At 28.3% G+C, this 52,558-nt stretch carries 53 protein-coding genes and 1 pseudogene; 47 read left to right on the forward strand and 7 right to left on the reverse strand.

Annotated features, from left to right (window positions below):
* The 13 genes from ACLR9T_RS05890 to cysK (ACLR9T_RS05950) form a co-directional block, all read left to right on the forward strand.
* Positions 1-286: LPXTG cell wall anchor domain-containing protein (locus ACLR9T_RS05890; protein WP_413108606.1), on the forward strand; the 286-nt coding region annotated here is incomplete at its 5' end.
* Positions 287-415: 129 nt separating this feature from the next.
* Positions 416-2,560, forward strand: a complete 2,145-nt coding sequence (locus ACLR9T_RS05895) for a Tex family protein (protein ID WP_413108607.1) — start codon at positions 416-418, stop codon at positions 2,558-2,560.
* An 11-nt stretch (positions 2,561-2,571) separates the two neighbouring features.
* A complete protein-coding gene (locus ACLR9T_RS05900) occupies positions 2,572-3,309 on the forward strand; it encodes a YiiX/YebB-like N1pC/P60 family cysteine hydrolase (protein WP_413108608.1) in 738 nt (245 codons plus the stop codon).
* A gap of 55 nt (positions 3,310-3,364) precedes the next feature.
* Positions 3,365-3,799, forward strand: coding sequence for an RrF2 family transcriptional regulator (locus tag ACLR9T_RS05905; protein ID WP_413108609.1), 435 nt, complete (start codon positions 3,365-3,367; stop codon positions 3,797-3,799).
* Positions 3,800-4,040: 241 nt separating this feature from the next.
* A complete protein-coding gene (locus ACLR9T_RS05910) occupies positions 4,041-4,169 on the forward strand; it encodes a hypothetical protein (protein ID WP_413108610.1) in 129 nt (42 codons plus the stop codon).
* Positions 4,170-4,191: 22 nt separating this feature from the next.
* Positions 4,192-4,464: a hypothetical protein gene (locus tag ACLR9T_RS05915; protein ID WP_413108611.1), complete on the forward strand. Its 273-nt coding sequence runs from the start codon at positions 4,192-4,194 to the stop codon at positions 4,462-4,464.
* A 12-nt stretch (positions 4,465-4,476) separates the two neighbouring features.
* Positions 4,477-7,341, forward strand: coding sequence for a hypothetical protein (locus ACLR9T_RS05920; protein WP_413108612.1), 2,865 nt, complete (start codon positions 4,477-4,479; stop codon positions 7,339-7,341).
* Between the two features lie 65 nt (positions 7,342-7,406).
* Complete coding sequence (locus tag ACLR9T_RS05925) at positions 7,407-8,588, forward strand: nucleotidyltransferase family protein (RefSeq protein WP_413108613.1); 1,182 nt, start codon at positions 7,407-7,409, stop codon at positions 8,586-8,588.
* Positions 8,575-9,279, forward strand: coding sequence for a hypothetical protein (locus tag ACLR9T_RS05930; protein WP_413108614.1), 705 nt, complete (start codon positions 8,575-8,577; stop codon positions 9,277-9,279). Before ACLR9T_RS05925 ends, ACLR9T_RS05930 begins: the two co-directional genes overlap by 14 nt.
* Entirely contained in the window at positions 9,279-9,542 is a 264-nt protein-coding gene (locus ACLR9T_RS05935) for a PqqD family protein (protein ID WP_413108615.1), read from the forward strand. The genes ACLR9T_RS05930 and ACLR9T_RS05935 overlap by 1 nt, the downstream gene beginning before the upstream one ends.
* Positions 9,535-9,972: a S24/S26 family peptidase gene (locus ACLR9T_RS05940; protein WP_413108616.1), complete on the forward strand. Its 438-nt coding sequence runs from the start codon at positions 9,535-9,537 to the stop codon at positions 9,970-9,972. Before ACLR9T_RS05935 ends, ACLR9T_RS05940 begins: the two co-directional genes overlap by 8 nt.
* On the forward strand, positions 9,959-11,611 hold the full coding sequence (locus tag ACLR9T_RS05945) for an ABC transporter ATP-binding protein (protein ID WP_413108617.1): 1,653 nt from the start codon (positions 9,959-9,961) through the stop codon (positions 11,609-11,611). The genes ACLR9T_RS05940 and ACLR9T_RS05945 overlap by 14 nt, the downstream gene beginning before the upstream one ends.
* Before the next feature lie 316 nt (positions 11,612-11,927).
* Positions 11,928-12,860, forward strand: a complete 933-nt coding sequence (gene cysK / locus ACLR9T_RS05950; protein WP_413108618.1) for a cysteine synthase A — start codon at positions 11,928-11,930, stop codon at positions 12,858-12,860.
* 291 nt (positions 12,861-13,151) lie between these two features.
* Here cysK (ACLR9T_RS05950) and cysK (ACLR9T_RS05955) read toward each other — a convergent pair whose 3' ends face one another.
* Complete coding sequence (gene cysK / locus ACLR9T_RS05955; RefSeq protein ID WP_413108619.1) at positions 13,152-14,066, reverse strand: cysteine synthase A; 915 nt, start codon at positions 14,064-14,066, stop codon at positions 13,152-13,154.
* Between the two features lie 119 nt (positions 14,067-14,185).
* Between cysK (ACLR9T_RS05955) and ACLR9T_RS05960 the strand changes: the two genes are divergently transcribed.
* The gene (locus ACLR9T_RS05960; RefSeq protein ID WP_413108620.1) at positions 14,186-15,502 is read left to right on the forward strand and encodes a PLP-dependent aminotransferase family protein; all 1,317 of its coding nucleotides are present in this window, start codon (positions 14,186-14,188) and stop codon (positions 15,500-15,502) included.
* Between the two features lie 36 nt (positions 15,503-15,538).
* On the opposite strand, the gene ACLR9T_RS05965 is transcribed toward ACLR9T_RS05960, so the two are convergent.
* Both ACLR9T_RS05965 and ACLR9T_RS05970 read right to left on the reverse strand, forming a co-directional pair.
* Positions 15,539-16,777, reverse strand: coding sequence for a 6-phosphofructokinase (locus ACLR9T_RS05965; RefSeq protein WP_413108621.1), 1,239 nt, complete (start codon positions 16,775-16,777; stop codon positions 15,539-15,541).
* Positions 16,778-16,834: 57 nt separating this feature from the next.
* Positions 16,835-17,497, reverse strand: coding sequence for a hypothetical protein (locus ACLR9T_RS05970; protein ID WP_413108622.1), 663 nt, complete (start codon positions 17,495-17,497; stop codon positions 16,835-16,837).
* Between the two features lie 161 nt (positions 17,498-17,658).
* Between ACLR9T_RS05970 and ACLR9T_RS05975 the strand changes: the two genes are divergently transcribed.
* From ACLR9T_RS05975 to ACLR9T_RS06000, 6 genes are all read left to right on the forward strand, one after another.
* Complete coding sequence (locus tag ACLR9T_RS05975; RefSeq protein WP_413108623.1) at positions 17,659-18,081, forward strand: hypothetical protein; 423 nt, start codon at positions 17,659-17,661, stop codon at positions 18,079-18,081.
* 512 nt (positions 18,082-18,593) lie between these two features.
* Complete coding sequence (locus ACLR9T_RS05980; protein WP_413108624.1) at positions 18,594-19,874, forward strand: O-acetylhomoserine aminocarboxypropyltransferase/cysteine synthase family protein; 1,281 nt, start codon at positions 18,594-18,596, stop codon at positions 19,872-19,874.
* A gap of 160 nt (positions 19,875-20,034) precedes the next feature.
* The gene (locus tag ACLR9T_RS05985) at positions 20,035-20,244 is read left to right on the forward strand and encodes a hypothetical protein (protein WP_413108625.1); all 210 of its coding nucleotides are present in this window, start codon (positions 20,035-20,037) and stop codon (positions 20,242-20,244) included.
* Between the two features lie 340 nt (positions 20,245-20,584).
* Entirely contained in the window at positions 20,585-21,193 is a 609-nt protein-coding gene (locus tag ACLR9T_RS05990; RefSeq protein WP_413108626.1) for a hypothetical protein, read from the forward strand.
* Entirely contained in the window at positions 21,177-21,758 is a 582-nt protein-coding gene (locus tag ACLR9T_RS05995) for a hypothetical protein (RefSeq protein WP_413108627.1), read from the forward strand. Before ACLR9T_RS05990 ends, ACLR9T_RS05995 begins: the two co-directional genes overlap by 17 nt.
* Before the next feature lie 86 nt (positions 21,759-21,844).
* Positions 21,845-22,096: a hypothetical protein gene (locus tag ACLR9T_RS06000; RefSeq protein WP_413108628.1), complete on the forward strand. Its 252-nt coding sequence runs from the start codon at positions 21,845-21,847 to the stop codon at positions 22,094-22,096.
* Here the strand turns inward: ACLR9T_RS06000 and def are convergent.
* Together def and ACLR9T_RS06010 are read right to left on the reverse strand one after the other, a co-directional pair.
* Positions 22,086-22,655 carry a peptide deformylase gene (def, locus tag ACLR9T_RS06005; protein ID WP_413108629.1) on the reverse strand — a complete coding sequence of 190 codons (570 nt, stop codon included), beginning with the start codon at positions 22,653-22,655 and terminating at the stop codon, positions 22,086-22,088. The genes ACLR9T_RS06000 and def overlap by 11 nt on opposite strands.
* A gap of 60 nt (positions 22,656-22,715) precedes the next feature.
* Entirely contained in the window at positions 22,716-22,937 is a 222-nt protein-coding gene (locus ACLR9T_RS06010) for a hypothetical protein (protein WP_413108630.1), read from the reverse strand.
* Positions 22,938-23,049: 112 nt separating this feature from the next.
* Between ACLR9T_RS06010 and ACLR9T_RS06015 the strand changes: the two genes are divergently transcribed.
* From ACLR9T_RS06015 to ACLR9T_RS06070, 12 genes are all read left to right on the forward strand, one after another.
* Positions 23,050-23,316 (forward strand): UPF0223 family protein, encoded by a 267-nt coding sequence (locus ACLR9T_RS06015; RefSeq protein ID WP_413108631.1) that lies wholly within the window; start codon positions 23,050-23,052, stop codon positions 23,314-23,316.
* Complete coding sequence (locus tag ACLR9T_RS06020) at positions 23,309-24,571, forward strand: FtsW/RodA/SpoVE family cell cycle protein (RefSeq protein ID WP_413108632.1); 1,263 nt, start codon at positions 23,309-23,311, stop codon at positions 24,569-24,571. The genes ACLR9T_RS06015 and ACLR9T_RS06020 overlap by 8 nt, the downstream gene beginning before the upstream one ends.
* A 32-nt stretch (positions 24,572-24,603) precedes the next feature.
* Entirely contained in the window at positions 24,604-24,906 is a 303-nt protein-coding gene (gene ylbD / locus ACLR9T_RS06025) for a spore coat protein YlbD (protein WP_092352189.1), read from the forward strand.
* Positions 24,896-25,078: a YlbE-like family protein gene (locus ACLR9T_RS06030; RefSeq protein WP_413108633.1), complete on the forward strand. Its 183-nt coding sequence runs from the start codon at positions 24,896-24,898 to the stop codon at positions 25,076-25,078. The genes ylbD and ACLR9T_RS06030 overlap by 11 nt, the downstream gene beginning before the upstream one ends.
* A 6-nt stretch (positions 25,079-25,084) precedes the next feature.
* Positions 25,085-25,432, forward strand: coding sequence for a YlbF family regulator (locus ACLR9T_RS06035; RefSeq protein WP_413108634.1), 348 nt, complete (start codon positions 25,085-25,087; stop codon positions 25,430-25,432).
* An 8-nt stretch (positions 25,433-25,440) separates the two neighbouring features.
* Positions 25,441-25,989 (forward strand): 16S rRNA (guanine(966)-N(2))-methyltransferase RsmD, encoded by a 549-nt coding sequence (gene rsmD / locus ACLR9T_RS06040; RefSeq protein WP_413108635.1) that lies wholly within the window; start codon positions 25,441-25,443, stop codon positions 25,987-25,989.
* A gap of 4 nt (positions 25,990-25,993) precedes the next feature.
* On the forward strand, positions 25,994-26,476 hold the full coding sequence (gene coaD, locus ACLR9T_RS06045) for a pantetheine-phosphate adenylyltransferase (protein ID WP_413108636.1): 483 nt from the start codon (positions 25,994-25,996) through the stop codon (positions 26,474-26,476).
* Between the two features lie 146 nt (positions 26,477-26,622).
* On the forward strand, positions 26,623-27,495 hold the full coding sequence (locus tag ACLR9T_RS06050) for an aspartate carbamoyltransferase catalytic subunit (RefSeq protein WP_413108637.1): 873 nt from the start codon (positions 26,623-26,625) through the stop codon (positions 27,493-27,495).
* Positions 27,488-28,756: a dihydroorotase gene (locus ACLR9T_RS06055; protein WP_413108638.1), complete on the forward strand. Its 1,269-nt coding sequence runs from the start codon at positions 27,488-27,490 to the stop codon at positions 28,754-28,756. Before ACLR9T_RS06050 ends, ACLR9T_RS06055 begins: the two co-directional genes overlap by 8 nt.
* Positions 28,757-28,764: 8 nt before the next feature.
* Positions 28,765-29,520 carry a dihydroorotate dehydrogenase electron transfer subunit gene (locus ACLR9T_RS06060; protein ID WP_413108639.1) on the forward strand — a complete coding sequence of 252 codons (756 nt, stop codon included), beginning with the start codon at positions 28,765-28,767 and terminating at the stop codon, positions 29,518-29,520.
* The gene (locus ACLR9T_RS06065; protein WP_413108640.1) at positions 29,513-30,433 is read left to right on the forward strand and encodes a dihydroorotate dehydrogenase; all 921 of its coding nucleotides are present in this window, start codon (positions 29,513-29,515) and stop codon (positions 30,431-30,433) included. Before ACLR9T_RS06060 ends, ACLR9T_RS06065 begins: the two co-directional genes overlap by 8 nt.
* Before the next feature lie 232 nt (positions 30,434-30,665).
* A complete protein-coding gene (locus ACLR9T_RS06070; protein WP_413108641.1) occupies positions 30,666-35,399 on the forward strand; it encodes a GDSL-type esterase/lipase family protein in 4,734 nt (1,577 codons plus the stop codon).
* 149 nt (positions 35,400-35,548) lie between these two features.
* On the opposite strand, the gene mtnN is transcribed toward ACLR9T_RS06070, so the two are convergent.
* Together mtnN and ACLR9T_RS06080 are read right to left on the reverse strand one after the other, a co-directional pair.
* On the reverse strand, positions 35,549-36,253 hold the full coding sequence (gene mtnN, locus ACLR9T_RS06075) for a 5'-methylthioadenosine/S-adenosylhomocysteine nucleosidase (protein WP_413108642.1): 705 nt from the start codon (positions 36,251-36,253) through the stop codon (positions 35,549-35,551).
* Positions 36,254-36,349: 96 nt separating this feature from the next.
* Positions 36,350-37,225, reverse strand: a complete 876-nt coding sequence (locus tag ACLR9T_RS06080) for a LysR family transcriptional regulator (protein ID WP_413108643.1) — start codon at positions 37,223-37,225, stop codon at positions 36,350-36,352.
* A 128-nt stretch (positions 37,226-37,353) separates the two neighbouring features.
* Here ACLR9T_RS06080 and ACLR9T_RS06085 point away from each other — a divergent pair, with 128 nt between their 5' ends.
* The 15 genes and pseudogenes from ACLR9T_RS06085 (at position 37,354) to rlmD (ending at position 52,545) form a co-directional block, all read left to right on the forward strand.
* Complete coding sequence (locus tag ACLR9T_RS06085) at positions 37,354-37,698, forward strand: cupin domain-containing protein (protein WP_413108644.1); 345 nt, start codon at positions 37,354-37,356, stop codon at positions 37,696-37,698.
* A 163-nt stretch (positions 37,699-37,861) separates the two neighbouring features.
* The gene (locus tag ACLR9T_RS06090; protein ID WP_413108645.1) at positions 37,862-40,006 is read left to right on the forward strand and encodes an ATP-dependent helicase; all 2,145 of its coding nucleotides are present in this window, start codon (positions 37,862-37,864) and stop codon (positions 40,004-40,006) included.
* 285 nt (positions 40,007-40,291) lie between these two features.
* Positions 40,292-40,654: pseudogene (locus ACLR9T_RS06095) on the forward strand (BlaI/MecI/CopY family transcriptional regulator).
* Positions 40,655-40,781: 127 nt separating this feature from the next.
* Positions 40,782-40,907, forward strand: coding sequence for an ATP-binding cassette domain-containing protein (locus tag ACLR9T_RS06100; protein ID WP_413108657.1), 126 nt, complete (start codon positions 40,782-40,784; stop codon positions 40,905-40,907).
* A gap of 368 nt (positions 40,908-41,275) precedes the next feature.
* A complete protein-coding gene (locus tag ACLR9T_RS06105) occupies positions 41,276-41,653 on the forward strand; it encodes a hypothetical protein (protein WP_413108646.1) in 378 nt (125 codons plus the stop codon).
* A 141-nt stretch (positions 41,654-41,794) separates the two neighbouring features.
* Positions 41,795-42,415, forward strand: coding sequence for a class I SAM-dependent methyltransferase (locus ACLR9T_RS06110; RefSeq protein WP_413108647.1), 621 nt, complete (start codon positions 41,795-41,797; stop codon positions 42,413-42,415).
* 4 nt (positions 42,416-42,419) lie between these two features.
* Entirely contained in the window at positions 42,420-43,217 is a 798-nt protein-coding gene (locus tag ACLR9T_RS06115) for a pentapeptide repeat-containing protein (RefSeq protein WP_413108648.1), read from the forward strand.
* A 365-nt stretch (positions 43,218-43,582) separates the two neighbouring features.
* Positions 43,583-44,038, forward strand: a complete 456-nt coding sequence (locus tag ACLR9T_RS06120) for a GNAT family N-acetyltransferase (protein ID WP_413108649.1) — start codon at positions 43,583-43,585, stop codon at positions 44,036-44,038.
* Positions 44,039-44,110: 72 nt separating this feature from the next.
* Positions 44,111-46,105 carry an NAD-dependent DNA ligase LigA gene (gene ligA, locus ACLR9T_RS06125; protein WP_413108650.1) on the forward strand — a complete coding sequence of 665 codons (1,995 nt, stop codon included), beginning with the start codon at positions 44,111-44,113 and terminating at the stop codon, positions 46,103-46,105.
* A 44-nt stretch (positions 46,106-46,149) separates the two neighbouring features.
* Positions 46,150-47,223 carry a CamS family sex pheromone protein gene (locus ACLR9T_RS06130; protein ID WP_413108651.1) on the forward strand — a complete coding sequence of 358 codons (1,074 nt, stop codon included), beginning with the start codon at positions 46,150-46,152 and terminating at the stop codon, positions 47,221-47,223.
* A 9-nt stretch (positions 47,224-47,232) separates the two neighbouring features.
* Positions 47,233-47,523: an Asp-tRNA(Asn)/Glu-tRNA(Gln) amidotransferase subunit GatC gene (gene gatC / locus ACLR9T_RS06135; protein ID WP_413108652.1), complete on the forward strand. Its 291-nt coding sequence runs from the start codon at positions 47,233-47,235 to the stop codon at positions 47,521-47,523.
* The gene (gatA, locus tag ACLR9T_RS06140; protein ID WP_413108653.1) at positions 47,523-48,971 is read left to right on the forward strand and encodes an Asp-tRNA(Asn)/Glu-tRNA(Gln) amidotransferase subunit GatA; all 1,449 of its coding nucleotides are present in this window, start codon (positions 47,523-47,525) and stop codon (positions 48,969-48,971) included. The genes gatC and gatA overlap by 1 nt, the downstream gene beginning before the upstream one ends.
* Positions 48,972-48,977: 6 nt before the next feature.
* A complete protein-coding gene (gatB, locus tag ACLR9T_RS06145; protein WP_413108654.1) occupies positions 48,978-50,411 on the forward strand; it encodes an Asp-tRNA(Asn)/Glu-tRNA(Gln) amidotransferase subunit GatB in 1,434 nt (477 codons plus the stop codon).
* A gap of 49 nt (positions 50,412-50,460) precedes the next feature.
* Positions 50,461-51,162: a hypothetical protein gene (locus tag ACLR9T_RS06150; protein ID WP_413108655.1), complete on the forward strand. Its 702-nt coding sequence runs from the start codon at positions 50,461-50,463 to the stop codon at positions 51,160-51,162.
* A gap of 33 nt (positions 51,163-51,195) precedes the next feature.
* Positions 51,196-52,545 carry a 23S rRNA (uracil(1939)-C(5))-methyltransferase RlmD gene (rlmD, locus tag ACLR9T_RS06155; protein WP_413108656.1) on the forward strand — a complete coding sequence of 450 codons (1,350 nt, stop codon included), beginning with the start codon at positions 51,196-51,198 and terminating at the stop codon, positions 52,543-52,545.
* Positions 52,546-52,558: the final 13 nt, after the last annotated feature.

A 52,558-nucleotide genomic window follows, 5' to 3' on the forward strand; every position in this document is an offset into this window, starting at 1 on the left:
AGCATCATTAAAAGTAGTAGATGAAGAAGTAGCAAAAGCAAATGCAATATTAAATGATCCAGAAGCAACAAAAGACCAGGTAGAAAATGCGATAAATGGATTAACAAAAGCAATGGCAGGATTAGAAGCTAATCCATCAGTGGATAATGATGTTAATCCTGTAAAACCAGGAGACACAACAGTAGCTGCTGTTAAGACTGGAGATACTAGTAATTTAGCTGCAACATTAGGGGCAGTAACTTCATTAAGTGTAATTGCATATTTATCTAGAAAGAAAAAGAAATAATTTGTATCTTAGAAAGCCTGATTATTTGGGCTTTCTTTTATAATTACAAAACATTTTAATTTCAAGAGTTGATATTTTATTAAATTGAGATAAAATATTAGAGTTAAGATTATATAATAAGGAGTAATTATGAACGAAGAGATAATTAAAATAGCAGCAAAAGAGTTAGAAATAACTGAAAAACAAATAAATGCAGTATTGTCATTATTGGAACAAGGGAATACAGTTCCATTTATTGCACGCTATCGTAAAGAAGCAACAGGTGGTTTAGATGAAGATCAAATTAGAAGTATTGATAAATATTATCAATATCAGGTTAGTTTATTAAAGCGTAAGGAAGATGTTATTAGATTGATTGATGAAAAAGGTATGTTAACAGATCAATTAAAAAATGATATTTTAAAAGCAACAAAGTTAAATGAAGTTGAAGATTTATATCGTCCATATAAAGAGAAAAGAAAAACCAAAGCAACTGAAGCTAAAGCTAAAGGGTTGGAACCCTTTAGTAAATGGATTTTATCTTTACCAAAAGGAGATATTAGTCAAGAAGCTAAAAAATATTTAAATGAGAAAGTAGAATCTATTGAAGATGCTATTAAAGGAGCTTTAGATATTATTGCTGAAGTTATTAGTGATGATATTAAATATCGTAAATTTGTTAAAGACATTATATATAAATCAGGGATAATTGAAACTAAGGTTAAAAAGAAAAATCCTGATGAAACTAAAGTATATGAAATGTATTATGAGTATCATGAACGAGTTAATCGAATTGTATCTCACCGTATTCTAGCAATAAATAGAGCAGAAAATGAAAAAGTAATAACAGTTAATATAGTAGTAGATAAAGATTTTTTAATTCAATATATAAATCGTGGAATTACTAAAAATAGAAATAGTAGTGTAGATGAATATTTATTTAAAGCTGTGGAAGACAGTTTAAATCGTTTATTATTACCTTCAATTGAACGTGAGGTTCGTAATGAATTAACAGAAAAAGCAAGTGAACAAGCATTAAAGGTTTTTTCTATTAATTTGGAAAAATTGCTAATGCAGGCACCATTGAAGGATAAGATGGTTTTGGGATTAGATCCTGCTTATCGTACTGGGTGTAAATTAGCCGTTGTAGATCAAACTGGAAAAGTATTAAAAATTGATAAAGTCTTTATTACGATTCCTAAAAATAATTATGATAAAGAAAAGAAAGTACTTTTAGATATTATTAAAAAGTATAAGATTGAAATCATAGCTATTGGTAATGGTACTGCAAGTCGTGAAAGTGAAGCCTTTATTTCACAATTAATTAAAGATAATAATCTTAATGTTGATTATGCAATTATTTCTGAAGCTGGAGCTTCTGTTTATTCAGCTAGTAAATTGGCAAAGGAGGAATTCCCTGATTATCAGGTTGAGGAACGTTCAGCAGTATCAATTGCACGTAGATTACAAGATCCTTTGGCAGAACTAGTAAAAATTGAACCTAAAGCAATTAGTGTTGGTCAATATCAGCATGATATTGCACAAAAACAATTAGAAGAACAATTAGATTTTGTTGTGGAAAAAGCAGTTAATAATGTTGGAGTTGATATCAATACAGCTTCTGTGTCGTTACTTCAATATGTAGCTGGATTAAATACTGGAGTTGCAAAAAATATTATTAAATATCGTGATGAAAATGGAAAATTTACTAATCGCAAAGAAATTATGAATGTTAGTAAGTTAGGTGCTAAAACTTATCAACAGGCAATTGGATTTTTACGAATTCCTGGAGCTAATGATCCTTTTGATGCTACTGCAATTCACCCAGAAAATTATTTACAGGCAAAAAAATTGTTAGCGTTGATCGGGGTTGATGAAAAAGCGTTGGGAACTAAAGAAATAGCAGAAAAATTAGAAAATCTAAATAAAGAAGAAATAATGAATGAATTACAAATTGATAGTTATACTTTAGATGATATCATTGATAGTTTTATTAAACCAAATCGTTCACCACGAGATAATTATGCAACTCCGTTATTAAAAAAAGATATTTTAAAAATTGACGATTTAAAACCAGGTATGGTATTAGAAGGAACTGTTAGAAATGTAGTTGATTTTGGTGCATTTATTGATATAGGATTAAAAAATGATGGATTAGTTCATATTTCTAAAATTTCACATGAAAGAATTAAGCATCCTTTGGATAAACTAAGTATAGGAGATATTGTTGAAGTCTATGTTATTGATGTTGATATTAATAAACATCGTGTCGGACTAAGTATGATAAAAGATTAAAGGATGAGTTGATGAAAAAATTTCTTTTTGGAATAGTATTTTTATTAATAATTAGTGGTTGTTCGTTTGAAAATAAAATGAATGATAAAACTGTTGCTGTAGAAAGCAAACCAATTAAAAAAGAAGAGGTTATTGAATATAGTGAGTTGTTAGAGTATACAGATATTTTTAAAGTTGGAGATATTATAAATATTGAAAATACAAATTATTTAAGTTCATATGCTATTCCAGGAAGATGGAAACATACAGTTTTTTATATTGGCAGTTATCAACAGTTTTTAGCTTTTTTTAGACCTGAGGATAAATATTATCAAGAGATAATCAAGCATTATCAAACACAAGATGAGGTTCTTGTTTTAGATAGTAATTCATCAGGTGTTAAAGTTAGAACATTTGATCAAATGGCAAATTTAAAAGAAGAGTCGTATCTTAAAGCTCTTTCAGGGTATCGTTTTAATGAAAGTAATGAATTTATAAAAACGTACTTATTTTGCGCTTTAGATTATTTAGGGACACCATATGATTATAGTATGGTTACCTATGATGATAAAACACTTTATTGTAGTGAATTGGTATATTATGCATTAAAAGCAGTTGATATTGAGATAACAAAAACTACTAACATTTTAGATCATATACTTATTACACCTACTGATTTAAGTGATTTTTTGGAAACTTTAGATAATATTGAACATAGTTTTTTATTAGAAAAAAAAGATAATTGCATAATAGATAGTATAAATGACTAATTTTTGCTTGTATTCGGTCAATAATATCAGTATTATTATATTGAGGTGAGCATAAATGAAAATTTCAACTAAGGGACGTTATGCTTTAAGAATCATGCTGGATATTGCTATGCATGATGATGGTAAATTTATACCATTAAAAGATATTGCCAAGCGACAAGAATTAACGATTAAATATCTTGAACAGATAATTTCTTTATTAAATAAAGCAGGCTATTTACAGAGCTTGAGAGGAAATGCTGGTGAATATCGCTTAACTAAACGACCAGAAGAGTACATTGTTGGAGATATATTAAGAATTACTGAAGGAGATTTGGCGCCAATTGCTTGTTTAAAAGAAAATAATAATTTCTGTTTGCGTAGTAATGAGTGTCTTACATTACCCTTTTGGCAGGGGTTGGATAAAGTTATTAAGGATTATGTTGATGGAATTACACTTCAGGATTTAATTACTCAAGCAAATAGCCAAATAAATAATTATTCTATTTAAAGCCTTCGGGCTTTTTTTTGTTTAAATTTATAATTAGTATAATAATTAAAATTTAACGTAATTATCAATTTTTTTTAAAAGTTGATACATAATTATTGAAATTTTTAATTAGATTAGATAAAATCGATACTGATTTTAATTGGGATGTCAAATATCACAGAATTATCACAAATAAATAATCTTGAAGCATGATATTCTGATTATTATCTATTAAGAAATTTTATAAAAGATGGAGGAAATTATGAAAGAAAAATATGAAGTACCTGAAATTGAGGTAATTAAATTTAACACCGAAGATGTTATTTTAATGAGCGGTCTTGGAGATAATGATGGTGAACTCCCACCTGATTGGGGAGGTATTGAGGATTAATAATTATCTATAGGTGACTAAAATGAAAAAGAAAATGATTTTTGGATTTATTGCAGCTGTCTTGATTATTATAACGGTATTTATATTTAACAAAACAAATAGTAAAGATATTCAAAATGGGGACAAGCAATCTATTGAAGAAGGTTCAGTTCCACAGCAAAATTTTGAAGATATAAATGAAAGTAATAATGAAAAAAGTAATCAAAATCTTGATCAAAATAAAGTTAATCAAGATGAAAACTTAGATTCATTTGGGGATAATGAAGCTGAGATACCTTGGAATCTAACAGAATAAAGGAGAGAGGAAATGAATTTTAAAGGTAAAAAATTATGGATAAGTTTAGCGCTTGTTTTCACCATGATTATTGGAAATTTTGGAGTATTATTTGCTGCTGAAAAAGCTAAAGTTGATGAAAAATTAAGTACTGATTCAATGGAGATGCGTATAAATGATAAATTGGGATTACGAATTATTTCATCTATTGATCAGGATTATTTAAATGAATTAAAAGCTTCTGGCAAAACAGTTGAATATGGAACTATTATTTTGCCTGGTTCTGTATTAGAAGCTAATAATGGTGCTGAATTAACTATTGATGGTAAATATATATCAAAAGGTACAACTTATACACCTATGAAAATCGTAGCTAATCAAAATCTAAAAATTGAAAATAATAAAGTATATTTTACTGGTGTTTTAACAGGACTTAAAGATTCTAATTTTAATACGAGATATGCTGCAAGAGCATATATTAAAATTGATGATGATATTGCTTATTCTGAACAAACTTTAATGCAATCTAGTTATACAGTTGCTCAAGAAATGGTGGGCTCTTTAGAAAGAAGCAGCGAAGAAAAGAATTGGATTGTACAAAATATAATTGATGTTTGTGATGAATATAAAGGATTTTATCGTGATACATTAACAATTACACAGGATGTTATTGTTAATGGTAATTATGATTTAAAGGGAAGTAGCAGTGTAAGAAATTATAAAAATGTTATAATTGATTCTTCTGTACAATCAGGGCAAATTAATTTTAGTGATATTAGAATTAGGAATCTAAAAGTCTCAAGTGAAGCTAATGTTACAATTAATGCTGAAAAAACTATTTTTGATAGTATCGATACAGTTATGAAAACTAGAAGTGTTCGCTCTTCTGGTAATGTAGTTTTAAATTTAAAACAAGGAACTAATGTACCGGCTCTAAATGTTTCAAATAATATGACTGTAAATGGTAATTTAACGATTAATAGATTAACACTATCTAATCCTGCTGATTTAAAGATTAATCTTCCTGTTGGCACTGTAGTAGTAGATATAAATGCTAAAGGAAGTAGTTTAATACTAAATAAAAATGCAGATAATGTTATTTTAAATGCCGATATTGCAGTATCTGGTAATGGTCAAATTAATAACTTAAATATTAATAACAAGGTAGATGATACAGTAATCAACAATGTTATCGGAAATGTAACTGTTTCAAATAGTGCAAGTGGTTCAAATTTTGAATTAAATGCAAGTGTTGGAAATATTATACTTAATGGTTCTGGAACAATTATTACCGGTAATGGAAATGTTGATAAAGTTGAAGATAAAGGAAATAACAATGTTGAAATAACAGTTAATTATAGTATAGAATCTATTGAAGTAAAAGGTATGAATCGTATGATTGTTACTTTATCTAATGCTACTAAAGAGTCGTTAACAAAAGAAGATATGGCGATTATATGTCATGGTGGGACCTTAATGACTATTTTAAATGTTACAACTGATGATAATAAGACATATAATATTTCAACATCTACTTTTGCAAAAGATGATACTTATACATTCTCTATTGTATTAGATAAAGAAAATGTTATTCAAAAAGATTTTTCATATAAAGTAAATTGTCCTACAGTAACTAATGCAACAGTTTTAAGAAGTGAAGAAACTAGAGCAGAATTGGATTTATTTGATGTTGATGAAGGTGGATATGTATATATTTATATTCCTGGACATACACAAATAATTGAAAAATCAAGAAAAAATAATGATATTAATGTTGATTTAGTTAAAAAAGGTTATAGACAAGAGATTAAAACTGGATTTAATAAAGTATTGATTAGTGGGCTTACTAAAGAAATTAGCTACCGATTATATTATGTATTAGAATCGTATGATGGTAGAACATCTGAAGTCCATGGACCATTGGAAATTAATGGAAAAGTACAAGAAGATCCAAATATTTCTAATAAATATCAAATTATTTCTGTTGAAGAAAATCCAAGAAATACAATTACAATTAAATTAAATAAAGCTCCAAAAGAAGTTTTAACTTTGCAAAATTTCTCATTTATTTGTCCTGCAAATTCAGCAATTACAACTGACAAAGCTACTTTAACAACAAGTCAAGATCGTTTAACATATACTATTGTTATTCCAGAAAATTATGGTCACTATGATAATCAGTATACAGCTAAAATTACCTTTAGTGATGGAACAGTAGCTAAAAAGAAATTTGTTGTACATTTTAATCCTCCAAGAGTAACTTCTGAGAAAGTTGAACGGACTGCAGAAGATAGAATAAAATTTAGCTTTACTTCTGATGAAGCTGGAACATGGTATATTGGCACATATTCATGGAACAATGCTATTGGAAGCGAAAATAACACACCAAAAGCAATAGATGTTATAAATGGTAAGGTAAGTGCTACAAAAAAAGAAATGTTTACAGGTTATAATGATATTGAGATACCATACAACGGAACTGATAAAAGTGTATTCATGGTATATGTAGATAAGGCAGGTAATTATCAAGCAGGGTATGCTTCACATGTTGATAAGATTCCTGAATATGTACCACCAGTAGATCCTGATCCAGTTTTGCCAATAGATATAAAATCTGTTGAGGCTGAAGTTTATTGGGGAACTGATATAATAGTTGAATTTACTGAAGTACCTGATCAATCATATTCATGGAATAATAGAATTACATTTGCTGTAGTTTCAGGTGGTACATTACCAGGAAAACTAACATTAAGTACAAGTATGGACTATGATAAAAAACAATTAAATATTAATATTATGAATGCAGAGTTAACTGTTGGTGCTACTTATAAGATTATGATTGATGTAGATAAAGATGGTAAAACATATAAACTTGAAAAAGAGTTTGTTGTTAAATAATTGTATTTAAATATATAAGAGCTAGTAATTTATTAGCTCTTATTCTATATAAGTTGGAGGGGCTAGTGAATAAAATAAGAGAACAAAAGTATATATTTAAGATGTTAAAAGCAGTATTAAGTGACAATTATACACTAACAGTTGAAAAAGGTTTAGATTGGGATTATATATATAAGTTATGTAAATTTCATCATATTGATAATATCATTGGTTATTTATCAAATAAACAGGGATACATGCCAGAAGAGATTTATAAGCGGTTTAAATTAGCAATGCAAAAAGGACAGGTTAGAGAAATTAATCAATATTATGAATTACAGATGATACAGAAAAAATTTGAAGAATATAAAATTGAAAATATTCCATTAAAGGGGAGTATTCTTAAAAAATATTATCCATCTCCTGATATGCGTTTTCTAACTGATTTAGATATTTTATTCAAAGATGAAAAAACAGAATTAGTAAAACAGGCATTATTAGAAATTGATTATCAGATATATGCACTTGGGGGACATCATGATATTTATATAAAAAAGCCATATATGACAGTTGAAATGCATCGACATTGTTACAGTGATAATGATTATTTAAACACATTGTTAGAAAGTATTTGGCAACGTTGTATAAAAGCCAATAACAGTGAATATAATTACGAAATGCCAATTGATGATTTTTATCTTTTTATGGTTGGACATATGGCAAAGCATTTTAAATATGGTGGTGTTGGTATTAGAATGCTTTTAGATTTTATAGTTTTTGAAAATAAATTAGAAACAAATTGTAATCGTAATTATATTGAATCTAATTTAAATAAAGCTGATTTGTTGATATTCGAAAAGGAAATGAAAAAAATATTGAAAAATTGTTTGGATGATAATTATCAATTTGAAAATGATGACCTTATTAATTATATTATTAATAGTGGTGCATATGGTACAAGTCAAAATAGTTTAAATAATCAAATATTGAAAGACGGGAATAAAACTAATAAGATTATTAAAAATAGAATTAAAATGTTATACAAGATAGTTTTTCCATGTTTAAAAAACATGAAAGAGAAATATTCATATTTAGATTGTTTTCCTTTTTTATTACCTATTGCTTGGATCCATCGTGGTATTGCAAAAATTATATATGATAAAAATGAGTTTATTAAAATAATAAAAAGGCCTTTTAATAGATGGGGAATGATAGAAGCAGATAGAGTTTTAAAGAAAGTAGGACTTGACAAAGATGGGATTTTATAAAATAGCTGGATGTATAGTTGAATATGAACCAATTTATCCTTTATTAAAGAATCAAATGGAAGCATATCGAATTGATAAGCAAAAATCAGATATTAAATTGTCAATTACTAGTAAATTTTGTTATACAAAGCAACAAGAAAATTCACATTTAACATTAGAACAGTGCGAATATATATTTGCTGGATCAGAATTTTATCGTAAATTAATTAACTTTGGTGGTTTTATGCTTCATGCTTCTGCTGTAGTTATTGATTATAAAGCATATTTATTTTCAGCTTCAAGTGGTACAGGAAAGTCAACGCATACTAAATTATGGCAGGAATGCTTTGGGGATAAAGCAGAAATTATTAATGATGATAAGCCAGCGATTAGAATCGAAGATGGTAAATGTTATGTATATGGAACGCCATTTAGTGGTAAGACTAATGAAAATTTAAACTTAAAAGTTCCATTACAGGCAATTTGTATGCTTGAAAGAGGGGTTAATAATAGTATTACATTAATTGATTCTAAAAAAAGTATTTCACTTATATTGCAACAAACAATTTTACCTAAGCAGCAAACTATGGTTGATGATTTGTTTGAAATGTTAGAAGTTGTTTTAAAAAAAGTACCAATTTATCAGATGAAATGTAATATTTCTAAAGAAGCTGCATTAATGGCTTATAATAAGATGAAAGGTGATGAATAATGAAAATAAAACCAGGATTTGTAGTTAGAAAGTTGGCAGATAATTATGTGGTAGTTCCAGTTAATAATCAGAGCCATTTTAAAGGGATGATTCAACTTAACCAAACTGGAGCATTTATTTGGCAACTGTTACAAGATAATAAAGATATGGGAGAAATACTAACTTTAATGTTGGATAAATATGATATAACTGAAGAAAAAGCCAGACAAGATATTGCATTATTTATTGAAAAGTTAAGAAAAGATAATTTGATTGATGAATGAGAAATTTGAAGATATCATATCAAATAACGGCTACTTGATTACTCAACCACTTGGAAATAGTATGTTACCATTAATACGACCAGATATAGATACTGTGGTTATCAAAAAGAGAATTCCTAAAAAGTATGATGTTGTTTTATATAAAAGAAGTAATGGGAAGTATATTTTACATCGGGTTTTAAAAATCAGTAATAAAGGATATGATATTTGTGGTGATAATCAATGGAAAATAGAATTTGGTATTATTGATAAACAGATTTTAGGAGTTATGGATGGTTTTTATCGTGGGAATAAATATATTGATATATCCTCATTTTGGTATAAATTATATATTAGATTTTGGTGTGGTTCACTGTATTTTAGAAAAATTATAATATATATATTAAGAGTTTTTAATAGTCTGAGGAAAATAAATGATGGGAAAAAATGAATCTATTAGATGGATATATAATAGTAGTAAACGTTATTTATGGATGATTGTATTATTAACTATAATCAGTACACTTATTTCAGGAAGTTTTATTTTATTAGCTATAGTATCCAAGAAAGTACTAGACATTGCAACAAAGAATATTACTGGATCAATTCTATATACATCCTTATTTTTATTTTTAATTATTGCATTTCAAGCCTTAGCAAATGTTATTTCGAGTAATTGCAGGGTATATTCACAGGCTAAAATAGAAAATAGTATAAAAAAGCAATTATTACAAACATTATTACAAAAAGAATATCAGGAAATTATAAGTTTGCATTCAGGGGAATTAATGAATCGTTTTACTAGTGATGTTGAGATCGTAGCTGCAGGAATTGTAAATTTCATTCCTCAAATATTTTCATTAATTACTAAAATAATTGGGGGAATTTGTGTCTTGCTTTCAATAGATGTTGAATTCACTTTAATAATATTGGTAATTGGTATAATTTCTGTAATTTGCAGTCGTCTCTATAGTAAGAAGTTTCGTATTCTTCATAAAGAAGTACAGAGGTCACATGGAGTAGTACGTTCATTTATGCAAGAATGTATTGAAAATGTAATTGTAATTAAATCATTTGTTAACGAGACTTCAATTAGTGAACAATTAGATGAAAAACAGAAATATAATTATCAACTTCGAGTAAAGCAAAATACAATTAGCAATATTGCAAGTACAAGTATCTATGTTATGATGTCAGTTAGTTATTATGCAGCTCTTAGCTGGGGAGCAATTCAGATTTCTAGAGGTCTTTTGACATTTGGGACATTGGCAGCTTTTTTACAAATTATTGAACAAATCAAAACGCCATTTCGTAATATATCTAGCCTAGTTTCTCGATATGATACAATGATTGCTTCTGCTCAGCGTTTAATAGAAGTATATAGTCTAAAAGATGAAAGTAATGAATATAAAATAGAAGATATAACGAAATTTTATTCTCAATTTGAGGGTATTGTTTTACAACATGGCAATTTTTCTTATAAAGATAAAGAAGTATTAAATGATGTTTCTATTTATATTCCCAAAGGAAAGGTTATTGCTATAGTTGGAGAATCAGGTAATGGTAAAACGACTTTATTTCATTTGTTGCTAGGATTAATTAAATTAGATAGTGGTAGGATGTTCATTCAAACTAAAAATGATGAGATCATAATTGATGCAGGAACAAGAAATATGTTTTCATATGTTCCTCAAGGTAATATGATTTTATCAGGAACGATTAAAGAAAATATTCTGTTTGGTAATCAAAATGCTACTGATGAACAAATTGAACAAGCTGTTGAAATAGCTTGTTTAAAAGAAGTGATAGATGATTTAACAGATGGTATAGATACTATTTTAAAAGAACGTGGAGTAGGATTATCAGAAGGTCAGAGGCAGCGAATTGCAGTGGCTAGAGCAATTGTTAGTGATGCTCCAATCTTATTGCTTGATGAGTGTACTGCTTCATTAGATTCTGATACAGAAAGAAAATTGTTAGATAATCTAAGGCATTTTCAACAAAAGACAGTACTTTGTATTTCTCATAGAAGTGCAGCTATTGAATGTTGTGATATGATTATTAAGATTAAAAATGGTAAAATTTTATAAATTTTAATCTTTTTAGATGTTCGAGTAATTCTATTTTATAGATTATTTGAACATTTTTATTGTTGAAAATTCTGAGGAGATTTTTTCTTTTAAATACAGTAAATTTAAATGTCTGATCTCTGTTTTAATAATATTCATGTTTATGATTATAAAGATAATTTAAATAAAGAAAATACTGTATTTAAAAAAGTGATTTTGGTTCTATTTAATTGACATTGGCATATTAATAATCTATAATCATAGTAAATCAGTAGGAATATATGAGTTATAAATCATTAATTATTGTTAATAATAAAAATTATTGGAGGAAATGAACATGACATTTAATAATCATATTAGCGAATTAGTAGGTAATACACCTATTTTAAAATTAAATAATTATATATCTAAACATCAATTAGAAGCGAATATATATGCAAAGTTAGAATTCTTTAATCCTGCAGGTAGTGTTAAGGATAGAATCGCAAAAGCAATGTTATTTAAGGCTATTGAGGATAATATATTAAAACCTGATTCTGTTATAATTGAACCAACTAGTGGTAATACTGGGATAGGTTTAGCGTCATTGGGAACTTCATTGGGGTATCAGGTAATCCTTACTATGCCAGAAACTATGTCAATAGAACGACGCAATTTATTAAAAGCATATGGAGCTAAAGTTGTGCTAACTCCAGGAAGTTTAGGAATGAATGGTGCAATCGCTAAAGCAAAAGAATTAGCTAAAGAGATTTCTAATGCTTTTATTCCTAGTCAATTTGAAAATACTGCCAATCCTAATATTCATTATTTAACTACTGGTCCAGAGATTTATCAACAATTAGAAGGTAAGATTGATATTTTTGTAGCCGGAATTGGTACAGGTGGTACTATTAGTGGAGTAGGAAAGTATTTAAAAGAAAAAAATCCCACTATAGAAATCGTAGCAATTGAACCTGAAGGATCGCCAGTTCTTTCTAAAGGGATTTCTGGACCACATATGATTCAAGGAATAGGAGCAGGATTTATTCCTAATACCTTAAATACTGATATTTATGATCAAATAATTACAGTATCTAATGAAAGTGCTTTTGAAACTAGTAGAGAAATTGCAAAAGTAGAAGGAACATTAGTTGGAATTTCATCAGGAGCAGCTTTATATGGTGCTACACTTTTAGCAAAGCAGGAAAATAATAGAAATAAAAATATAGTTGTATTATTCCCGGATACTGGAGAGCGTTATTTGTCAACAAAATTAGTAATACAAGACTAGATATTATCTTTTTGATAATATCTTTTTTGTGATATAACCAGATAGGAAATAGATAACTATTTTAAGAGTGAAAATATTTCAATAAAAAATAAAACTAGAACATTATAAATAAATAAGTAAACATTTATATGTATGTTAATTATAATATAGATTTTTTCAAGTAAATAAATTTAAGAAATTTGTATTAAAAAAATAAAATTTATAGTTGAACATGTTTTTTATTTGAACATTAAATATAGGTGAAGATTATTCGTTGAAAATAAAAAATCATATTAAATATTAATACGATTTTTAATCAAATAAATCAGTCGATAAATATCGTTCCCCTGTATCAGGTAATAGAACAATTATATTCTTATTTTGATCAGCTATTTTAGTAGCTCCATATAATGCAGCACCAGAAGATATCCCAACTAATAGTCCTTCTTTTTTAGCAAATATTCTTGCAGTATCATATGCTTCTTCAGTTGTAACAGTAATTACTTCATCAATTAAATCTAAGTCAAGAATTTCAGGAATAAAATTAGCGCCGATTCCTTGAAGACCATGAGGACCAGCTTTTCCTTTGGTAATCAATGGAGAATCTTTAGGCTCAATACCGATGATTTTAATATTAGGATATTTCTTTTTTAATACGCGGGCTATTCCAGTAATTGTTCCACCAGTACCGATTCCAGCAACAAAATAGTCAATGTGTTCTTCAAAATCCTCGATTATCTCTAATGCAGTTGTTTCTTCATGAGCAAGTGGATTATTAGGATTTATAAATTGTCCTGGTATATAACTATTTTCTATTTTACGAGCTAGTTCATTAGCTTTATCAACTGCGCCTTGCATTCCTTTGGCTCCAGCAGTTAAAATAATTTTTGCCCCATAAGCTTTTAGTAATTTTTGTCTTTCTATTGACATAGTTTCTGGCATAGTTAAAATTAATTCATTGTTATAAATGGCACAGGCAATTGCTAAACCAATTCCGGTATTACCGCTAGTAGGTTCAATAATAGTTGTTTTTTCATTGATTTGTTTATTTTGATAAGCTTGAGAAATTAGTTTTAATCCTACTCGGTCTTTGACACTTCCTCCAGGATTAAAAAATTCTACTTTTGCATATAAATTATTTTTTAAATTTTTAGTTTCTTTAAAACGATTGATTTGAATAAGAGGGGTCTTTCCAATTGTTTCTAAGACACTTTTTTTTGTACCCATAAAATCACTCCTTTTTTTTGTTATATCATAAAAATGTTATTTATGGTACAAAAATTATAATTATATTTATTTGTCTTTACTAATATGGTATTTTATAATAAAAATAAAGGGGACTGTTTATGAAAGAATATAAATATTTAGCAGTTTATGATTCGATTGTTGATGATATTCAAAATGGATATTTGAAGTATAATGATAAAATTCCTTCAATTAGAAAAATGGCTAAAAAATTGGATGTTAGTAGGACCACAGTAGAAAGTGCTTATCTACAATTATTAGTTGAGGGATACATTTATTCAAAAGAGAAAATAGGATATTTTGTTGATGTGCAATATAGTAATCATGAAATTGATGACAATATTACTAATAATAAAGTAGGAATAGATGATCATAAATACCGCTATGATTTTAGTGGAAGATTAGTAGATAGCGAGTGTTTTAATCTTGATACATGGAAAAAATATATAAAAAAAGCTCTTAATCAAAGCGATGATTTAATGAGCTATGGTGAGCCGCTTGGAGAATTATCATTAAAGAAAGCTTTACAAAAATATAGTCATGAATATCGTGGGGTAAGACATTTAGTTAATAACTATATTATTGGTGCAGGATTCCAAATCTTACTTTATCATGTCTGTAGTTTATTTGAAAAAGAAAACATTGTAGGAATAGAAATAGGGGGATTTACTCAGGCAGAGGCAGTATTTCATGATTGTCATATGCAGGTTGTAAAATTACCAGTTGATGACCAGGGAATTACAATAGAGAGTTTAAGACAAGCAAATTTAAAGTTATTATATTTAAATAGCTCATCAGGTGGCTATCATGGTCATCCAATTAAACAACAACGTCGTTTAGAGATTATTGAATACGCTAGAGAGAATGATGTATATATTATTGAAGATGATCATAATGGGGAGTTGAAGTTTAATACTAAGCCTATTGATGCAATGGCAAAGTTTGATAATGATCACATAATTTATATTGGCTCATTTTCAAAATTACTCTTACCATCAATTAGAATAAGTTATATGGCTTTACCTGATAATTTATTATCAGTATTTTTGAAAAAATCAAATGGTTATCACCAAACTGCGTCTAAATTAGAACAATTAGCATTGGCAATGTATATAGAAGATGGCCAATTATCAAGACACTTAAGAAGATTAAGAAAACACTATCGTAATAAAAGTGAACATCTTCTAAACAATTTACAAAAATTTTTTCCTCATTATAATTTTGTTCTATATGAAACAGCTTTAAAAATTACGATGTCCGTTGAAGAAAATTTAGTTGATAAGTATATTAAAATAGCAAAAGAAAATGATATTTTAGTAAATAAAAATAATAATAACCAAATCACTTTATCATTTTCTGGAATACTTGATCAAGATATTGATCAAGCAACAATGATTTTAAAGAAAATTTGGTCATGATTATTCAAAAATAAAAGGATTGTTTTTTCAATCCTTTTATTTATTAAGATGTTTACAACTATAATAAGCAGGAATTCCATTATGATAATTAATATGTACCTCACCTTGAATCAATGGGAATAAATAATCATATAATTCTTGGGTAATATTATTACCAGCTTCGTTGATCCATTCAGTTGGAATTTTTTGTTCTAAATTAGCTACCTTTTGGACATCAGTAGAAACATAATCAACACTATAAGGATTGTTTGAAATTCTTTTAAATCCCATAACTTGACCAGTTTTACCAGCAATAGCAGTTTCAACTGCTTTTTGTCCAATTACAAATGATTCATTTAAATCGGTTTTACTACCAATATGCATAGCACATCTTTGTAATACATTTAATTCAATACTTCTAACTTTACATTGAAATTCCTTAAATACGATCGTTTCTAACATTTTACCAGTTCCAGAATGTAAAACATGACCAAAAGCATCTTTTTTTAAATATTTAGAATTATCATCCAAGAAATGTCCATTTTTATCTTTGATTCCTTCACTAACGGCAATAACTACACAACGTTTTCTTTTAAAAACCTCACGGATATCTTCTAAAAAATTATCTATATCAAAAATAACTTCTGGTAGATAAATTAAATCAGGTGCCTCATTATACTCATTACGTGCTAAAGCAGCAGCAGCAGTTAGCCAACCAGCATTTCTACCCATAATTTCAATAATGGTAACAGATTGTAATTGATAAATTAAACTGTCATGGACCACTTCTAAAATTGATGAAGCTACATATTTGGCAGCAGAGCCAAATCCTGGTGTATGGTCAGTTCCCATTAAATCATTATCAATAGTTTTGGGAATACCAATAAACTTAATAGTGCTATTGATACTTTTAGCGTATGCATCCAGCTTCATTACTGTATCCATTGAATCATTACCACCAATATAATAAAAATCTGTAATTTCTAATTCGGCTAATATTTCAAATAACTTAACATATGTATCTGTATTTTCTTCATGTGTTGGAAGTTTAAACCGACATGAACCTAGATACATAGCTGGTGTCTGTTTTAATGCATTAATTTTTTCACCAGTATTAAATTCTTCTAGAAGATCCATATAACGTCTCTCTAGTAAACCTTTAATACCATTTATCATTCCATAAACATTTTGGTATTCTTCACTATATTTAGCTTTATGGATGATTCCAGCAAGACTTGCATTAATTGCGATTGTGGGTCCTCCAGATTGTCCAATAATACAATTTCTTTTTTTCATCTTATTCTCCTTTTACTGTCTAATTCTAACATCTTTAGACAGTAAAAAAAAGATACTTTACTTACTTTTTCTTATAATAAAATAAAGAATAACTAATAAACTAATAATTATTAGAAAATTTACTGGGAAAATATTTTTTTGTTCGTTTGTAGAAACGATTGAAATTGTCGATATTTTATCTTGAGTTAATAAATCTAAAAGATTTATCTTTACTGTATTATCATTAATATTACCAAAATTTGTTTCTTTGATCGTACCAGGCATACTAATATTTAAATCAAGATCTAATCCCATAGCCTTTAAATTAGATAATGAATAATTATCAATATCTTTTAATTCACTAGTGTTATATAGTTCGGTAATTGTATTTAAATCTATTTTAACCTGATAATTTTTTTTATTATCATTAATATCGATAAATGACATTAGAGATTTATTGATATTTTCAGGTGCAATTACCTTTAATCCTAGGTAAGTAACTCCATTAATTGATTCTTTTAATTCTTCATTTTTCCAGTCTTGTAATCCATTTTCAATTAATTTCTTTTTTAATTCATTAATTGAAGTATTATAATTACTAAAAAAACTTTCTGGAAACAATATTTCCATATCCATATATACATTTTTTTCATCACTAAATTGAATATTTACATCACCTTTAACACAACCGGTTAATAGAAAAAGTAAAACAATAAATAATCCATAGTTTCTATATTTCATTAATTCACCTCCATACTTATTGTGCCACAAACTCAATTTTCTAATATTAAAAAACTAGAATATATAAAAATTAAGTGATATAATTAATATTAAACATGAGATATCAAATTAAGTTTATACACAGTTCACATAAAGAATTTAAAATGTAGTAGGTGATATAAATGAGAATAGAAATTTTGTACACGAGTAAGTCAAAACATATCAAACCAGTTGCAGAAGCAATGGCTAAATGGGTTAAGACATATGCTAAAAAAATAGACGATTTTGATGATTGTGGTTGTGTTGATTTAATGGTTATTGGTTTTGATGATTCAACTTGGAAAGATTGCCAGCTTGAAGCATTTATAAAGAATTTGAATCGTCAAAAAGTTCGAAATATCGCTTTAGTTAATGCATTTTATATTAATGATCATAAGATGAAAAATATGATTAAATTGTGTCAGCAGACAGACTTGCCTTTAATGCGTGAACAGTACTCATTTAAATTAACTTTCAAACAGCTTAAAGAAATTGACCAGAATGTTATTGATGGAGCAAGATTATATGTTGAAGATATGGTTAATTTGGTAAGAGATTATTATTAATGTAATAATTATGTTGGAAGCATAAAATAGTATATATTAAGTGGTTGATAACCGCTTTTTTATGTTTTTAAATTAATTTATATTAGAAACTTTATTCTAAAACAATTATTGCCTCAAATTTAACTGTTTTTGTTGATGACTTTTAGTATTATAGGTTTTGATAGGCAAATAAGTTATACTCAATAGTATCAAGAGGCTAAGAAAATTTTCTAAAGTGTAAGTTGAAAGAGTTTAAAATAAATATATATATTATATTCTATAAAATTATCTTTGGGTAATGTTGGGAATGTAAATATATTTGTATATCAAGTTGAGATATAATGTTGATTTTTATGGTCATTAAAAAAACTGGGTTAAAAATTCTACCAAAAGAAAGATTATATAATTATGATAATATAGAAGCTTATCTAAATATTATAAAAATAATTGATAAAGGTTAGTTAGATAGCCTTTTAATATGGAAAAAATACTACACTTATGATACAATTTTATCAATTTGAGGAGGTAGCATAATGGATAATAAAAACTATGGTTTTGAAACATTACAAATACATGCAGGACAAAAGCCTGATGCAACAACTAAAGCAACTGGAATGCCTTTATATTTATCAAATGCCTTTACTTTTGAGGATGCTGATCAGGCAGCTAGAATTTTTGCTTTAGAAGAAGGGGGATATTTTTACTCACGTTTATCTAATCCTACAGTAGATGCTTTACAAACAAGGATGGCAGCTTTAGATGGTGGATTTGGGGCTGTTGCATTTGCTTCAGGAACAGCAGCAATTATGGGATTGATAATGACTGTTTGCCAAACTGGTGATGAAATTGTAGCAGCAAATAATTTATATGGAGGAACAATTGGATCATTATCTGGGACAATGGTAGGAATGGGATTTACTACACATTTTGTTAATCCAACTGATTTAGAAGCGATAGAAGCAGCTATAAATGATAAAACAAAATTAATTTTTGTTGAATCAGTTGGTAATCCTAATGGTGATATGTTAGATTTTGAGGCAATAAGCGCTATTGCAAAAAAATATGGGATTTTATTTGTAGTCGATAATACTACTCCAACACCTTATTTATTTAAACCAATCAAATTTGGAGCAGATTTAGTTGTTTATTCAACAACTAAATATTTAGCAGGTCATGGTAATGTAATGGGTGGAGTAATTGTAGATAGTGGTAACTTTAATTGGAAAGATAATCCACGTTATCCATTATTTAATACACCTGATAAAGCATATCATGATATTGTTTATGCCGATTTAAAAGAAGCAGCTTTTTGTACCAAAGCAGTTGCTAAAACACTACGTGATTTAGGTGGGTGTATGTCACCATTTAATGCTTATATGACATTGCTTGGTTTAGAAACATTGTCATTAAGAATGAAAAAACATGTTGAAAATGCAAGAGCATTAGCTAAATTCTTAAATGAGTGTGATGATGTCGAATGGGTAAGTTATGCCGAATTACCTGATAGTCCGAATTTTGAGTTAGCTAAAAAATATTTTCCTAATGGTTTTGGAGGACTTTATACATTTGGAGTAAGAGGCGGTGTTACTGGTGGTAAAACGGTTATTAATAATATAAAGTTATTTATTCATGTAACTAATTTTGCTGATTCTCGCTCATTATTAACCCATCCAGCCAGCACTACCCATGCACAAATGTCGGAAGAAGAACGTTTAGCTGGAGGCGTAAAACAGGAAACGATTAGAATGTCGGTTGGGTTAGAAGATGTTGAGGATCTAATTGCCGATTTAAAACAAGCATTTGCTAAAATATAAGTGTAAGGGATTAATTGTAAAAAAACAATTAATCCTTTTTTGGTATGCTGGGCATGGGCATATATCTAGGTGGTGAAAGTCCACTGTGGGGGTGATGTCGCAACTGCCAACCACTAGCCAATATCAAGGGTGTCTATCGTGAGGTAGAATCTGAAAGAAGATGGAGGCAAAACTCTGGTCTGAGCAACACGAATCATATCAGGCATATATTGGGGATGAGTGTGCCAAACAACACGAAGTTATAAGAGGTTGCTCAATAAAACTAATATATGTAAATATGGCGGGAGGGAGAAATCCTAGTAACAACGAATCACAAGAAGTCAGCAGAGGTAGTAGTAGCGAAGAAGTTATGGTAATGGTAATGGAGTGAAGGACTGAATAAATCTATCAGTTATTAAAGTTAGTATTGATTTCATTATACAAAATCGCAAGGATAAACGAATACACTAGAAAGTCCTATGCACGATGTGCCAGCACGTTTTTTCATCCAATGATTACAACTGAATTATTAAAACAAAAAGGACTACCATCATTAGTAAACCAATATCAGTTAAAACATATTTTAGTATAGATTTAAACCGCTATGTGCTAAACGGCTTGCCCGGTGGTACGAGAGGTCGGAAATAATTAATGATATTAAATTGATTATTTCCTCCTACTTGATTGGTTATTTATAATATTATCATGTATAATTCTAACGGGGTGATTTAATGCAAACTTTTTTAGCTAATCATATTAGTAATATAGTTTTAGTTATTTTATTGCTAATTTATGTGATATGTTTAAATGGAGTATTTTCGAAAAGACATAGTTTAATGAAAATTCGTTATATTTTTGCATTTTTTTTGATTGTTAGCACTATTGGTTTATTAATAGGTACGATATGGAATGAGTTATCATTATATTGGTTTAATCAGGCAAGTTTTAATATTGAAAGTAACTTTGAAATGATAATTAAAGTTATCTATGATCTTATAAGTACGTCAGTAATATTTTTAATGTTATTTCTTATTAAAAATATTATAATGTTTTTAAAAACAAATACACTAACAGTGATTCGTAAAATAGCAATTAATACTAATATAATTGCTATATTAATAATTATTAGAACCGTAATAATTCCTTTATGTATTAAGATAATTAGAGTATTAGAATTATTTGGTTTAAATAACCAAACGAGCAGTTCAAATGATGTATTTCTCTACGCTTTGCCTTATTTAGGGTTACCAGAAGTAGCAATAATTGTTGTAACGATTTTTATAAATATTTTGGGTTTAAATTATTGGAATCGAGGTGATGATGATGTTATGGCAGAATAAAAGCTATGATCTTGTTAGTTATCTTGAAATCTTAATTGGTATTATTGCTTTAATCTGTTTAGTATCACTTTTGTGGAGCTGGTATCAGCCAAAGAGTCATAACCGTTTCAATAGTATAGGTTTTTTAGGTAAATTGATTATTTGTTTTGATTTGTATTTATTATTAGATAAAGTAATCCATTTATCAATGAGTTTCTATGAAGCATATTTATATCATCAAAAATATAATATTTATGATTTTATTTTACTTAGCAGTGATATTATATTAACAATGATCTTAATTTTCAGTACCTATTTATTTATTAACAGTTTAGAGCATTTGTTAAAACATCAAGAGAGTAAGGTATATAATAGAATGTTGAAACGTGTTTTTAAATCGTATAATTGTTTAATGGTTGTTTTTATTTTTAAAGATGTAGTTTTGAAAATAATTTATGATTATATTGTGGATGTAAAAGAAATAAGTTTATTTTATCATCCCTATACAATCAATAATCTAATGGTAACTATAATTTTGATGCTATTATTAGGATTAATTATAAATTTTTATAAAAAATTTATATAAGTCAATTAATTAGGTAGTAGTTTTGAAATGGTGAACTAAATTTATATGATAAAATTAATTGGAAAGTAGTTTGAAAGAGGAATTTTATGAAGATGATTAAATATTTTTTAATTGTATTAGTAACATTTATGGCGTTTATGCTATATATAGGGATAATGAATTTTATTTCTTCTTTTAGAACAAATTCTGTTATGAGTGATTTAATAATTTCTGTATTATTTATTGATATCCAAATTTATATTTTAGGGGTATATATAAGATATAAATTTTATAAAAATAGATTAAATTATATATTTAGACATAAAAAAACGGCATCATGCCGTTTTTTTAATCAATAATCATAGCATTTTCTATTGGTGCAAAAGGATTATCTTTATTAATGTGATCATAAAATAAAGTACCATCAAAATGATCTAATTCATGTTGCAAACAGATTGATAAAAATCCGCGCGCCACAATTTTTATTTCTTGATCAGTAAATATATCATATCCTTTAACAGTCACCTTAGCGTAGCGTGGCACATAACCTTGAATTTCATCATTTACTGATAAACATCCTTCACCATCTTTTAAATAAGACTTTTTTTCAGTGTAAGAAATGATTTTAGGATTAACTAAAGCATAATCATTAACTTTTGTAACATTTCCATCTTTGTCATAATCTAACAGATGAATAGCACACATTCTTTTAGGAACTCCTAATTGAATAGCGGCAATGCCAACACCTGGACGTAAATCATATTTTTCAGAAATCTCGGGATCTTGAGAGTTGACTAGAAATTCATGCATTTTTAACAAGAGCTGTTTATCTTCCTCATTTAATGGTAATGTTACTTCCTTTGAGACTTCTCGAATTATTTCATTGTGATCATCAATTATATCTTTCATTGTTAACATAGTTTCACCTCATTTAAATTCTGATAGTATTATATCATAAAATGAGGTGAAATAAAGACTTTATCCGACTCTAATTCTAGAATTTCCACAAATAATTAATAGTAAGAATACTACTAAGACAATGGCAAACCAATTTGTAGAACCAAATCCACCACATCCGCCACCACAACCACAATTAGACATTGTACAACAGCTGTTGCATCCACCGCATCCAAATGGGTTAGTGATAAATGGGCTATAAGAATTGCATCCACAACCAGAATAATTAAATCCGCAGTTCATGTTACCACCTCCTTTAGTATATCCTATTCTAATATTTATCTTTTGTCTGGGTTATTGTAGATAATCGATAAATTTTACGTTATAATAGAAAAAAATTAAGGAGTGAGTAAATATGGATTATAACTATCCTTTAGACTATAGTTGGTCAACTGAAGAAATAATTGATGTTATTGCCTTATATAATGCAGTAGAGAAAGCATATGAGGTAGGTATAAGTAAAGATGAATTTTTGAATGCTTATCGTAAGTTTAAAATAATCGTTGATAGTAAAAGTGCAGAAAAACAATTAGATAAACAGTTTTATGAAATATCTCATTATTCTATTTATCAAGTAGTGAAAGCATCAAGAGAAAATGATTGGATTCGAGTAGGTGAGTAATTTGTCTGGAAAAAAAGTTACAAAGATGAAACGAGCAATTGATAAACTTAAACAGCTTTTTACTAGCCGCGGAGTTGATAAAGGTATTTATGTAAGTGTGTTTATACTTGCAGTTTTTGGGATTATTATGATTGGTTCAGCTTCAATTGGAAGTGTTACATCATCAGATAAAACAGTTACTTTGGCTATAAAAAATATGTGTACACAAACGGTTTATGTTATTGCAGGGGCAGTAGTAATGATATTTATTGCTAGAGTATTTAAAACACGTTATATTGATTATAGTGCTTCAATGAAATTATATTTGATTGGGATTGTTTTAATGGCAATATGTCGGTTTTGGAGTGATTCAAAAGGATCACATGCCTGGATTAAATTTGGTGGTGCTTTTAGTATTCAGCCTGCTGAATTTATGAAGATTGCAATGATCTTGATTATGAGTTATTTTTTAACTGAGAGTGATAAAGCATTTGTAGTAAAGGGACGTTTTAAAAATTCTGCTGTAAAGACAGCTTTTTATAAAGAAAAGTTTTTAAAATGTGTTTTTTTACCAATGTTATTAGTATTTATTGCAGCGGTAATAGGATTATTTGTACAAAAGGATTTTGGGACAACGGTAATATTAGTAATAATTTGTTTTGTTTGTTTTATTGGAACCCCGCGACAATATTTTAAAAAGTATAAAAAGATAGTCTGGGCATTTATTGGTGTATGTGCAGTAATATTAACTATTATTGGAACTACTGTTTTACAGCCATACCAGTTAAAAAGAATTTATACATGGTTAGATCCTATGAGTGATCCTTATAAATCTAGTTATCAGCTTGTTAATTCACTTATTGCTTTTAGTGATGGAGGATTGTTTGGTTTGGGTTTTGGTAACTCAACTCAAAAGTATGGGTATATACCTGAAGCGCACAATGATTTTATTGGTGCCATAATTTATGAAGAGTTGGGAATAATAGGTTTAGCTTTAATGATTATTCCAACTTGTATTATTATTTTTAAATTATTAAAGTATTCAAATGAAGTTAAAGAAAATAAATCAAGAATTATCTTACTTGGGATTGCTTCATATTTCTTTTTACATATTGTTATTAATTTAGGAGGGGTCTCTGGATTGATTCCAATGACTGGAGTACCACTATTACTTATTTCAGCAGGAGGCTCCTCAACGGTTTGTTCTTTTATTGCTATTGGGATTGCTCAAGCAATTATTGCTAAGCATAATCGACAAAAATATGACACCGATTAAAGATAAAAACATATAATATATTAGGTGATCTTATGGATGAATTTAAAGAGTTCTTGAAAACTGTCCCTAGTGTAAAACAAGATGTTTTGAATGGTCGTTATACTTGGCAGCAATTATATGAGATTTTTGTAATGTATGGAAAAGATGATAAATTTTGGCAGCCATACAAAACTAATAGTAGTATTGATCTAAACGGATTACTTGAAATAATCAAAAATATTGATTTAAATGCTTTGTCAAGTAGTTTAAGTTCGATCGAAAAAGTTTTAAATGTTGCTAGTACTTTTTTAGATAAAAAAGAGCCAGAAAGAGAAAGAAAATGGTATGATGAATGAGCAGCTAAGATATTATCTGCGCTATCATCCTCAATGGTATATTATTTTATCTAGATATCCTCATGAATATGAGCGTTTACTTCAAGAATATAAAGATGAAAAAAATCAACAGTTTATTGATAAAATTGATCAGGTTTCGATGTTGATAAATATGGTAGAAATGATGATGTAGGTGGATATGGAAGAAATATTAGATAAATTAGTTAAAGAAATAAAGTTAGACCGGCGTTATCTTGAATATATTAATGCCGAAAAAAAATTGCATACAAAAGATATTGAGTTTATGTTAAAAGAATATCAAGATAAGTTAAATGAGTATGAAGAATTGAAAAAATATGATCAGTATATTGATAATGGTCAACTAAAAGAAGAAATAAAGAATTTGAAAAAGCAAATAAGCTGTAACAATGATATTTTAGATTATTATCAAAAATATCATTGTTTAAATGATTTTTTAGAAGAAATAACAAAGATAGTTTTTGGTAATATATCAAATCAACTAGATCTATCACCATATAAATTATAAGAGGGCATATGAGAGTAATTGCAGGTAAATATAAAAGCAGACAATTAAAGAGTGTAAAATCAAATTTAACAAGACCGACTACAGATCGTAATAAAGAAAATATGTTTAATATTATTGGTCCTTATTTTCAAGGGGGAAATGTATTAGATTTATTTGCAGGTAGTGGTGGATTGGGTATTGAAGCATTATCAAGGGGTTGTGATTATCTTTATAGTGTTGATAACCAGTTTGCAGCTTTTCAGGTAATAAAAGATAATCTTGCGTTATTAAAAATTGATAATGCAAAAGTTTTAAAATTGGATTATCGTAAAGCGTTGAAAAGATTATGTGAAGAGAAAATAAAATTTGATTTAGTTTTACTTGATCCTCCTTATGGTAAAGGATTAATAGATGAAATATTGGAGTTTTTAATTTCTAATGAAATGTTAAATAAAAACTGTATTATTATGGTTGAGGAATTAAAAGAAGTTGTATTTAATTCATTTGATCAACTGATTCTAATTAAAAAGAATGATTATGGGATCACAGCATTAAATGTGTTTAAATATCAGGGGTAGGAATATGAAAAAAAATATTGCAGTATATGCAGGAACATTTGATCCTGTAACAAATGGACATTTGGATATTATTGAACGAGCAAGTAGAATGTTTGATATTTTATATGTAACAATTTGTATTAATCCTAATAAACAAGGACTTTTTAGTATTGATGAAAGAAAAGAATTATTAAAAAAAGCTTGTAAGCAGTTTGATAATGTAATTATTGATTCATCAAATAAATTATCTGTAGAATATGCTAAAGATGTAGGTTCAAGAATCTTAGTTAGAGGAATAAGAGCTACGATGGATTTTGAATATGAATTACAATTAGCATTTTCAAATCAATATTTAGATAAAGAAGTAGATATGGTTTTTTTAATGACTAAACCGTCTCATTCATTTATATCATCTTCAGCAGTGAAAGAAATGGTAAGTCATAAACGTCGAGTTGAGGGATTAGTACCTTCCTGTGTAGAAGAAGCTTTACAAAAGAAATATGAGTAATTAAATTTCTTTTAGATGTTTAAAATAATTGTCAAAATTAACTATATTTGATATGATGAATAAAGAAAAAAGATACATCAACTGGGTATAATAAATATTATTTCCCAATTATACCTCGTTAGAGGTATTTTTTATGGAGGAAAACGATGAACATATTTACATTAAATGATTTTTCAACAACAGATATTAATTTGATCTTAGATGAAGCAGAAGAGTTTAAAGCAGGAAAAAAAGTTGATTTTAAAGGAAAAAAGGTAGTTGCAAATTTATTTTTTGAACCTTCAACAAGAACTCATTATAGTTTTGATAAAGCAGCTTATAATTTAGGTTGTCGCACTCAAAATTTCGATACAACTAATTCAAGTATTCAAAAAGGAGAAACTTTATATGATACTGTAAAATTCTTTGAATCAATAGGTTGTGATGCTGTAGTCATTAGACATCCTAAAGAAAACTATTATCAGGATCTAGTCGGAAAAATAAAGATACCTGTAGTTAGTGGAGGAGATGGAACAGGTAATCATCCTAGTCAGTCTTTATTAGATTTAATGACTATTCGTGAGGAATTTGGTCATTTTGATGGTTTAAAAATCGTAATTGTTGGCGATATTGTTCATTCAAGAGTAGCACATAGTAATTATGAGATAATGAAACGTTTGGGAATGGAAGTATATACTAGTGGTCCTCGTGAATTTGAAGAACCAGGTTACAATTATGTGGATTTTGATACTATTTTACCTGAAGCGGATATAATTATGTTGTTAAGGGTCCAGCATGAACGACATCATGATTTAATGAAATTAACAACTGATCAATATCATCAGTTGTATGGATTAAACCAGGAAAGAGTAAATAAAATGAAAGAAAGGGCAATAATAATGCATCCAGCTCCGTTTAATCGTAATGTTGAAATTGCTGATGATATTGTTGAGTGTAAACAAAGTCGAATTTTTAAACAAATGGCTAATGGTGTTTTTGTAAGGATGGCATTATTGAATCGGGTATTAAGTGATGACTAAGATACTATTTAAAAATGGTAATGTATTTTATCATGGTAAATTACAGAAGTTAGATATATTAATTGAAAATGAAACTATTATTGAAATTAAAGAGAATATAAGTCAGGCCGATAAAATAATTGATTTAGAGGGAAAATTATTAACTCCTGGTTTTGTAGATATTCATGTTCATTTAAGAGAACCAGGATTTGAATATAAAGAAACGATTGCTTCGGGGACTAATTCAGCAAAATATGGGGGATATACACATTTAGTAGCTATGGCTAATACGATTCCTTGTATGGATAATCTTGAAACAATTAGAGATTTTGAAAATCGAGTAAAAAAAGATGCTAAGATTCATACATATACTTATAGTGCGATTACAAAAGGTTTAAAAGGAGAAGAACTAGTAAACTTTGATATTAATAGTAAGGAAGATATTGTAGTTGGTTTTTCAGATGATGGTAAAGGTGTCCAATCTAAAGAGATGATGGAAGCTGCAATGAAAGCAGCTAAAGCTAATGATTCGATAATTGTAGCTCATTGCGAAGATGAAGCTGAACTTGAACCTGGTGCATGTATAAATGATGGTAATTATGCTAAAAATCATGGCTTAGTAGGAATTAATAATGCTTCAGAATATAATCATGCAGTTAGAGATTTGAAATTAGCTGAAGAAATTGGTAATCGTTATCATATTTGTCATATTTCAACTAAAGAAACAGTCTGGGCACTGCGGGATGCTCGTAAAAGTAATTCATTAGTTAGTGGTGAAGCTTGCCCGCATCATCTAATCTTAACGGATGATAATATTAAGGATATGAATCCTAATTATAAGATGAATCCTCCTTTAAGAAGTAAAGATGATTTAAATGCATTAATTGAAGGAATCAATGATGGAAGCGTAACTGTTATCTCAACTGATCATGCTCCTCATGCAATAGAAGAGAAAAATAAGCCAATTGATAAAGCTCCATTTGGAATTATCGGCAATCAACATGCATTTAGTTTAATGTATACATATATAGTAAAAAAAGGTTTAATTTCATTAGAGAAAGTTTTAACATGCATGTCAATTAATCCCGCAAAGATAATTGGTATTGAACATGATCTTGAAGTTGGTCTTAAGGCTAATTTTGTAGTCTTTGATTTAGAGGAAGAATATGTAATAACAAAAGAGAGTATTAAATCGAAATCAATTAATACACCATTTATTGATACTAAGTGTTATGGGTCTTTAAAATATCATGTGTTAGATGGTAAAGTTACAGAAATATAGGAGATAATATGGCAAATTTACAAGGAATGATGAAAATTATCAGCATTAAAAATATTGCTGATGATGTGTATGAAATGGTTTTAGAAGGTGAGGGGGCTAAATATATTAGTGCACCTGGTCAGTTTATTAATATTAAAATTAATGACAGTCTTCAGCCTTATTTAAGAAGACCGATGTCTATTAGTGATTATGATGATAATCATATTACAATTGTTTTTAAAGTCGTTGGTGAAGGAACGGAAATTTTAAAGAATAAGAAAATTGGGACTTTTTTAGACTGTTTAATTGGTCTAGGAAATGGATTTACGATTAAAGATGGTAAAGCTTTGCTTATTGGCGGTGGTTTAGGAACGCCACCCTTGTATAATTTAGGTAAAAAACTTGTCTCAAGAGGAATTGAAGTAACGACTGTTTTAGGTTTTGGAAGTTCTAAAGATGTTTTTTATCAAGAAAAGTTTGCTGAATTTTCAAAAGTTTATATAGCTACTATGGATGGCAGTCTAGGAACTAAAGGAACAGTCATTGATGTTATTAAAAATGAAAATTTAATGTTCACTTATTACTATACATGTGGTCCTGAACCAATGTTAGATGCATTAGCTGTCAATTACCCTGAAAATGGGCAATTATCTTTTGAAGCACGAATGGGATGTGGATTTGGTGCTTGTATGGGATGTTCATGCAAAGTTAAAACAAGACCATATAAGCGCATATGTGTAGAAGGTCCAATCTTAGAAAGTAATGAGGTGATTGTTAATGACTAATTTAAAAGTGTTTTTACCAGGTCTAGAAATGAAAAATCCAATTATTCCAGCAAGTGGAACATTTGGTTTTGGTTATGAGTTTGAAAAATTCTATGATCTTAATATTTTAGGGTCAATGATGTTAAAAGGAACAACTTTAGAACCTCGTTATGGAAATCCCCTTCCAAGAATTGCAGAAGGACCTAGTGGTTTATTAAATGCAATTGGCTTGCAAAATCCTGGTGTTGAAGCTGTAATGAATGAGGAATTAGAAAAATTAAGACCATTATACAATGATAAAGTGATTGCAAATATTGGTGGTAGTGCTCCTGAAGATTACGTTGAAACTGCTAAACGATTATCAACGCACGATATGGTCGGTGCTTTAGAATTAAATATATCTTGTCCAAATGTTCATAGTGGGGGAATTCAATTTGGAACAAATCCTGAAATGGCTGCGGATTTAACAAAACGCGTTAAAGAAGTATCAAAAGTACCTGTTTATGTTAAACTTTCACCTAATGTTACAGATATTGTTGAAATGGCTAAAGCTGTTGAAGCTGCAGGTGCAGATGGGATTACAATGATAAATACGCTAGTGGGAATGCGTTTTGATTTAAAAACCGGGAAACCAATAATAGCAAATAAAACTGGGGGATATTCTGGACCTGCTATTTTCCCTGTTGCCCTAAGAATGGTTTATCAAGTAAGTCAGGCAGTTAATATACCAGTTATTGGTATGGGAGGAATCCAAAATGCTCGAGATGTTATCGAGATGATGTCAGCTGGGGCTAGTGCGGTGGCTATTGGATGTCAAAACTTAATTGATCCATATGCATGTAAAAAAATTATTGAGGATCTAGAACCATTACTTAATCAACTAGGTATAGCAGATATTAATGATATAGTAGGACGTTCTCATAAATTTAAGTAATTTAATAAATCAAAGAACAATGTTCATTAGAGCATTGTTCTTTTTTGAAAATAAAAAAATATACGCATAGAATATAAAATTATACATACAAACAAAGATGTCATAATTAAAATTATAGACATATAATTAGTGTTTTTTATTAGAAAGGAGGAATTATCAAACACTAATAAAATAAATTAATCAAAATTCAAAGAAAGGAGAAGTATAAGATATTTATACAAATTAGGGGAAGATGAAAAGAAAAAATAAAAAAATTATTTTAGCAGTGGTTTCAATAGCACTTTTACAAAGCGGAACTAATATTTTACCTGTTCTAGCAAATAATACGGCAACATCAGTAATTGAAAGTAGAGAAAATATCTCTTTAGAACAAAAATGTACTGCTCGCTATAACTCAATAAGAATTAATTGGAATAGCGAAGCTGATCATGTTTATAAAATTGAAACTAGTGACTTTCAAGACGGATCATTTTCAGTAATCGCTGAAAACTTAAATACTTCTGAATATATTCATGAAAATGTTGGAGTGGGACAAAAAAAATACTATCGGATTACAGACCAAACTGCAAATAAGACAACAGCAGTTTTTAGTAACGATACGTATACAGGTTTTAAAGCTATAAATGATAGGGCAAAGTTAAAATGGCATGATGACTTATCAAATCGTCATATTTTTAATGGAACAAATGTTATTGATTTAGATGATCAAATTAGTAATATTGATAAGTTAACTGGCGGGACAATTATTGTTAAAGGAAATTTTGACGGCGCTGATAGTTGGAAACAAAATGCCTCAATGTTAGGGATTAATGATAGTGGAATTTTTGGAATTAGACACGCAAATAGCAGTAATCAAACTGCTGAATCTTTTGGATTAGATTTTTCAGGAGGATTAAAAGCAACATATCCTAATACAGAGTTTCGAAATAGTACACACGTAGCTGTTTATACTAATCCACCTAGTGATAAAACGGGAAAGATTATTGCATCGTTTGATGGTGTTTCTACTGTTTCATTTGATAATAATGATACATTAAAAGGATTATTTACAAGATTTGGTGGAATTAATTCTTTATCAATTGGTGGAAATAGAGATAGTAGTGGAAATATAACTAATCCTTGGTATGGAACAATAGATTATGTTGTTGTTACAGATGAAATACTTTCACAAAGTGAGATAAATGCTATTTCTAATGATGCTCCAGATATTAATATAGAAGAAAGTGATACCTTAACAGTCTCATTAGAATCTAAGTATGATAGTAACATCATAACTTGGAATGCTGTAAAAGGAGTATCATCTTATACAGTTTTAGCTAGAGATGATACTAGTAGTGATTTTATTCCTTTAGTAACTACAGGTGGATTAAAATATGTCGATAATTCATTAACAACAAATAATCGCGAATATAAAGTAGTTGCAGGTGATCAGGAAAGTGATGTTTTAGTAAGTAAAAATGGTCTTCAAAGTGGGATCCTTTATAAAGAATTTAGTGAAGAAGAAGGAAAATTAGATGGAAATAGCTGTATTGATATCTTAAATAATGATCAGGGATTATTGGACAAATTAAAAACAATGGATGAGGGAAGTATTGTTATGAAATTTCGTTTCAATAATGCTAATACACCGAGAATACTTTTTTCTACTAAAAATAAAACTTTAGAAACACCTGATTATGCTAATAATGGTTCAAATAATGGAAAGGATATGATTTCATTATATTTAAAGGAAAATAATGAATTAAGATCAGATTTAAAACATACACGGGCAACTGCAGTTGGATACGCTTTAAGTAGTGATAATTGGCATACTCTAGTCTTTTCAAATTCTAAGGACAGTATTAATGGAAAGCAATTAAGAGTAACTATAGATGGTAAAGAGATTCAGGAGTTCCATGGTAATAGTGCTAATGTTGGATTGTTTAATTTGACACCAACGATTGATCAAATAACTCTTGGTGGAATATTAGAAAGTGATGGCTCTGTTTTGTATGGACTTGATGGGCAAATAAGTTATATTTCAATATTAGATGAAGTGCTTTCAGATCAAACTGCAATTGATCTTACTAGTGAAACAAAAAATAAAATTGATGATCTATTCGATAATGGAGCTTTTAATACATGGGTAGTAACTGGAGGAGCGTTAGCGCAAGGAGATATTCAAGATATTGGCGGGGTTAGAAATTATGCTGGTTTGTTTGAAGAGGTAATTCGCTGGAATCTTGGTTCTGCTTCAATGGAAAAAAGACAGCGTTTTGTAATTAATACTGCAAGAAAAGTGCAAAATATTAAAGATATAGATATTGGTTATGATACTTTAATAAAGTCATATCAGCCAAAAGCTTTAGCCTTAATGCTAGATAATAATCAGAGTTTATCTGATTTAGAAATTCAAGAACATTTATTATCAATTATTAACAAGAATAATGAAAATGATATTTATAGTGTGATTCAAATTCCACCTGCTTTAGATGATTCATCTATAAGAATTGCAAATAATGTTAATAATGTTTTATCTAAGCTTGATAGTTCATTGTTAAAGAATATAATGATTATTAATCATGATGATTTATTTAAAAGTGAATTTGGGGATATTAGTGATAAGTTTAATCAAAATGGTTCTTTAAATGCTAAAGGACATTTAGCGATTGCTAACCAATTATCATTAAAAACTGCAAATCGAGCTACTACAATTACTGAAAATGATATCTTAAAACCAACTAAAATGATACCAACATTTATACCTGATGTACCTAATGTTTTAATATCTGATAATCAGTTAGATATAGAAGTACCTAATAATGATAATATTTCTAATTATAGTTATAAATTAAGTATTGATGGAATTTTGATAAGTGGTAATTTTATTGATACTAAAGCTGTAATTAAAAATCTTCCAAAAAATAAAAATTTTGAGTTAATTGTTCAAGGAAATGATGGAAGTATTCAGCTAAAAACATTAGTTGGAACAACAGATAAAGGAACTGAAGTAACCATTAAGCTTGATAATCAAAACTTGACAGAGCAGCAAAAAGAAATATATTCTAAAATACAACAAGATAAACCAATGAAATGGTTATTTTTAGGAGATAGTATTACCCATGGAGCTTTACATACTAATGGATATGATGCATTACCACAAGTTTTTGAGAAATTTATTAAAAATGATTTAAATAGGGATAGTGATGTAATTATTAATACAGGTGTATCAAGTGCTACGATTCAAGAATTAATGAATAACAAAGAAGCTCGTTATGATCGATATAAAGATGCAGATGTAGTTATTTTGATGTTTGGAACAAATGATGCCTTTTATAGTGATGATCCTAGTTCATATCGACAGAATTTAAAAGCTATTATTTCTGAAATAAAAGAAAATAATTCAATTCCAGTATTACGTACACCAAATAAACTATTTAGTAATGATAATCGGGGAACAAGATTATTAAAATATGTTGAGGTTATTAGAGAAGTTGCTCAAGAAGAAGATTGTATTTTGGTCGATCATTATCAACAATGGGAAGATGCAGCATATATTAATAATCAGATTGGTAGAGCATATGGTGATTGGATGAATACAGATGATATCCATCCTAATTATTTAGGGCAATTAAAAATGACGCAACTATTAATTAAAGAGATGGGTATATGGAATAGTGAAAGTATTACTTGTAATTTAGATTATGAAACAAATATTACAAAAGAAGAAAGTCAAATTGTACCTAGTGTAACTTTAAGTAATAAAACGCTTACTGTAGATATAAATAAGTTAAGAAATGATTATGGTCAATCATTTGGTAAAGTCACTGTTGAGGTAAATATCAATGGTGTGATATATAGTAAGACAGTCAATAAAGATTCAGTAGAACCAATTACTATTGTTGAACTTACAAATATTCCAAAGGGTGGAGATATCATAAATGTCACTGTAAAAGCATCGTTGGATTCAAGTAACAAGGAGATAACTTTTAAAGAGCTAGAGTTAAGAAATGAACTAGATAAAGATGCATTGATTGAAAAAATAAATTATGCAAAAACATTCTCTAGACATGAATATACTCCTGAAAGTTTCAATGAGCTAACTAATGTTATTGAAAAAGTGGAACAATTATTAGAAACAGCCCAGACACAAAACGAACTGGATGAAGCAGTCAATTTGTTAGATATTGCTATTAAAAATTTAGTTAAGATTAATACCTTTAAAACTGCATTAGAAATTGCAATAGAAATAGCAGAAAAAGTTACTGATAAAGATTTAGAAAACGTTGTACCTGTAGTAGTAACTGAATTTAAAGCAGCACTTGAAGAAGCCAAAAGTGTATTAGCTGATGTATCTGCAAGTCAGGAAACAATTGATAAATCATTTAGCCGTTTAGCTAAAGCAATTCAAATGCTGGAATTTTATAAAGGTGATAAAACACAATTAATAAATTTAGTTAATAAGATTGAAGCTTTAAATGAAAATGATTATACAAATGAATCTTGGACTAATTTACAACCAGTTTTAGATGAAGCAAAAATTGTGTTAAACAACGAAAATGCTTTAGAGAAAGAAGTAAATGAAGTACATGACAAATTAGTAAGAGCATTCTTACAATTAAGATTAAAACCAAATAAAGATTTATTAAATGAATTGATTAAACAGGTAGAAGGATTGAATGCGTTATATTATACGCCATCTTCATGGAATAGATTACAAGAAGCTTTAATTGAGGCAAAATCAGTATTGGTAGACGAAAATGCAACTAGTATTGAGATAAACAATGCAATAACAATAATGAAGGAAGCAATTGCGGGGTTAAAAACTAATTATGATGATTCAAAATCAATTACTAATACAAATGACTTAAATAAGCAAAGTATAGTTAAAACCGGTGATATAGTTAATATAATCTATCCAATCTCAATGATGATGTTAGCATTAATAATTTTATATAAAAATACCATAATTAAAAAAATAAATTAAAAATATTTATAAAAGACTAATAATCTTAAAATCATTTAAAAAGTAAAGTAAATAAAAAATAGGGAAGTTTTAATTCATTGGGCTATCAATGAAATTAATACTTCCTTGTTTTTTAATAAGAAAAATTCTATTTTAATTATAGGTATTTATTATTTAACTAATAAAGATGCTGCTAGTTTAGTTAAAAACTCAAATACTATATACGCAGATATAGAAGAAGCTTTTATACAATTAAGTTCAAAATTTTCTATTCCTTGATATTTATTTGTATCAGTAATTGTTCTTATTGCTAAAAAGGGAACATCATTTACATAACAAACATGGCCAATACTAGCAGTTTCCATATCAACGGATAATGGAGAATATTTAAGTTTGATTTCAGTTCGGTTTTTATTTGTAATAAATTGTTCACCAGTAACAGTGGTTCCAAATAAGAGAGGATATTTAGATTCTTGATAGTAACTTTTAATTAGGTTAATTAAAGATGGATCAGCATTAAAATAGTTAGATTTTAACCAGGGATGAAAATCTGTTAATATATCATCTGCGACATCATGATATATAGCTTTTTCAGTAATAATTGTATCAAAAAGTTGAACAGATTCGTCGATTCCTCCAGCTGTTCCAGCGTTGATTATTATATCAACATTAAATAAGTTGATAAGTTGTTGAGTTGCAATTGCAGCATTTACTTTACATACTCCACTATAAACTACAATTAATTCAAATTGTAAAAAGTTACTTTGATAAAACTTTAACATTGTTTTATCTATTGTTTTAGTAATTTTAATTTGTTTTAAAAATGGTTCAAGTTCAGTATCACTAGCACAGATTATACCAATTTTATTAATCATAAAAGATCTCCTTTAATATTTTAAATATTATATCATTTGTAGTTATTTAAGTCATGTTTTTAAATATCAAATTAGCATGATTGAAAGAATATAAATTTACTTTATCATTTGTTTTGCAATATCAATAAAATCATTCAAATTTTTTGATAACCACTTATCTTTGTGATAAATAACTTGGGATACTATTTTATAATTGGTATCATAATTAATTTTAATTAATTCTTTGTTCTCTAATTCTTTTAAAACTGCTAATTGTGGTAAAATACAGATACCTAGACCACTTAATGTGGCCTGTTTTATGATTTGTAAGCTGCTTGTTTCAAGAGCAATTTTAGGAGTTAAAGAAGCTTTTGCTAAATCTTTTTCAAACATTTTTCTATAACAACATTCTTTTCCAGTTAAAATTAAGGGTTGCTTTGCTAAATCATTAATTGAAACTTTAACTTTTTTTGAAAGAATGTGGTTAGGAGTTGTAAATAATCCTATTTTCTCATCTTTTTCACTAACAACCTTAATATTAGGATTATTAATAGGCGTATCTAGGGTTATTGCGATATCTATTGTATTATCAATAAGTAAAGGTATAAAATCTGGAGTATCTAAAACCTGAAGATATAGCTCAACTGAGGGGTGTTCTATTTGAAAGGCTTTAATGATAGCTGGTAACTTATATATGCACATTGATTCAGATGCACCTATGGTTATATGTTTGCATTTTTCATTAGAAAATTTAATTTGTATTTCTTCTGATAGTTGAAGCATTTTTTTAGCTAAGGGTATTAATTCTTTTCCTGAAGATGTTAAAGTAACATTTTTTCCTAATCGTTCAAAAAGTTGAACATTTAATTCTTTTTCAAGCTGCTTTATTTGTGCTGTTACATTTGATTGAGCATAGTGAAGATATTTTGCTGTTTTAGTAAAATTTTGAATTTTACATAGTACTAAAAATGTTTTTAGGTTTTTTAAATCCATAATTAATTTATTCCTCTTTCATAATCATTTTTATTGATTGATACAATCAAAACAATCTATTTTATAATTTGATTGTTCAATGTTATCATATATTTATGAAGCAATCAATCTATGATGGAGGTATAAAAATGAAAGTTATAAATTTATTAAAAGAAGTTAATGATATAGAGAGTTTATATGTATATAAAAAAGTTGGTTATTTAAATTCCCATGTTTTAAGTGTTGTACAAGTAGAAAAGCGGACATTGGATTTTCATGTTCATGAATCTTCTGATGAATTATTTTATGTTTTAGATGGTGATTTTTATTTAGAAACAGAGAATAAAAAATATAGAGTTGACGCTGGTGAATTTATTATTGTACCCAAGGGAGTATATCATCGACCAATAGTTAATAAATTAACAAAATTCTTAATGATTGAGTTACAGGGTACTTTGAATAAGGCTAATAGTGGTAATTTATATGAGGATTAGCAAAATTAATATTTAAATAAGTGAAAATTGTAATAGAGTTAAACCATTATTTATACTAATATTTATTCTCACTTTGACAAGCTATCGCTATTTTAAAATGTTATCGGTAAATAGTATCTTTTATAAAAGATATAAGCTATAATATAGCGGTGGTGGTGATTAGATGGATTTAGATAATTTATTAAATAAAAACCAAAAAGAAGCAGCTACTTATCTTGATAGTCATTTAAGAATAATTGCTGGTGCTGGTTCAGGGAAAACTCGTGTAGTTACATATCGAATTGCATATTTAATTGATGAAATTGGAGTAGATCCGCGTAAAATTTTAGCAATTACTTTTACAAATAAAGCAGCTAATGAAATGAAAGAACGTGTTAGTAATTTATTAGGTCCGCATGCCTTAGGTTCATTGATCTGTACGATTCATTCCTTATGTGTACGAATTTTAAGACAGCATATCAATGTAATTAATTATCCTAGTAATTTTATGATAATGGATGAAGAAGACCAAAAAGCATTAATAAAAAAAATATATAGTAATCTTGATGTTGATGCTAAAGTATTTAGTATTAAAAGTATGATTGCTTCAATTTCTAATTATAAGATGGCTAATATAACGCCAGAAAGAGCGTTGGAACTAGCTGGACAATTTCAAGGAGAAATAAAAAAGGCAAAAGTTTATAAGGAATATCTGGATTATCAAGAAAATCATTTTATGCTTGATTTTGATGATTTATTATTAAAAGCAGTGTACATATTTGAAAATTATCCAGATGTATTAGAAAAATGGCAACATCGCTTTCAATATATTCATGTAGATGAGTTTCAAGATGTTGGAAATATTGAATATCGTCTAGTTAAACTGATGGCTAAAAAAGCTATTACTTGTGTAGTTGGTGACCCTGATCAAACAATATACTCATTTAGAGGTGCCGATGTTAATTATATATTAGATTTTGACAAAGATTTTAAACCATGTAAAACGGTAATATTAGATCAAAATTATCGTTCAACTGGAAATATTTTGAATATCTCTAACTGTTTGATTCGAAAAAATCAAAATCGTTTAGAAAAAGATTTATATACTGAAGCTACAGGTGGTGCAGAAGTAATTCATTATACTGGTAAAAGTGAACAAGAAGAAGCTGATTATATTTGTGGTCAAATAGAAAAGATCATCAATGATATTGAGGGTGTTAATTATCGTAATTTTGCAATTTTGTATCGTGCTAATTATTTATCTAGAACGATTGAACAAAGCCTTATCTCACATGGAATTGATTATCGCATTTTTGGTGGACTTAAATTCTTTAGTCGTAAAGAAATTAAAGATGCTTTAAGTTATTTACAGTTAGTTTCTAATGATGAGGATTTAGCATTTGAACGTATTATTAATGTTCCTAGTCGAGGAATAGGTAAAAAAACACTTGAGAATATTCAATTAGTAGCTTTAAATAATCAGGTTAGTTTATATGAAGCTCTAACTCTTTATAGTGAGCAAATCAAGTTATCTGCTAAAGCAAAAAAAGAGGTTAAGGTTTTGGTTAATGCAATTGAAACTGCAAAACAGTCTCATCTTCCTTTACATGAAATGTTTGAAAATTTAATGAATGATGTTGGATATATTGAAATGTTAAAAAGTGATCTTGAGGAAAATAGAATTGATAATATTCATGAGTTACAACGCTCAATATATGAATTTCAAAATCAAAATCCAGATATTGCAACAATTGAAAATTATTTACAAGAAATTTCTTTATATACTGATAATGATAATATTGATGAAGGACAATATGTGAGCTTAATGACGATTCATATGGCAAAAGGATTAGAATTTGATTATGTCTTTGTTTTAGGTCTATCTGAAGGAATTTTCCCAAGTTTTAGGTCTTTGAGTGAATCTGATGAAGGTTTAGAGGAAGAACGAAGATTAGCGTATGTAGCTTTTACAAGAGCAAAAAAACAATTGTTTTTAACTGATAGCGAAGGTTTTAGCTTCGTTACTGATTCCCCTAAAATTGCAAGTAGATTTATTGATGAAGTTGGTAAAGAGGGAATAAAACATGTGGGAACTAAGCCACGTTTTAAAACATCAAATTTTATTAATACAACGCTAAGCAAAGAAGAATTAGTAGGAAATAATCAGGTTACTGATTGGGCTGCTGGTGATTTTGTATTGCATGATAGTTTTGGAAAGGGTGTTGTTGTTAAAGTTAATGGTAAAACATTGGATATTGCATTTGAATTACCAGCAGGATTAAAAACATTAATGGCTGGACACAAAGCTTTAAAGAAATTGACTAATTAGTAAAAATATTATCTGATATAAGAAATTATTTATATAAACTTAAGGTACCTGAATGTTCAGGTACCTTATATTTTAATTGATTTTTTAATACATATATAAACAAATGTTACAATTAAAGATGAGTCACATATTATTATTGATTAGAAATTTATTAATAGTATATCTTTTATAAAATAATTTTTTACTAATTCTAATTAAAATTAGAATTGATATATTATTTAATGTAGTAGAAAATTGACATACCTAGAGAGATTTTATTAAGAAAGAGGTAAGGAGAAAATGAGTGTGGAAATTAAATTACATGATGCAGAATTAAAAGTAATGAATGTTATATGGCGCAATGGAACTGTTAGTGTCAAGGTTATTTATGAAACTTTAAAAGAAAGTTATGGTTATAGTCGAAATGCAACTTATACATTAATTAAACGCTGTATTGATAAATAAACAATTGAAAGAATTGAATCTGGTTTTTTATGTAAGGCTCTGGTTGAAAAGGAAGAAGTTCAGGCTCTTGAAACAAGAGAATTAATTGATAAATTATTTTATGGCTCAGTAGATCGACCTGTTGCTTCTCTTTTAGGAAAGAGAGATTTATCGAAATATGAAGTAGAACGATTACGAAAAATGATTAATGAGTGGGAAGAATAATATTGCAGTTGAAAATATTGAACTCTCTATGTATATTTCGCAAATCAAATTGAAAAATAAACGATAAAATATTTATACTCTCTTAGAGAAAGTTGGAGTTGATCGCGATACAGCAAATCGTAAAATAATCCAATTATCTGGTGGTGAGCAGCAACGGGTGGGAATTGCAAAAGCACTTTCTCATGATTCTGATATAATCATCGCAGTCGAGCCAACTGGAAATCTAGATAATGAGACTGAAAAAATATCATAGCTATTTTAGATAATATTGCTCATAAACAAGGAAAATGTGTAATTATTGTGACTCATTTTCATAAAGCTGCTAGTTATTGTGATATGATTTACCGATTAGAAAAAGGTAAATTATAATTATTTATAAAATCTATTAATACATTATTTAGACTAGAAATAATTTCATTACTAGTCTTTTTTGTATTTTAATTATTTAATGTGTTATTATGATTATGTATTTTACATATATTTATTACCCAATTAAAGATAGTGCTGCTTTAACTGATTTTATGTTAATCAAAAGAAAGGGTCGGTTGTATTAATATTTAAAAAATATTGATTTTACGAGCTATAATCATATAATTATCGTTTAAATATGGAGGTTTAAATATGAAGAAGGTAAAAAAGTTATTTGTAGCAGGTATGATAATATTTGTTTTATGGGGATGTACTAAAAAAGTAATAGTAAAACAAATAGAGTTTAAGATATTTAGTAAAGGAGAAGTGGTATCATATAGTATTAATGATAGTGAAAAAATAGAAATTGTGTTGGATTTATTAGATAAATGTGTAAATGAAGAAAATTTTAAAGATATCAGTGAGAAATTTGATCTTCCTAAAAGTACTACGTATGAGGTTATAGTAAAAAAAGATGATGAATATGTATATAAGTTTGTCGGGGGATATGTTGTTTATGATTCTTTAGTATATGGTTTAGATGATTATGAAAACGTAATTAATAAATTTAAAGATTTATTTATAATATAATTTATATCTATTTTAATGATAAAGAAAATGTTTTAGAATCTATTACTTTTAGCTGTGTTAATTTTCTGTCTTTTTATTGTTTATAGAGCTTAGAAGTAGTACAATTGAATCAAAATAATAAAATATTTTAGGAGGATATTTATGGTAAATCCATGGCAGAATATTTTACTAAGTGATTATGAAAATCATATGAAATTAAACCAAGTAAAACAACTTCAAACATTAAATAAAATGATGAAAAAACAGTTTTATCAAAATCCAGTTAAATCAATAATGATTTTAGGAATTGCAGGAGGCAATGGTTTAGAGCATATTGATAATAATAAGATTGATAAAGTATATGGTGTAGATATAAATACGCAGTATTTAGATGAATGTAGAAAAAGATATCCAAATCTGGATGGAATATTAAAATGTTTATGTGTAAATTTAACTGAAAAAAATCTTGAACTGCCATATGTGGATATAATAATTGCTGATCTACTGATTGAGTATATTGGATATAAATGTTTTAAAAATATAATTAAGATTGTAAAACCTAAATATGTTTCATCAATTATTCAAGTTAATAAAGAAACTGCTTTTGTATCAAATTCACCATATCTCCATGTATTTGATGATTTAAATAAAGTTCATCATCAAATAAATAAAAAAGAGCTAATTACTACTATGAAAAGTATAGGTTACTGTCTAATTGATAAAGATGATCAATCTTTACCAAATGAAAAACTGTTAGTACAGTTAGACTTTAAAAGGGAATAATGATATGGATACTACTAAAGAAATATTACAATTAAAAACAAACTGTTCGCAATGTTCTGGGTTATGTTGTACTGCTCTATTTTTTTTCAAAATTGATGGTTTTCCTAAAGATAAAAAGGCAGGTCAGCCATGTCATAATCTATTAAATGATTTTCGTTGTAAAATTCATACCCAACTTAAAGAAAAGAAATTAAAAGGTTGTATAGGATATGACTGTTTTGGTGCTGGTCAGTATGTTACACAATATATTTATCAGGGACAAACATATAAAGATTTACCAAATCAAGCAAATGAAATATTTGATGTTTTTATAATTGTTTTCCAGTTGTTTCAAATAAGATATTATTTATTAGAAGTACTGACTTTAGATATATCATCTAAAAGGAAAGACGAAATCAAAAACCTAATCATTGAAAATAAAAAAATATGTAGTTATCCTGCTTTTAAATTAGCAAATTTTAATATAAAAGTATACAAAGATGAAATTAACCCTATATTAAAACAAATATGTTTACAAATAAGGGGAAATAAAAAATCTTATTCTACATTTTTAGCAAAGAATTTTAAAGGAGAAGATATGAGTGGATTAGATTTAAGTATGAAATTATTGATTGCAGCAAACTTTAATAGTTGCAAATTTGATAATACAATCTTTTTAGGTGCTGATACAAGAGATACAGATTTTAGTAATGCAGATTTAAAAAAAGCATTATTTTTAACTCAGGGACAAGTTAATTCTGCACGAGGAAATCTAAACACTAAATTACCAAGTCATCTAAGCTACCCAATGTCATGGAAATAAATATAATAATTGATTTACAAAAAAGGGATGAGAATTAAAAAAGTAAATATTAATAACTTTGATGAATTTATAAAAAAGGATTACTGATAATAAGGACAGTGATATTTTAATTGTACAAGATACTAAAATTATTGACCTGCTGTTGTTTTAAAATCTGTATAATAATCATGTAGAACATTACTTTACATATTTAGTGCTAAAAAATAACAGGAAAGAAAAAGCTGATTGAAAGTGTTAAAAAATGAGCTTTAGAAAAGTAAAATGAATTTTAGTGAGAATGAAAATATAATTACTAAACGATATTTTATGGTCTTGATACTTATTCAAATAATTGAATTATAAGATTAATAGGGTGGAAAAGTAAAATGGAAATAGTTGACGGAATTAATTATCTTGATGAAATTAAAACTTTGATCATTGAATATGTAAAAGAGTTAAATAGAGATCTGTCTTTTCAAAATCTAGAATGTGAACTTATAAATTTAAAAGCAAAATACAGTGGTAATAATGGTAAAATATTAGTTGCTTTAGTTAATCAAAAAGTTGTTGGTTGTGTAGGTTATTATCGCCATGATCAAAAGCGTTGTGAGATGAAAAGATTATATGTTTTACCAGCGTATCGTAAATTTAAAATTGGGTATAATTTAGTTATAAAAATTATTGATTTAGCTAAAAATGAAGGATATCAGGAAATGGTTTTGGATACTATTAAACCACTTAAAAGTGCGATTAAATTATATCAAAGGCTGGGTTTTAAAAGGATACCTGCTTATTATAAAAATCCAATGAATGATGTTATTTATATGAAGTTAGAATTATAATGTGCAAAATGCACATTTTTGTTTTATAGTTAAATTGATTTTGGTATAATATTGAAGATTAGGAGTGAGAACATGAATGATTTAAATAGATATAAGGAACTGAAAGAGAAAATCAGGTATCATAATGATCGTTATTATAACCAAGATGATCCAGAAATCAGTGATTATGAATATGATATGTTAATGCAGGAATTAAAAGATTTAGAAAGGAAACATCCTGAATATATAACCGATGATTCACCAACTCAAAAAGTTGGTGGTGAAGCAAAGCGTGAAGCTGGAGTACTTGTAAAACATAATGTTCCAATGTTATCTTTACAAGATGTTTTTTCTAAAGAAGAAGTTGAAGAATTTATTCAAGATATGAAAGAACAGTTAGATGATCCTACTTTTGTAGTAGAATATAAGATTGATGGTCTATCGTTAGCTCTTAGATATGTAAATGGTAAGCTAGATGTGGCAATAACACGTGGTGATGGAATTCTTGAAGGTGAAGATGTTACTGTTAATGCAAAAGTAATAAATGATGTTAAAAAGACTTTAAAGGAGCCGATTGAATATTTAGAGGTTCGTGGTGAAGTTTATATGACTAATGCTGCTTTTGATAAAGTTAATGAGATGCAGGAAATTAAAGGAAAAAAACTTTTTGCAAATCCAAGAAACTGTGCAGCAGGAACATTACGACAATTGGATAGTAAAATTACTAAGGAAAGAGATTTATCTATGTTTGTTTTTAATATCCAGGATGTTCGTGGTAAAGAGTTTATTAGTCATAGTGAAGGTTATGAGTATTTAAAACAGCAGGGAATCAAGATAATTGAGGATTATAAGGTTTGTAAAACTGCTGATGAAGTGTGGCAGGCAATTGTTGAAATTGGTGAAAATCGTGATAAATTAGATTATGATATAGATGGTGCAGTAGTAAAGATCGATAGTTTTGCTGATCGGAGAAAATTAGGTAATACTGCTAAAGTTCCACGATGGGCAATAGCATATAAATATCCTCCTGAAGAAAAAGAAACTAAATTATTAGAAATTGAACTTTCGGTTGGAAGAACAGGACGAATTACTCCTACTGCTATCTTTGAACCAATTAGGTTATGTGGAACAACAGTTACAAGAGCAACACTACATAATCAGGACTTTATTGATGATTTAGATATTCGAATTGGTGATACGATCGTTGTTTATAAATCAGGTGAGATCATTCCTAAAGTTCGTCGTGTTGTTAAAGAAAAAAGATCAGCAGGAAGTGTTCCTTATATTATTGGTGATAAATGTCCAGTTTGTGGAGCACCAGCCATGCGTATAGGAGATAATGCTGATATTAAATGTACTAACCATAGTTGTCCAAGTAAATTGGTTAGAAATATTGTTAATTTTGTTGGACGAGATGCGATGGATATAAAAGGTTTTGGCTTTGCTTATGTTGAAACTTTAGTAGAGCATGGATACTTAAAAGATTTAAGTGATATTTATGGCTTGATTGATAAACGACAAGAATTATTAGATAAAAAAATCATTGGTTTAGTTAAAAGTACTGATAATTTATTAAATGCAATAGAAGGTAGTAAAAATAATGATGCTAGTAAACTGCTTACTAGTTTAGGGATAAGCAATGTTGGTAAATCAGCAGCCAAGAGTTTAATGAAAAAATTTAAAAGTATAGATAATTTAATGAAAGCAAGTTATGCTCAACTAGTTGAAGTTAATGATATTGGTGATATTAGTGCGATGGCAATCATTAATTATTTTAAAAATCCTGATAATCAAGCAGTAATCCAACGTTTAAAAGATTATGGAGTTAATATGGAAGTAATTGAAGAAGATGATGGTGATAATCGTTTTGAAGATATGACTTTTGTAGTAACTGGAACGCTGCCTACTTTATCAAGAAAGCAGGCCGGTGAGTTAATTGAAAAACATGGTGGTAAAGTAGCGGGTTCGGTTTCTAAAAAGACTAACTATTTAGTTGCTGGTGAAAATGCAGGAAGTAAACTTACTAAAGCACAAAGTCTGGGAATTAATGTAATTAATGAAGAAACTTTATTAGAGATGGTTAAGTAAGAAAAATAATGTTATAATGCACTAGTATAAGGAGGAATCATGTGATGAAAAAAATAGTAGCTTTACTAATAATATCTTTGTTGCTTACAGGGTGTCATGATGCTAAAGAAACAGTTGAGAGTCAAACAGCAAATGATGTTTCTACTACTGATAGTTTAGATGATTCATTTTATCGAGTAGTGAATTTTAATACTAATTTGAATCGTGATAATTATTATACTTCTTTTGGACAAACTAGTGATTTTCAAACAATTGGCAGGGAATTACAAATATTATCAACTGCTCATTTTTCAACTGATGATTATTATATGTCTGAAGGACAATATCTTAAAACTGAAGATATGAATAAATTATTAAGACGTTCTAGTGATCCTAAAGAATATCCCCATACTTTGCAAGTGCAAAGGGGAGAAACGATTGGGGGAATAGATAATCCAATTATGGTATCTACTGTTCATGAACAAGATTATTATCGAAAAGAAGGGGATAAATATGAGTTAAAAGGTGTTTCTTTAGCTATTGTACTTGATCCTCGTGATGAAAATAATAATCGTTTAAGTACTTCAATGGACGAACAGATCGTTGCTGATTTTGGACGTCAATCAATTAGTAAATTATATGATTATCTTCAAACAAAAAAAGATTTAAAGGGTATTCCAGCAAATATCTGTGTATATTATGCTACTAATACTAATGAAAGTGATATTAACGGACGTTATATTTTAAAGAGTTTTTGTGAAAATAGTGTTGGTAGTATTGATACATTAAATTATCATAATTACATGTTTAGTAGCGAAGAAGCTACTGTAGCAGATGAAGAAACAGCTTCACAGTTTGAAATATTTAAAAGTAATATGAAGAAAGCTGCTACAGAAGCTGTTGGAGTAATTGGTTATGGTCGTTATAAAGATGGTGTCATCCAATCAATGAATATTAAATTAAATGTTAATGTAAAAACTTATGAAGAATTAATTTATCTAGTATCAACTGCAGCAGATGAAGTTGATAATCAGTTTACTGGATTTGATATTAAAGTATTAGTCCATTCACAAGATGATTTAGAAGCGATTATTATTAAAGAACAAGGTGAAAAAGCTAAAAGTAGTTTATTATATTAGGAGAATGTTATGGGAAGTAAAGAAGAAATGTTAAAAAAATTAGGTTTAAAAACAATGTTTAATATTAGTGATGAAGAAATGCCGGAATTAGTTGAAGAATATGATATCTTTATGAATCATGTTGCAGTATTAGAAAAAATTGATACTGAGGGTAAGGAACCTTTAGCTTATCCTTATGAAATTGAAACAAGCTTTTTACGTGAAGATAAACCAGTTGATGTGATTAGTCGCGAAGATGTTTTAAAGAATGCGAAAAGTGTTCAAGATAATCAAATTAAGGTACCAAAGGTGGTGGGATAATGAAAGTATATTCAATTGAAGAATTACATAATTTAATTGTTAATGAGGGAATTAATATTGATGAATATTATCACGATTTATTTAAAGAAGCTGAATTTCAACAAAATCGTTTGAATGCTTTTGTTACAATCACTAAAGATAAAGCTTTAGATAATATTAAAGATATTAAAATTAATGATGAGGAAATATTAAAAGGAATTCCTTGTGTATTTAAAGATAACTACAATACTAAAGGAATTAAAACTACAGCCTCTAGTAAAATGTTAGAAGACTATGTACCAGTTTATAATGCTACAGTAGTTGATAAATTATTTAATAGAGGTGTTAGTTTAGTTGGTAAATCAAGTATGGATGAATTAGCAATGGGAGGGACAAATAAGTCAGCATTAACGGGACCTGTTTTTAATCCTTGGGATTCATCAAGAATAGCTGGCGGTTCATCAGGTGGAAGTGCAGCGTTAGTTGGTAGTGGTGTTGTACCATTTGCTTTAGGGAGTGATACAGGAGATTCAATTCGTAAACCAGCAGGATTTTGTGGAATAGTAGGTTTTAAACCGACATGGGGAAGAATTTCTCGTTTTGGAGTTATTCCTTATGCATCAAGTTTGGATCATGTTGGTGCATTTACACGTAATGTTCGTGATATGGCAATCGTTACTGAGGCTTTGGCAGGTCGTGATGAACGTGATATGACATCGAGTACAAGACCAGTACCACATTATCTACAAGAGTTAAATAGCGATATTAGGGGAATGAAAATTGCAGTTTTGAAAACTGTTAGTAACGAAATTCGTAATGTTGAGATTAAAAATAATTTTAATCATGTTGTTGAAACTTTTAAACAATTAGGAGCTATAGTTGAAGAAGTAGAAATACCTACCTATTTAGCTAAAGCAATTCTACCTACATACACTATTATTGCTAATAGTGAAGCTACAAGTAACCATTCTTGTCTAGATGGAATTAAATATGGTGATCGTCAATCTGGTAGTTCAACTGATGAAGTAATGATCAATTCACGGACTGATGGTTTTGGTGCTCATATCAAGAGACGTTTTATTCTTGGAAACTTAGCATTAGCTACAGAAAACCAAGAAAGAATGTTTAGAAAAGCTCAGCGGGTACGTCGTTTAATAGTTGAAGAAATGAATAAAATATATAATAGTTATGATATTATCTTAACACCTAATGGGGGAAGTATAGCACCGAAATTAGATGAAGCGAATGATGATCGTTTATCTGATGAATATTTAATTTTAGAAAATCATTTGGCTTTAGGAAATTTTGCGGGAACCCCTAGTATTTCAATTCCTTCAGGATTTAGTGAGGGAATGCCTATTGCCGTAAACATTATGGGACGTTTGTTTGAAGAACAAACAGTATTTAATGTTGCTTATGCTTTAGAACAAGCTTTAGGTTTAGCAAATCAATATTCAAGAGAGGGGTAAAGAAAGATGAATTTTGAAACTGTTATTGGATTAGAAGTCCACTGTGAACTTAAAACAAAATCAAAAATGTTTTCTGGAGCCCCAGTAACATTTGGCGAGGCTCCAAATACAAATGCTAATATTGTAGATTTAGGAATGACAGGAGCAATGCCAGTCTTAAATAAATCAGGGGTCGAATTTGCAATTAGAGTATGTAGTGCTTTGAATATGGAAATTGATGAATTAGTTCAATTTGATCGTAAAAATTATTACTATTCAGATTTACCAAAAGGATTTCAAATAACTCAAGATCGTCATCCTATTGGTCGTAATGGTGCAATGACTATTGAAGTAAATGGTCGTAAACAAGTAATTGAGATTGAAAGATTACATATGGAAGAAGATACAGCTAAACAGCTGCATTTTGATGATTATTCATTAATTGATTATAATCGTGCAGGTATTCCATTAATTGAAATCGTGACAAAACCAACGATTCGTAGTGGGGCAGCAGCAGCAGCTTATTTAGAAAAGCTTAGACAAATCTTCTTGTTTACTGAAGTAAGTGATGCAAAGATGGAAGAAGGTTCAATGCGTTGTGATGTTAATGTTTCAATTCGCCCATTTGGAAGTGATAAATTTGGAACAAGAACTGAAATTAAGAATTTAAATTCAATTTCTAATGTTCAAAAAGCAATAGAATTTGAAGTAGCCCGTCAAGAAAAAGTACTAATTAGTGGTGGTGAAGTACTACAGGAAACTCGTCGCTATGATGAAGATAAAAAAGAAACCGTTGTTATGCGTGCTAAAGGTGATGCTGTTGATTATAAATATTATCCAGAACCAAATATTTTGCCTATTCGTTTAGATCATCAATGGGTAGAAGATATTATTGCTCAAATCCCGGAAATGCCTGAATCTCGGGTTGCTCGTTATATAGATGAATATAATATTCCTAAAACTGATGCGTTGATCTTAGTACAAACCAAGGAAATTTCTGATTTCTTTGATGAAACAGTTGGCTATACTAATCACTATAAGATTGCTTGTAATTGGTTATTAGGTGAAGTTCAAGCATATTTAAATAAAAACAATTTGATTATTACTGATACTAAAATTACACCTGAGTTTTTAGCAAAGATGATTAATTATATTCAAGATGGAACTATTTCAAGTAAACAAGGTAAAAAAGTATTTGAAATTTTAATGAGTGATGGAAAAGATCCAGAAGTAATCATTGAAGAAAATAATATGAAACAAATTTCTTCACCTGAAGAATTAACTAAAATTATTAATGAGGTTCTTGATGCTAATCCTCAGTCAATTGAAGATTATAGTAATGGTAAAGATCGAGCAGTTGGTTTTTTAGTTGGACAAATCATGAAAAAGACAGGAGGACAAGCTAATCCTGGTCTTACAAGTAAGTTATTAATTGAGTTATTAAAGGAAAGAATTTCTTAATGTACAAATATTTAGATATTTGGTACAATGGTTGAAGGAGGATGGAAATATGTCTCGTGAAAGATTTAAATTTGATGATGAAATTAATGATTTAGAAGAAGACTTACAGCCATTTAAAACAGAAGAGTCAATTAATGATATAAATGAATCTCTAAATGACTCTACTAGTAGAGATCCAGGAGATAAATCAATGGGTAAAGTAAAAAAGAAAAAACGAAAATTAAAAAAGCGCTATGCTGTTTTACTTTTGCTTCTTTCAATTGCAATTGTATTTGTAATCTATGTTTTTGTAGCAGGAGGAAATGATGGTCCTGTATATGGTGATCGTTGTGCATCTTTGATTGCTATTGATAAAGATAAATTTAATAGTATTGAGGACTCTGTAAAAGCGGATCCAAATATAAATAGCATTAATATTGAAGTTGATTGTCGAATTATTAAGATTTCAATGAATTTTGTTGATAATATCACCTCAGATAATGCTAAAGCATTAGCAGCTAACGCTTTACATACACTAGATGATGCTTTAGGACAACCAAAGAGTGAAGGTAGTGCATATAGTGAGTTATTAGGGACTGCCAATGGTCGTGGACAATATAATGTTGAGTTTGTTTTAACAAGCAATGGTGATAGTAATTTTCCAATCTTTGGTACTAAACATCCAAGCAATGATGAAATTAGTTTTACAGGAGCTAATGTAGTAGATCAAAATGCTACTGATCGAGCTTTAAAGAAAGATGAGACCCAATAGGCGAGCATTGCTCGTCTTTTTAGGAGGAAATAAATGAAGAAGAATGATTATTTTTATGGTGAATGTGTTGATATGACGCATGATGGTCAAGGGGTTGTAAAAGTTGATAATTTTACTTATTTTGTAAAAGGTATGTTAGTTGGTGAAACTGGAAAGTTAAAAGTAATTAAAGTATTAAAAAATTATGCAGTTGCAAGACTGATAGAATTAGATAAATTTTCTAAGTATCGTATAGAACCTAAATGTCCAGTTTTTAATCCTTGTGGCGGCTGTCAATTACAACATTTAAATAAAGAAGGTCAAATGATATTTAAAACAAAGCGAGTTAAAGATTGTTTAGAAAGAATTGGTAATTGTTTTGTTACTGTAAATGATTGTCTAATGATGGAAGAACCATGGTATTATCGTAACAAAGTCCAAATGCCTATTGGGATAAAAGGCAATCATTTAGTTACAGGATTTTATAAACAAAAGTCAAATGAGATCATTCCTTGTGATAATTGTTTTATCCAAAATAAATTATCTAACCAAATAACTAATCGAGTTAGAGAATTAATGGAAACATTTAAAATTTATCCGTATGATAAATTATCTCATCAAGGAAATATTAAACATATTTTAACTAAACATGGCTATCATACTAATGAAATAATGTTAGTTTTAATTAGCTATCATAATAAAATTAAAGATATTAATAAACTAGTTGAAATAGTTATTAAAGAATTTCCAATGATTAAAACAGTTGTTCAAAACATTAATCCGCGAATTGATAATGTTATATTAGGGGAAGAAGAAGTTATTTTATATGGTAATGGTTATATTTATGATACATTATTAGATAATAAATATAAGATTTCTTTAAAATCATTTTATCAAGTTAATCCTATTCAAGTTGAAAAATTATATTCAAAAGCAATTGAATTTGCAAATTTATCAAAAGATAATATTGTTTTAGATGCTTATTGTGGAATTGGAACAATTACACTTTCAGTTGCAAAATATGTAAAAAAAGTATATGGAGTGGAGATTGTAGAAGTAGCAATTGCTGATGCTAAAAATAATGCAGATTTAAACAATATTGAAAATGTTGAATTTACATGTGCTGATGCAGGAAAATATATGATTGAATTAGTAAATGATAATCAGCGTTTGGATGTAGTTTTTGTTGACCCTCCTAGGAAAGGTTGTTCATCTGAATTTTTAGATTATTTAGTTCAAGCTAATCCTAAAAAGGTTGTATATATTTCTTGTGATGTTGCTACACAGGCTAGAGATATTAAATATCTTCAGGAGTTTGGTTATATTGCTGAAATTTGCCAACCAGTTGACATGTTTCCACAAACTGAGCATGTTGAATCAATTGTGCTGTTAAAACAACGGTAAATCAAGGGTTTCG

Source organism: Thomasclavelia sp. (assembly GCF_047249845.1).
Taxonomy (GTDB): domain Bacteria; phylum Bacillota_I; class Bacilli_A; order Erysipelotrichales; family Coprobacillaceae; genus Thomasclavelia.

Excerpts from the sequence above, each read along its gene's own strand:
- ACLR9T_RS05895 (WP_413108607.1), top strand. The coding sequence starts at position 416 with ATGAACGAAGAGATAATTAAAATAGCAGCAAAAGAGTTAGAAATAACT.
- ACLR9T_RS05900 (WP_413108608.1), top strand. The coding sequence starts at position 2,572 with ATGAAAAAATTTCTTTTTGGAATAGTATTTTTATTAATAATTAGTGGT.
- ACLR9T_RS05905 (WP_413108609.1), top strand. The coding sequence starts at position 3,365 with ATGAAAATTTCAACTAAGGGACGTTATGCTTTAAGAATCATGCTGGAT.
- ACLR9T_RS05910 (WP_413108610.1), top strand. The coding sequence starts at position 4,041 with ATGAAAGAAAAATATGAAGTACCTGAAATTGAGGTAATTAAATTTAAC.
- ACLR9T_RS05915 (WP_413108611.1), top strand. The coding sequence starts at position 4,192 with ATGAAAAAGAAAATGATTTTTGGATTTATTGCAGCTGTCTTGATTATT.
- ACLR9T_RS05920 (WP_413108612.1), top strand. The coding sequence starts at position 4,477 with ATGAATTTTAAAGGTAAAAAATTATGGATAAGTTTAGCGCTTGTTTTC.
- ACLR9T_RS05930 (WP_413108614.1), top strand. The coding sequence starts at position 8,575 with ATGGGATTTTATAAAATAGCTGGATGTATAGTTGAATATGAACCAATT.
- ACLR9T_RS05935 (WP_413108615.1), top strand. The coding sequence starts at position 9,279 with ATGAAAATAAAACCAGGATTTGTAGTTAGAAAGTTGGCAGATAATTAT.
- ACLR9T_RS05940 (WP_413108616.1), top strand. The coding sequence starts at position 9,535 with ATGAATGAGAAATTTGAAGATATCATATCAAATAACGGCTACTTGATT.
- ACLR9T_RS05945 (WP_413108617.1), top strand. The coding sequence starts at position 9,959 with ATGGGAAAAAATGAATCTATTAGATGGATATATAATAGTAGTAAACGT.
- cysK (WP_413108618.1), top strand. The coding sequence starts at position 11,928 with ATGACATTTAATAATCATATTAGCGAATTAGTAGGTAATACACCTATT.
- cysK (WP_413108619.1), bottom strand. The coding sequence starts at position 14,066 with ATGGGTACAAAAAAAAGTGTCTTAGAAACAATTGGAAAGACCCCTCTT.
- ACLR9T_RS05960 (WP_413108620.1), top strand. The coding sequence starts at position 14,186 with ATGAAAGAATATAAATATTTAGCAGTTTATGATTCGATTGTTGATGAT.
- ACLR9T_RS05965 (WP_413108621.1), bottom strand. The coding sequence starts at position 16,777 with ATGAAAAAAAGAAATTGTATTATTGGACAATCTGGAGGACCCACAATC.
- ACLR9T_RS05970 (WP_413108622.1), bottom strand. The coding sequence starts at position 17,497 with ATGAAATATAGAAACTATGGATTATTTATTGTTTTACTTTTTCTATTA.
- ACLR9T_RS05975 (WP_413108623.1), top strand. The coding sequence starts at position 17,659 with ATGAGAATAGAAATTTTGTACACGAGTAAGTCAAAACATATCAAACCA.
- ACLR9T_RS05980 (WP_413108624.1), top strand. The coding sequence starts at position 18,594 with ATGGATAATAAAAACTATGGTTTTGAAACATTACAAATACATGCAGGA.
- ACLR9T_RS05985 (WP_413108625.1), top strand. The coding sequence starts at position 20,035 with ATGGAGGCAAAACTCTGGTCTGAGCAACACGAATCATATCAGGCATAT.
- ACLR9T_RS05990 (WP_413108626.1), top strand. The coding sequence starts at position 20,585 with ATGCAAACTTTTTTAGCTAATCATATTAGTAATATAGTTTTAGTTATT.
- ACLR9T_RS05995 (WP_413108627.1), top strand. The coding sequence starts at position 21,177 with ATGTTATGGCAGAATAAAAGCTATGATCTTGTTAGTTATCTTGAAATC.
- ACLR9T_RS06000 (WP_413108628.1), top strand. The coding sequence starts at position 21,845 with ATGAAGATGATTAAATATTTTTTAATTGTATTAGTAACATTTATGGCG.
- def (WP_413108629.1), bottom strand. The coding sequence starts at position 22,655 with ATGTTAACAATGAAAGATATAATTGATGATCACAATGAAATAATTCGA.
- ACLR9T_RS06010 (WP_413108630.1), bottom strand. The coding sequence starts at position 22,937 with ATGAACTGCGGATTTAATTATTCTGGTTGTGGATGCAATTCTTATAGC.
- ACLR9T_RS06015 (WP_413108631.1), top strand. The coding sequence starts at position 23,050 with ATGGATTATAACTATCCTTTAGACTATAGTTGGTCAACTGAAGAAATA.
- ylbD (WP_092352189.1), top strand. The coding sequence starts at position 24,604 with ATGGATGAATTTAAAGAGTTCTTGAAAACTGTCCCTAGTGTAAAACAA.
- ACLR9T_RS06030 (WP_413108633.1), top strand. The coding sequence starts at position 24,896 with ATGATGAATGAGCAGCTAAGATATTATCTGCGCTATCATCCTCAATGG.
- ACLR9T_RS06035 (WP_413108634.1), top strand. The coding sequence starts at position 25,085 with ATGGAAGAAATATTAGATAAATTAGTTAAAGAAATAAAGTTAGACCGG.
- rsmD (WP_413108635.1), top strand. The coding sequence starts at position 25,441 with ATGAGAGTAATTGCAGGTAAATATAAAAGCAGACAATTAAAGAGTGTA.
- coaD (WP_413108636.1), top strand. The coding sequence starts at position 25,994 with ATGAAAAAAAATATTGCAGTATATGCAGGAACATTTGATCCTGTAACA.
- ACLR9T_RS06050 (WP_413108637.1), top strand. The coding sequence starts at position 26,623 with ATGAACATATTTACATTAAATGATTTTTCAACAACAGATATTAATTTG.
- ACLR9T_RS06055 (WP_413108638.1), top strand. The coding sequence starts at position 27,488 with ATGACTAAGATACTATTTAAAAATGGTAATGTATTTTATCATGGTAAA.
- ACLR9T_RS06060 (WP_413108639.1), top strand. The coding sequence starts at position 28,765 with ATGGCAAATTTACAAGGAATGATGAAAATTATCAGCATTAAAAATATT.
- ACLR9T_RS06065 (WP_413108640.1), top strand. The coding sequence starts at position 29,513 with ATGACTAATTTAAAAGTGTTTTTACCAGGTCTAGAAATGAAAAATCCA.
- ACLR9T_RS06070 (WP_413108641.1), top strand. The coding sequence starts at position 30,666 with ATGAAAAGAAAAAATAAAAAAATTATTTTAGCAGTGGTTTCAATAGCA.
- mtnN (WP_413108642.1), bottom strand. The coding sequence starts at position 36,253 with ATGATTAATAAAATTGGTATAATCTGTGCTAGTGATACTGAACTTGAA.
- ACLR9T_RS06080 (WP_413108643.1), bottom strand. The coding sequence starts at position 37,225 with ATGGATTTAAAAAACCTAAAAACATTTTTAGTACTATGTAAAATTCAA.
- ACLR9T_RS06085 (WP_413108644.1), top strand. The coding sequence starts at position 37,354 with ATGAAAGTTATAAATTTATTAAAAGAAGTTAATGATATAGAGAGTTTA.
- ACLR9T_RS06090 (WP_413108645.1), top strand. The coding sequence starts at position 37,862 with ATGGATTTAGATAATTTATTAAATAAAAACCAAAAAGAAGCAGCTACT.
- ACLR9T_RS06105 (WP_413108646.1), top strand. The coding sequence starts at position 41,276 with ATGAAGAAGGTAAAAAAGTTATTTGTAGCAGGTATGATAATATTTGTT.
- ACLR9T_RS06110 (WP_413108647.1), top strand. The coding sequence starts at position 41,795 with ATGGTAAATCCATGGCAGAATATTTTACTAAGTGATTATGAAAATCAT.
- ACLR9T_RS06115 (WP_413108648.1), top strand. The coding sequence starts at position 42,420 with ATGGATACTACTAAAGAAATATTACAATTAAAAACAAACTGTTCGCAA.
- ACLR9T_RS06120 (WP_413108649.1), top strand. The coding sequence starts at position 43,583 with ATGGAAATAGTTGACGGAATTAATTATCTTGATGAAATTAAAACTTTG.
- ligA (WP_413108650.1), top strand. The coding sequence starts at position 44,111 with ATGAATGATTTAAATAGATATAAGGAACTGAAAGAGAAAATCAGGTAT.
- ACLR9T_RS06130 (WP_413108651.1), top strand. The coding sequence starts at position 46,150 with ATGAAAAAAATAGTAGCTTTACTAATAATATCTTTGTTGCTTACAGGG.
- gatC (WP_413108652.1), top strand. The coding sequence starts at position 47,233 with ATGGGAAGTAAAGAAGAAATGTTAAAAAAATTAGGTTTAAAAACAATG.
- gatA (WP_413108653.1), top strand. The coding sequence starts at position 47,523 with ATGAAAGTATATTCAATTGAAGAATTACATAATTTAATTGTTAATGAG.
- gatB (WP_413108654.1), top strand. The coding sequence starts at position 48,978 with ATGAATTTTGAAACTGTTATTGGATTAGAAGTCCACTGTGAACTTAAA.
- ACLR9T_RS06150 (WP_413108655.1), top strand. The coding sequence starts at position 50,461 with ATGTCTCGTGAAAGATTTAAATTTGATGATGAAATTAATGATTTAGAA.
- rlmD (WP_413108656.1), top strand. The coding sequence starts at position 51,196 with ATGAAGAAGAATGATTATTTTTATGGTGAATGTGTTGATATGACGCAT.